Genomic DNA, 45080 nt, shown 5'->3' on the forward strand with positions numbered 1-45080 from the left:
ATATGTAGGCAGGGCGATATATTAAGACTCTCCTGCGAACAGGAGAGTAGTGTTATTCATTATTCTTGCGATTCTGTCGGCGGAGTCACAACAGGCGCCTGAACGCTACGATTTTCCAGTTCGGTTAAACGTTGTTCCAGCAAAGCCAGTTTTTCTCTGGTGCGTAACAGTACTTGAGTCTGTACATCAAACTCTTCACGGCTAACGAGATCCAGACGGGTTAATTGAGATTGCAGAACCTGGCGTACTTTTTTCTCAACATCATCCCCGAACTCACGAATCCCTTTCGGCATTGACTCGTGGACCTGGCGTGCGATCTGTTCAATTTTTTTCGGGTCAATCATAGTGGCTTCCATAATCTTACGGGATTGTCTTGCGCGATTAACACTAATTGTAATGCCTGTGAGGCCGGTTAGAAACCCGAAATGTTCTAAGGTTTGGCGTTGCCAGAGAAAATCATCGGCGTTATAGTAAGTCTGCTTATTCTCAGGGCGGGGTGTAACTCCCCACCGGCGGTAAATCAGTGAACGCTGAAAGCCCGCGAGCGCTCCAGAGCAATCTGGAGGTCAGCAGATCCGGTGTAATTCCGGAGCCGACGGTTATAGTCCGGATGGGAGAGAGTAACGACTAAGCTCAAGCTTTAGTAAGCTTGCACACGTTATTTTTTTAGCTCCTAAGACTGCCCTGATTCTGGTAACCATAATTTTAATGAGGTTTTTTTACCATGAATCAGACGCTCCTTTCTGCATTTGGCACTCCTTCCCAGCGCGTGGAACATGCTCTTGAAGCATTACGTGAAGGTCGTGGGGTAATGGTTCTTGACGATGAAGATCGCGAGAACGAAGGCGACATGATTTTCCCAGCCGAAACCATGACCGTTGAGCAAATGGCTCTGACCATTCGCCACGGTAGCGGTATTGTTTGCCTGTGCCTGACTGAAGAACGCCGTAAACAACTCGAATTGCCAATGATGGTTGAGAACAACACCAGTGCTTATGGCACAGGGTTTACTGTGACTATCGAAGCCGCAAAAGGCGTGACCACCGGTGTTTCTGCCGCAGACCGTATTACCACGGTGCGTGCCGCGATTGCTGATGGCGCAACACCAAGTGACCTGAACCGCCCGGGCCACGTGTTCCCGTTGCGCGCTCAACCGGGTGGCGTGTTAACCCGTGGTGGCCACACAGAAGCCACTATCGATTTGGTGACACTGGCAGGCTTCAAACCTGCAGGTGTGTTGTGTGAATTGACCAACGATGATGGCACCATGGCGCGCGCGCCTGAATGCATCACCTTTGCACGTGAACACAATATGGCTGTGGTGACAATTGAAGATCTGGTGGAATACCGTCAGACTCACGAACGCAAAGCCAGCTAAAATGCAAAAAGCCCGGTGATTAAACCGGGCTTCTCCTCAACCAATGCCGCTGGTTTGCAGCAGCGTCAGACTAAACCCCATCACCGCCATACCGCAAAGCACGCCATAACTTGGGTTGTTATGGGGATCAATTTCTTTGGCAAGCGGCATCAGTTCATCAACCGATAACGCCACCATAATCCCTGCGACGGCAGCCATGATAGCCGCCATGATGACTGGCGACACCATTGTGCCCAGAATCAGCCAGGCCAGCACACCACCAAGAATTTCGGCAAGACCCGAAATCCCTGCCCAGAAAATAGCTTTGCGTTTCGATCCCGTTGCCGCGTACACCGGGCCTGCAACCGCTAATCCTTCTGGGATGTTGTGCAACGCAACGGCGAGCGCAATTCCCATCCCTAACTCCAGGTTACTGCTTGCCGTCACAAATGTCGCAACACCTTCCGGGAAGTTATGCAGACTAATGCCGAGGGTCAGTAGCAACGCGGTACGCCGTAAATTGCGAGGCTGCGGTTTACTGTCCATTAAATCTTGCGGATGTGCATGGGGTAGGGCGCGGTCAAGAGCGAAATAGCCTAACAAACCCAACATAAACATGCCGTAACCTAAAACGGGTGACATTCCTTGTGTGTGAAGTGCTGCGGGTAACATCTCCATTAACGAGATAAGCAGCATAATTCCCGCTGCAAAACCGAGAGAAAATGCCAGCACACGGTTTGAAGGTTTCTGGCCGATAACGCCAAGAAAGGCACCTATAAAAGTGGCTCCCCCTGCTAACAGGGTCAGAATCAAGGGTACTGACATTCATTGCTCCTTTTGATAATGATTCTCATTTATATTAATGGGCGGTGTGATAAAAATCGAGAGCCAGATGGGAAGCTTTACACATCGCTTACATTCAAATTTCCTGAAGATCTTCATCATGCTTATCTGAGTTCTTCATTGTGCAAAAGCGCGTACTGTAGTTTTCATAAACTGAATGACCTGATTAAAGGACACACCATGACAACTCAACGAATGCCTGCGCTATTCCTCGGACACGGTAGCCCAATGAACGTGCTGGAAGATAATCACTATACCCAAGCCTGGCGTCATTTGGGAGAAACCTTGCCGCGGCCAAAAGCTATTGTGGTGGTCTCAGCGCATTGGTTCACTAAAGGCACGGGTGTCACCGCGATGGAAACACCAAAAACTATTCATGACTTCGGTGGTTTCCCACAAGCGTTATATGACACGCATTACCCGGCACCGGGTTCGCCTGAACTGGCGCAGCAGTTAGTTGATCTTCTGGCACCTGTCCCAGTAATGCAGGATAAAGAAGCCTGGGGGTTTGACCATGGCTCCTGGGGTGTATTGATCAAGATGTACCCCAATGCTGATATCCCGATGGTGCAACTGAGTATCGACAGCACGAAACCAGCAGCCTGGCATTTCGAGATGGGTCGAAAACTGGCAACACTGCGCGATCAAGGCATCATGCTGATTGCCAGTGGCAACGTGGTTCATAACCTGAGAACCGCACGCTGGCACGGCGAAAACACACCATATCCATGGGCTGAGTCGTTTAACCAATACGTTAAAGACAACCTCACATGGCTTGGGCCGGTCGACGAGCACCCGCTGGTGAACTTCTTAGATCATGAAGGCGGATCGTTATCTAACCCAACGCCGGATCACTACCTGCCGTTGTTGTATGTTCTGGGAGCGTGGGATGGTAAAGAGCCGATTACGTTACCTGTAGACGGCATAGAGATGGGATCGTTGAGTATGCTTTCGGTACAAATCGGCTGATATGTTTCTCCCTCTCCTTTAGGAAGAGGGAGAAACAATTATTCTACGAACACATGCGGATAGAAGCGTGAAAGATCCTGGGTGATTAACTCGCGATCTTCACGAATACCAATACCTGCAGGTTGATCGTTGATAAGCCAACTGCCGATCAGCACATAACTGTCGCCAAATTTTGGTAACTGATAGAACTGCTGGACGATCATACCTTCTTCACCGTAAGGGCCATCGACACGGGCAATTTCTTCGCCGTTTTCGATGATCTTCACATTTGCACCTTCGCGAGAGAAGATTGGCTTTACCACGTATTTATCCATCGGCGGATAGTTATCTTCGGCAAAATATGAAGGTAGCAGATTTGGATGATCCGGGAACATTTCCCACAGCATTGGTAGCAATGCTTTGTTGGAGATAATGCTTTTCCAGGCCGGCTCCAGCCAGCGTACACCCGCATCTTCCAGCTTGGTGGAGAACATCTCACGCAGCATGAACTCCCACGGGTACAGTTTGAACAGGTTGCTAATCACCTGATCCTGCAGATCGGTAAACTGGCCTTTTTCGCCCAGACCGATATCTTCCATGTAGACGAATTCGCTCGCCACTTCGGCTTCAGCCGCGCAGTCTTGTAGATACTGAACGGTACCGCGATCTTCTTCTGTGTCCTGGCAGCAAGCAAAATGAACCAGGTTGAAACCGTGTTGCTGTTTCAGCTCGGCAAAACGCTCAATGATCTTCTCTTGCAGGCTGTTGAACTGATCGCTTTCTGCTGGCAGGTTACCGGCCTGGATCTGATCTTCCAGCCAGATCCACTGGAAGAATGCTGCTTCATACAAAGAGGTTGGTGTGTCGGCGTTGTTTTCCAGCAACTTGGGTTCACCTACGCCATCCCACGCAATATCCAGGCGTGAGTAAAGTGACGGCTGTTGCGTGCGCCATGACTGACGCACAAATTCCCAGGTGTGTTTAGGAATGCGGAATTTGGCCAGCAGTTCATCGCTGCTCACGACTTTTTCCACTACCTTCAGGCACATTTGATGTAATTCAGCGGTGACCTCTTCTAGGCGTTCTACCTGCGGAAGCGTCAGCTTGTAATATGCGTTTTCACACCAGTACGGCTCGCCGTACATGGTGTGAAAATTGAAACCGTATTCTGTGGCTTTCTCGCGCCAGTCCGGGCGCTCAGTAATCGCGATTCTTTCCATAATTTCTTAGCCACCCATGGAACGAGAAGAACCTGTTGCGCTGCTACTGCGCTGCATAGTCGATTGTTTAGCCACTGAGTCACCGAAACCGCCGCGTGTCACAGTGCTGGTGGTGGCAGGTTTAGGTGCCATTGCCGTTTTCGGTACGGTTGTCGTACGGCCTGGTGTCGCGGCACCATAGCTCTTACCGCTGGCATCGGCATATTTACCGTAAGCAGGGCTTGCAGGGTTCTTCGAAGTAAACAGAGGTTGCTGCGCAAAGCCCGCCCCGCCGCCCATCAATCGGCCCATCATGTAACCGGCCATCAATGGCATCCAGAAACTGCCGCTTTGCTGTGGTTGTGCCTGAGCTTGCTCACCTGCCACGCTGGCTTGAGCTGGTGCTTGCTGGCATTGGCCTTCACCAAACTCAGCGATACATTCTTCACGCGAGGCGTATTTTGGCGCTGTACGTTCTGCTTCTTTTAGTGCGTTGTTAAAGGAAGTCGTACATTCTGCACTTTTGCCAGGGTTGGCTTGCGAACAGTCATCCGCATTTTGATACATGGAGACTGTTTCGTCATTTTGTTCGCAACCGGCTAGCATAAACACAGCGGTAACAGCCAATGCGACTGGCGTCAAATGGCGGGCGTTCCAGCTTTTGCGGAACGATGCGTGGTTTATGATTTTTGTCCGTTTCATTTATCTGTCCTGAGCCCAGTAGTTATGGTGCTTAGGATAGGGGATGAATGGTTGAAATTAAAGCGATGACGGATGTTGGAAGGGAGATCTTTACTTTGCCTTACGTTCGCATGCGTAAGTTGTGATGGGGGCATGTTGCCACACCCCCAAAATATCTGATCAGTTGCCGAATGGGTTAGCTGATTTGCTGCTAGTCGCAGAAGCTGGAGTCGCTTGTGCTGGTGTTGTAGCAGTCGTTGCTTCGCTATCCGCTGTATAACCATCCGCGCGAGCATTTTGGTCTGGCGTTTCTGGAGCCACGCTGTCAGCCGTGGTTGGTACTGGTTTACCCAGTGTTGCATTCAACGCTACAAGATCCTGTTCGTTAAGCGTACCCAGTGCTGATTTAATATTCAGCTGGTTGATTAGGTAGTTATAACGAGCGCTGGAGAGCTGTTGCTTGGCGTTATACAGCGTCGTGGTCGCATCCAACACATCAACGATGGTACGAGTACCGACGGAATAGCCTGCTTCCATGGCATCCAGGGAGCTTTGTGCAGACACAACCGCTTGTTTATAAGCGTTGATGGTACTGATGGACGCATTAACGTTGTTGAACGAAGAGCGAACTGTTTGCACTACGCTACGATGCGCGCTTTCAAGCTGCTCACTTGCGCCAACAAAGTTGTATTGCGCTTGTTTTACTTGAGAGTTAACAGAACCGCCAGTGTACAGTGGCAAGGAGAAGTTCAGGCCGATTTTATTCTGGCCCATATCGCTGTCGTTGTACTGAGAACTATTGGTTTTAGAACCACTGTAGCTGGTATCGGAAACACCAGTAGAAGCGGTCAAACCCACGGTTGGCATGTGGCCAGTTTCTGCGTAGCGAATTTGCTCGCGAGCCAGGTCCTGAGACAGACGTGCTTGCAACAATGCCAGGTTACGTTTTTCCGCTTCTTTCAGCAGATTATTCACGCCATCCGGTTTGTTGGTTTTGAAGCCGTCTACATTCAGTGATGCCAAAGATGGATAGTAATTACCGGTCACCTGGCGCAGCGTTTCTACCGCGTTATCCAGATTGTTTCGTGCAGTGACTTCGTTTGCTAATACGTTATCGTATTGCGCACGGGCGTTCTGTACATCGGTAATGGCGACCAGGCCAACGTTAAAGCGCTGAGTGGTTTGATCCAACTGACGATAAATAGCCTGTTTCTGTGCTTCAGTGAAGGACAGTGCATCAATCGCACTCAATACATTAAAGTAGGCTGTTGCAGTATTCAGAATCAGTGTTTGTTGGTCTGTCTGATAAGTGACATCTTGAATACCGGCTGATTTCTCTTGCAGGGTAAGCGCACGCCATTTCGACATATCAAAAATGGTTTGCGTCAATTGCAAAGAGGCACTCGCTGCCCTGGAGTCGATGCCATTCGCATCGCTAAAACCATTGGTGTATTCATAATCAGCACCAAGGCCAAGTTGTGGCAGTAACGGGCTACGTGCTTCGTTAATTTTTTCGAATGCGGCATCACGGTCAGCAGCGGATTTGCGCAAGTCCGGGTTGCTTAAACGTGCCTGCTGATAAACCTGCATCAGGTTTTCTGCCTGGCTCATGGCACTGAAACCCGTTAGGCTCAGACCGATAAGAATTGGGAGCAGTTTCTTCATTTGCATTCCTTGTTGTGAAGCAAAAAATTATTTGTAAGCGCTGACAAGAGCCGGAAATGATCGTCGATTTTAGCAGAGTCCGCCAGCTCAGGTGCTTGGCGTAATGTGCCATTGACTCTTAATTTTCATCAATCTATCACATAGGAAATGAAACGGCAGTCAAACTGGCTTGAAATTACTCATTTCATAACCATCAAAATCAGGAACCCATCATGACTAAGCAAAACAGTCAACTCGTCACATTAGCCAAAAACGATGTTGAAATTATTGCACGGGAAACGCTTTATAGCGGTTTTTTTTCTCTGGATCTTTATCGCTTCCGCCATCGCTTGTTTAATGGCGAAATGAGTGGCGAAATTTGCCGTGAAATTTTAGAACGCGGGCACGCCGCAGTACTGCTACCCTATGACCCTGTGCGAGACGAAGTTGTCTTAATTGAACAGATTCGGATTGCCGCGTACGACACCAGTGAAAGCCCGTGGCTGCTCGAACTTGTTGCGGGAATGATTGAAGAAGGTGAAAGCGTCGAGGACGTTGCGCGTCGTGAAGCAACTGAAGAAGCTGGAGTGATTGTCGGTCGCACCAAACCGGTTATCAACTACCTGGCAAGTCCTGGGGGGACCAGCGAGCGTTTATCGATCCTGGTTGGGGAAGTCGACGCTACCACCGCGAATGGCATACATGGTCTGGCAGATGAAAACGAAGACATTCGTGTTCATGTCGTGAGCCGGGAACAGGCTTATCAGTTAGTAGAAGAAGGGAAAATCGACAACGCGGCTTCAGTCATTGCACTGCTTTGGCTGCAATTGCATCATGAGAAATTAAGAGAAGAGTGGAATCGATAAATATGAAGCGCTATACACCTGACTTCCCTGAAATGATGCGCCTGTGCGAAACCAATTTCGCGCAACTCCGACGCTTGCTTCCTCGTCATGACGAAGTGGGTGAAAAAGTCACTTATCAGGTAAGTAGCGCTCAATATCGACTCTCTATCCTTGAGTCGACACGTTACACGACACTAGTACAAATCGAACAAACTGTTCCGGCGATAAGCTACTGGAGCTTACCGTCGATGTCGGTCAGGCTTTATCATGACGCCATGGTCGCGGAAGTGTGTTCAAGTCAGCAGATCTTTCGTTTCAAAGCACGGTATGATTATCCTAATAAAAAGTTGCATCAACGCGACGAAAAGCATCAAATTAATCAGTTTCTAGCCGATTGGCTGCGGTATTGTTTAGCGCATGGAGCGATGGCGGTTCCGGTTTGTTAGTGAGGGTGAAACCTAAGGACACCATTTGGAAAGCCTGTTAAATCTTCCTGTGGCCGGTGGGGGCCAGATCAGGATCTTGCAAATTACCGATACCCACCTGTTCTCTGGAAAGAACGAAACGCTGCTTGGTATCAATACCTGGATGAGCTATCAGGCTGTTATTGCCGCCATCCTCGCTGAGCAGCGTCAGTATGACCTAATTGTAGCTACTGGGGATTTAGCCCAGGATCACAGTGCGCAGGCCTACCAGCATTTTGTTGAAGGCATTGCGGAGATTCCTGCGCCCTGCGTTTGGCTGCCAGGCAATCACGATTTCCAGCCAGCCATGTTTAGCTCGTTGCTGGAAGCAGGGATTTCACCTGCGAAGCAAGTTTTCCTCGGTGATAACTGGCAAATCCTGCTGCTCGACAGCCAGGTATTTGGCGTCCCACATGGTGAACTGAGCGATTATCAGCTCGACTGGCTGGAGCGTAAACTCGCCGCTGAACCTGAACGCCATACGCTGCTATTGCTGCATCATCATCCTGTTCCTGCGGGTTGTAGCTGGCTTGACCAACATAGCCTGCGCAACGCCGCAGAGTTGGATAACGTTCTGCAAAAATTCCCGAAAGTGAAAACTCTGGTGTGCGGTCATATTCACCAGGAGCTAGATTTGGACTGGAACGGCAGACGAATGCTGGCGACGCCATCCACTTGTGTGCAATTTAAGCCGCACTGCTCAAACTTCACGCTCGACACTATTGAACCAGGTTGGCGTTGGCTGGAACTTCATCCAAACGGTGAAGTGACCACTGAGGTTTGCCGCCTGAAAGGTGCGGTGTTCAACCCTGATACCGCTTCAGAAGGGTATTGATGTCAACGCTACTTTACTTACACGGTTTCAACAGTTCGCCGCGTTCCGCTAAGGCTACCAGCTTGCAGGCCTGGCTTGCGCAGAACCATCCGCACATCAATATGATTATCCCAGAGCTCCCTCCGTATCCTGCCGATGCGGCAGAGCTGCTGGAGTCGCTGGTACTCAAGCATGGCGGTGAACCTCTGGGGGTTGTTGGCTCCTCTTTAGGTGGTTATTACGCCACCTGGTTAGCGCAATGTTTTATGCTGCCAGCGGTAGTGGTAAACCCTGCGGTACGGCCTTTTGAATTGCTTGTCGATTATCTGGGCACCAACGAGAACCCCTACACCGGGCAGCAATATGTGCTAGAGTCACGCCATATTTACGATCTTAAAGTCATGCAAGTTGACCCGTTAGAAGCGCCAGATCTCATCTGGTTGTTACAGCAAACGGGTGACGAAGTGCTTGATTACCGCCAGGCGGTGGCGTACTACACCCCCTGTCGACAGACGGTAGAGTCCGGTGGCAATCACGCCTTTGTAGGCTTCGAAGATTATTTCTCACAGATCATCGACTTCCTGGGCCTGCATTAATGCCTGATGTCGAATTCCTGTTTCGCAATCTGAACGAATAAACCATGACGCAATCCAGTTATAACGCCGATGCCATTGAGGTACTCACCGGGCTTGAGCCTGTTCGCCGCCGCCCCGGGATGTACACCGACACCACCCGTCCAAACCATTTGGGTCAGGAAGTCATTGATAACAGCGTGGATGAAGCGCTGGCAGGTCATGCGAAGCGTGTTGATGTTATTCTCCATGCCGATCAGTCATTAGAAGTCATTGATGACGGGCGAGGCATGCCGGTAGATATCCACCCGGAAGAGGGTGTTCCGGCTGTAGAACTCATTCTTTGTCGTCTGCACGCGGGCGGTAAATTCTCCAATAAAAACTACCAGTTCTCTGGTGGTTTGCACGGTGTTGGCATTTCGGTGGTTAACGCCTTGTCAAAACGTGTCGAAGTCACGGTGCGTCGTGATGCGCAGGTTTACAGTATCGCTTTTGAAAATGGCGATAAAGTCGAGGAACTGGCGGTGGTCGGGACCTGCGGCAAACGTAATACCGGCACCAGCGTTCACTTCTGGCCAGATGCCTCATTCTTCGACAGCCCACGTTTTTCCGTTTCCCGTTTAAGCCATTTGCTGAAAGCCAAAGCAGTATTGTGCCCTGGTGTTGAAATCACTTTTACTGACAAAGTGAACAATACCGAGCAGCGTTGGTGTTATCAGGATGGCCTGAAAGATTACCTGTGCGAAGCGATTAACGGCTTACCGACGCTCCCTGAATCACCATTTGTCGGCAATTATGCCGGTGATGTTGAACAGGTTGATTGGGCGCTGTTATGGCTGCCAGAAGGCGGCGAACTGCTGACAGAAAGCTACGTTAACCTGATCCCAACCATGCAGGGCGGTACTCACGTCAACGGTCTGCGTCAGGGGTTGTTGGATGCGATGCGTGAATTTTGCGAATACCGCAACATTCTGCCGCGCGGCGTGAAACTCTCAGCGGAAGATATCTGGGAACGTTGCGCCTACGTGCTGTCAGTGAAAATGCAGGATCCGCAGTTTGCCGGGCAAACCAAAGAGCGCCTCTCATCACGCCAGTGTGCCGCCTTTGTTTCCGGTGTCGTTAAAGATGCCTTCAGCTTGTGGCTGAACCAGAATATTCAAGTGGCGGAACAACTCGCAGAACTGGCGATTTCCAGTGCTCAACGCCGTATGCGTGCCGCTAAAAAAGTGGTGCGTAAAAAGCTAACCAGCGGCCCGGCATTACCTGGAAAACTGGCCGACTGCTCCGCGCAAGATTTGAGTCGTACTGAATTGTTCCTGGTGGAAGGGGATTCTGCAGGCGGTTCTGCCAAGCAGGCCCGTGACCGCGAATACCAGGCGATCATGCCGCTGAAAGGTAAGATCCTTAATACCTGGGAAGTATCTTCCGATGAAGTGCTTGCATCGCAAGAAGTGCACGATATTTCGGTAGCGATCGGCATCGATCCGGACAGTGAAGATCTGAGCCAGTTGCGTTACGGCAAAGTTTGTATCCTGGCGGATGCGGACTCCGATGGTCTGCACATTGCAACGTTGTTATGCGCGCTGTTCGTGCGCCACTTCCGCTCTCTGGTTCGCGGGGGTCACGTCTATGTGGCGATGCCACCGTTGTACCGCATCGATTTGGGCAAAGAGGTTTACTACGCGCTGGACGAAGAAGAGAAAGCCGGCGTGCTCGAGCAACTTAAACGTAAGAAAGGGAAACCGAACGTGCAGCGCTTTAAAGGGCTGGGTGAGATGAACCCACTGCAATTACGTGAAACGACGCTCGATCCCAATACTCGCCGCCTGGTACAGCTTACGATTGACGATGAAGATAACGATAAAACCATGGCAATTATGGATATGTTGCTAGCTAAAAAGCGTTCTGAAGATCGACGCAATTGGCTGCAAGATAAAGGCGACATGGCTGATATTGAAGTCTAATTATCGTATCAGGCGGGTGATGCAATACATCCCCGCCTGATAAAAACGCCAGTTCTTTCCCTTATCAGAACTTAATTTTTACACCCGCAATCCCGCCGTAATTGATGCTGTCCCCTTCAAACGACTTCTCTACGCTTAAAGAACCGGTGAGTGAAACTGACTCATTGATCTGATGATCAACGCCCGCATTTAATTGACCCCATGTTCCGGCGCTGTTGGTGACGAATGGAATGTCGCCTTGTTGAGAAGAAAATACGGTCTTTGTTTCTCCTCTGAATTCATGCAGGATCCCCGGACGTACCCAGGCCGTCGTTCTGGTGCGCTCCTCCTCCACTTTTTGTTTATCATCATGATGCCAGGTCTGATGGACGCGCAGGCTCAGACGCCCGGTCAGGGAATCTGCGTTACCGAATTTAACCGCAGATGCCTCGTCATGGGTGTTATCCAGTTTCACTTTTGAGTAAATCAACTGGGCCTGAGGCTCAATAAAGCGCTGTACGTCAGCGTCCGGCTGCCACGGATAACCCGCTTCCAGCGAGGCACTTAAACCATATCCTTTGGTTTTCATTGGGCTGAGATCGGTGGGGTTGGATTCAACATACAGTCGGTTGTATTGGGCGACGGCATCCAGATAGCTTCCCTTTGGTGTGAAGTGCGTCCAGTAACCGCCTAACCCCCATGATTTCAGGGTATTACGCCCGGCAAACTCGTTGTCAGTATCAGTGACTTTGCTGCTCATTTTGCCGATATTACCAAGCACTCCAGCAAAATTTGAACTCCCGTCATCTTTACTTTCACGATACAAATCAATGCCTAACTGAATGGCGCTCAATGAGAATCGAGACTGCGGGCCATCAAAGTCGGATTTCCCATTTTTAAAAATCACCCGTCCCCAACTCATATGTGGCGATTCGGTTGCCTCAGTGATTTTCTCCACGCTGGCAAACTGTTCGCCAGTTCGCTCATGCAGGCTATCGACCAGCATCCGGCTATACAGTAATGCCTGTTGAGGAATGACCTGATACAGCGATGTTTCTGCCCGATAATCTGGCACAGCAATCGGCTGTTGAGGAGCCGCAGGCGCTTCGGGTTTAAGATTATCAACTGGCGGTTCTTCTACTGGCGTGAAATCAGCTGGCGGTGGTGATGGCGGCAGAGGAAGAGGAAGCTCGCTATCGTCAATGATGCCAGGCAACTGCTTATGCGAGCGCAGATACCAGGCTTCTTCATTGCTGCCATCAACACTTGAACGGTAAAGCGAGTATTCATACGGTCCCGCTTTCACTTTGCTGAGCAGGCTAAAAGCTTCTGTTGCCGTTGTCGCACCGCTAATGGCATCTACAACTTTGATACCGTTACCATGAGTGAGAGCGCCACTGCCATCGGTATTGGTGATTTTTAGGCTGGTGGAGCCGTCGGCATGGCCACCATCGACAACTAATTGATCCGACGGTGAATTATCGCTGTGCAAATGGGTGTTTAACGCAATCGTTCCGTTGTCGCCGTGATAGTTATTCACCGTCAACGTCTTGTAGCGGTTATTTTCTGGTGTACTGAAGTTGATCAGGCTTTGATTATTCGTCAACTGGCTGAGCACCGAATTGCCTGTCAAAAACCACAGGCTGGTATTGTTTAATGAAACATCAGAAAACGCATTTTCCTCGGTTAGTGCAGCCCCCGTGAAGAGACTTCCTGACGCGTTGATGCTGGCATTTCCTGGCAACATCACCCCATTTTTTACCTGCAACCACTGGCTTTCTCCCGTCACACGGCTATTTTGCATTTCAATATCTGCATAACCCGTGGTTTCAATACCATGGCCGTGCTCGCTGGTCAGAATGCTGTTATTGAGGGTGGCTAACCCTGGATGAGTGGCTGTACCCTGGGCTGCCAGGGCAGCAGAACTATCACCATGGGTGGCGACAGAAATATTATCGCCCTGAACATACCCGCCATTGCTGGCGAGAATACCGGCAGCATGAGCACCTTCGGTTTGAACCACGGTATTTTTAGCGTGTAGATTGGCTCCTGCTTCCGCCCAGAGACCGCGCGAGTTATCGCCGTGGGTATTTAGCGTGACGTTATCCAGCGCCATCTCAGCGGTTTCTGCTTTATATTTGCGGCCGACAAATGCGCCGCTCGCATTATTGCCGAGTGTCTCGATCGTAACATTACTGGCTGTCAGGCTAACGTTACCGGGTTTTGCCGCACCAATTCCGGCATACAAACCGATGGAGTTATCACCCTCAGTTTTGACGGTTGTATTCTTCAGAATAATATTCCCACCGTCATCTGCCGTTGCGCCATAAGCCTGCGTACCTTTTGTCTGCAGGGTGGTGCCATCCACCGTCAGCAAAGAACCGGCGTTACGGGAAGCCACGGCATGCGGGAAGGTGAGGTTGGATTGCACAGGTGAGCCATTGCCTGTTGTCATCACACTTCCTCCCGTCACATTCACCGTTGCGCCAGCATCAGCCACAATTCCCATCGCATTATCGTTACCCGAAGTATTGATATGGGTGTGGGTGATTGACGCGGTGCTATTTGCGACCCCAATTCCGGTGCCGTAATTACCCGAGGTGGTAATTCGTGATCTGTTCACCTCAAGCTGGCTACTGTTACTGGCGCTAATACCACTACTGGGATTCTGCGTGGTGAAGACTTCGCTGTCTGTTAAAATCAGTGAGGACCCCGCACCTTGCAGCAAGATCCCTGGAGACCACGGCCCGATAGCGTTAGGAGCGGCGGTGGCGGTTATTTTGCTTTCGCTAATCTCGGCTGTAGCGCCATCAACAATATTCATTCCAGAGCTGCGTGCGCCGCGTGTTTCTATCGTTGTACCACTGACCTGCGTATGCGAACCGGAACCTTCTACTGAGATACCGTGGCTTTGCATCCCGGAAGTACTGATTTGGGAGTTTATGACAGAAACAGAGGCGCCAGCCAGGGCCCGCGCTGCTGCCGTTGAGTGCAACGCATTTCCCTGGCCGCTGACGTTGATAGTGCTATTAGCAAGGGAGATGGCACTGTTTTCCCCTTCAGCGCGGCTCCCACCCTGGTTTACGCCAGAAACGTTTATTGTCAGATTTGAACCAGAGATGTTTGCGCCAGAAAGCGCATGCAGCGCAGCGGTTGTGGTTGTGCTCGAGGCATTGCCGGTACTTTCTATCGTACTATCCTGCAAGCTAATACGGGCATTGTCTTCAGCTCTTGCGGCGCTGGCACTCGCTGCGGTGGTGGTGAGTTGTAGACCCTTTCCGCGGATAGATGTCGCGCTGTCACTTGCCAACAACACATGACTTATACTGAGGGACTTTTCATTGTCCACTGGCGTGGTTGCTGACGCTGCGGCACCGGTAGTGGTGATGGCCGTGCCATCATGCAGCGTTGCCGTTGCGCCAGTTCTTGCCCAGACACCGACTGCACCTTTGCCAGCTGTTTGAATCGAACCGCCATCAATGTCGCCGTGCGTTGTTGCCCCATCTAAAAGTACGCCGTGGCCGTAAACTCCTGCTGTATCAATGGCAGTTTCTTGGAGAGTAATTTGGCTGCTGTCTTGTGCTTTGATTCCGTAGGCTGAGGCTCCAAGTGTGCTGATGGTGGCATTTTCAGCATTTAGCCTGCTATCCGTGCCGCTGACATACACACCGTGGCTTCCTCCAGTTGTTGTACTTCTGGCTCCCGTGGTCAGGACTTCACTGCTATTAGTCAGCTTGACTGCACCGCCTTGTGTCACCGTGATGCCCACCGTTCCCCAGGAGGCAGTTTGTACTTTGGAATGATCCAGCACGGCCTGCGAACCAGCTCCTGACACCACAATGGCGCGGTTATTATTTCCCTTCGCCCCGCCGCCTACGGTGACTGCCGAGTCTTTGAGGTTGAGATGCCCCCCTGATTCCACCAGCATTGCGGTCATATCATTGGCGGTGATGGTTGCACCTGCCAGCGTTTTGGGGTCGAGCAATACCTCGGTTTCCATTAAATCGACACCGCTTGTAGCAAATACGTGCACACCGATTTGGTCTTTGGAACCTGCAGCCGAAACGGCATTATTCTTGATGCTACCTCTGGCCAATGAAACAATCCCGCCGTCGCCCATTTTGATACCTGCGGTATTGGCAACGCTCATTTTTATCGTTTCATCATTGTATAAACCCCGGGTACAAATCCCGGCAGTACCAATAGTATTCACCAACCTTTCGGTAGCACTGACGTCAACACAACCAAAACTCAGCACACCAACGATTAATCCGGCGGAGGTTTTAAGCACAATTTTGTGGCGGTTATGGGAGATGTTAGCGGGCGATATCTTAATAATTTTCATACGAGTGCCTCTACGATAGTCTGGTTTGAATATGCCGGGCCTCGCTAAGGGAATGTCATTGTTCTCCGCGGTAAATCGGCAGTAATTCATTGCATGACAGTTGCACGGTATTAAATAGAAATAAAACCGTGTCAGGGAATGGAAGTGATTGATATTTATCTGTCTGGGACGCAGGCATTATACGGCCAGTAATTAGATATGGGATTACTCGGGTTTAATTGCGGATTTAGTTTTATTATTGCGCTGTTGTGTTGTTTATTAATGGCATTGCTTTCAATAACCTAATTATTCTTCATTGCCTCCAAAAACTGCATGAAACTGGCTTTCTTCTCCAGTTCTTTTCGATAGACCAGATAGACGCTAATTTTCTGTACCGGGAATAAGGGTGTTAATTGCCTTAATTTGAAAATATCCCGATAACGAGTAAAGGCATCCTGGGTGATGAAGCCAATACAATCGGTTTCCGACAGTAGGGTGAGAAGCATCAATATCGAATTAGTTTCAAAGGCAACCTGGGCATTTTTCAAGGTTGCCAGCAAAGATTGTTTACGCTGATAAATCATTTCATCACCGGTGAGATGGGTGACCATATCCATATTTTTTAAATCGTCAATGCTAATCGATGTTTTTTGAAAAGGATTATCCTGGCGGCACACTAGCACTGGTGTTAATTCACAGAATAAGACGCAGGTTAATGTGGTACTGACGACCGGTGCACCTGAGAAAACTAAATCAGCTTTACGCAAATTAAGCAAACCCACAGCATCGGGAATGCCGAGAATAGTTTCGATGTATTTTATTTTAAAGTTAAGTTTTGCCAGCTTTATTTTAATTAATGCAGATGACAAGTTATGCACAGCGACAGAGAATGGAGAATAGATAACCCATGTTTCTCGTTTATTGGTTTGCTTACTTCTGGCTATGGAATCACTCATTATTTCTAAAGTTTGTTTTAGCTGAGTGTAAAGGTCATCGGCAAATACTGTGGGGGCGATGGTGTTTCCATGGCGAATAAATAAAGGGTCTTCGAAATGAAGACGTAACTTTCGTAAGGCATGGCTAACAGACGGTGGGGTGACCTCAAGAATTTCAGAGACTTCAGTAATGCTTCGTGTCGAGTAAATCAAACAAAAAGTGGTTAACAGATTAAGATTAAAACTGGCTAGTTTTAGAACTTTATCGGAAACCATATTCGTTTTCATTTCTTGCCTCGCTACAAACTTGGGGTAAAAGGTAGCTTAGCAGATATTAAGAAATGCGAATCTTGCAGCCAAAAAAAGGAGCAGGTGTAAACACCGCTCCCGTTATTTCGTCGTCAGCTGATTACTTAATCGCGTCTTCCAGAATATGGATATGAACATCCAGAACATCGTCTTTGACAGCGGCACTGTGAGCTTTCATATGCGGGGTTTGCAGATGGGCTTCAAGGTGAGCCACAGTTTCCCATTTTTCCAGCATAAACACGGAATCTGGTGCGGCTGTCTGGAAGGCGACTTGCGCATTATGATCCACCAGCGGCGCATAACCGAAGCAACCTTCTTCTTCGAGCACAGTAGGAATAATTTTTGCAAAAGCATCTATCACCGCCTGGCGATGATGGGCGCCTGGACGGGTACGAATTTCAGCTATTACTGTTAGCATGACTGACTCCTTCATTTAAACACGGCAACAGTTAAGCAAAAATTTGGCCGAGATGCTCGCGGTATTCTGCGATAAAACGCGGAACATCAGGGACTTTCATCACATCGTTAGCGATAAAGGTCGGCAGGCCTTCCATACCGAGGAACTGGTTAGCTTTATGGAATGGCAGATAAACGCCATCAACACCCACGCCATGGAAGAACTGCTCTTTGTCTTCAAAGGCTTGTAACGGGGCGTTCCAGGTCAGGGAAAGCATATAAGTTTTGCCCTGAATCAGACCACCGGAACCGTATTTTTTCTCAGCGTCTGAACGGGTACGGCCATCGCTGGCATACAGAGAACCATGACCCTCAGTAAATACATCATCGATGTATTTTTTCATGGTCCACGGCGCGCCCATCCACCAGCCCGGCATTTGGTAAATCACGGTATCGGCCCACAGATATTTTTCGACTTCTTCTTTGACGTCGTACTCGCTGTCGGTACGCGTCACCAAAACATCATGCCCGAGGTCGCGCAAAAAACTTTCCGCGACGTCGGTCAGGGTGTCATTAAGTTGGCCGTTTGAGTGGGCGAATTTTTTCGCGCCATTGATAATCAGAATGTTGCTCATAGTTAGTCCTCGAATTATTGCGTATGGCGCGGAGTGTACCGTGATCAATGTCACTGTAAAATGCCGCATACAGGCAAAGACTTTTGCTAAAAACGCAATAATTCGAATGTGAAACCCTTTTTACCAACGTATCCGAACCTCGAAACCGCCGCTACTGGTGTTCATAAAGAGAGCTTGCATTCCATGCAAAGAAGCAATGCGCCGCACTATAGATAACCCCAGCCCGCTGCCGGTTTTTTCCTGTCCTGGTGGGCGGAAGAACCGTTCACCCAATGAAGTTAAAAACTCCGGACTGACGCCTGGCCCGTTGTCAGTAATCGTTATTTCGTGACTTTGCAGAACGACGTCTACCACGCAACCGCGCGGGCTGTAACGTATAGCGTTATCCAGCAAGTTTCTGACCATTAAACTTAGCAACAACGGTTGCCCCTGACGTTTCACGCTCGGGTCTTGTACATCAAGACGAATATCAATACCTGCACGTAGTGCCTCGTGCCAGGCGTCCATCACGGCATTTTGCAGCAAGAGTTGAAAGGCGACTTCCTGCACATCATCCAAACTCGCTAAAGAGTCCAGGCGTGATAGCGTCAGCAACTGATCAACCAGGCGAGTGGCGCGATCGATTCCCGCACTGAGATTATTGAGGGCATGATCGCGTACTGGCTCGTCATGCTGCGCAAGCTGCGCGACTTCGGCCTGCACTTTTAATGCGGCAAGAGGGCTGCGCAGTTCGTGTGCTGCATCGGAGGTAAAACGCCGTTCGCGCTGCATCAATTCCCCGGTGCGCGAAAAGAGCTGATTGAGTGCCATAACCAGTGGCCGTACTTCTTGTGGCAAGGTTTGGGTCGGGAGCTCGCGGTCATCGTCAGGTTTGCGGGTACGTAACTGATTCGCTAGTTTGTGAAGTGGGGCAAGGGCGCGGCTAACCAACCATACGAGTAGTAGTAAAATCAGCGGTAGCGCGATAAGCCATGGGGTGATCTGCGACAATACAATATCCAGCGCCAGATCTTCCCGATACTCCCATTCCTGTCCCACCACAATCCGATATTTCCCATCTGGTGTGGTGACCCACACCATGCGCCACATATCGTCGTCGCCAGCTAGTTTTCCGTCTGTAAATCCGTCGCGCTGGTAGCGCCAGATGAGGTTGCGGCCATTGTCTCCATCGTTGAGTAACAGCTTTCCATCGGCGGTATATATGGCGAAGGCCAGCGTGTCGTCGTCTTGCTTACCACGATGGTTGGAAATCATGGTTTTAGTGCGCGGTAATTGTGCATCACCTTGCACGCCATCCAGTTCTAATGCACTCAGGCGTTTAGCAAACAGCACCTGCTGAGTGTCAAACAGTTTGTTTAGCGTTTTACTGGTTTGATGCCAGGCGGCAATGCTTGCGCCAACCCATGCTACAAGGGTCAGCAAAATGTACCCGGCAATTAATCTGGCGCGTAAACTTTGAGTCAGTGTTTTTATCATTCTTCGCCCAACGTATAACCAATTCCGTGCACTGTGCGAATAAAGCCGCTACCGAGTTTGCGGCGTAAATGATGGATGTGTACTTCCAGAGCGTTTCGGGAAACGTCGTCATCCCAGTTATAAAGTTTTTCTTCAATAAGTGTGCGTGGTAATACGCGCCCGGCGTTACGCATGAATAATTCCAGCAAGGCAAACTCTTTGGGTTTTAACTGCAACGACCCTCCATCGCGAGTGACGGTTAATTTAATCGGGTCGAGCTCAACCCCTGCATGGAATAACGTCGATTGTGCTTGCCCATGATTACGACGAATTAAAACCTGCAGCCGGGTGGCAACTTCTATTAACGCAAAGGGTTTACACAAGTAATCATCGGCACCGAGCTGCAACCCCTCAACCCGTTGTTCCAGCGTGTCTCTGGCAGTTAGAATGAGTACCGGTTCAGTTTGGCCACTACGACGCCATGTTTTTAGAATATCCAGCCCGTCGATTCCTGGCAGGCTTAAATCGAGAACTGCTGCATCGTAAGGAGCCAGACCAAGTGCCGACTGGCCTTGCTGGCCATCGGTGAACCAGTCGACAGTAAAGCCCATTTTGGTGAGTCCGGCTTTTAATCCATCACCAATGAGCTTATCGTCTTCAATGAGTAATACGCGCATGCGTTGTCCCTTACTGTCTATTTAGCGGAAGTTAATAACTTTTGCGCAGGTGTGTACAGGGGAAAAATACGATGCTTCGGCAAGCTGCGCAATTTTCTAAAAAATACGATTTCTCAGGGAGAAATTAAGATCGCGTTAAGATCTCTCCGGTTAAATAGCATTCAGAAATTCATTCATATAAGGAAAATAAACGATGAAAAAAGTAGCCGCTATTTTGACTATTCTCGCAATCACCGCAGCACCTGCACTAGCTGCAAATCAAGGCGGGTTCTCTGATCCGAATGCCGCTCCGGCCGCCACACAAACTCAAGCCGCAGGCGGCTTTGTCGGTCCAAGTGGCAGCAATACCACGGCGGCACAGGCGAAGTCATTGTCTGATGATACTTGGGTCACTTTGCGCGGTAAGATTGAGTCCCGCATCGGCGGTGACCACTACATCTTCCGCGATACATCCGGCACAATTAACGTCGATATCGACCAGAAACGCTGGAACGGCCAGACCATCACCCCACAAGATAATGTTGAAATTCAAGGGGAAGTGGACAAAGACTGGAACTCCGTTGAAATCGACGTGAAACAAATTACTAAAGTGAAATAATTCTCTGTAATGAGCCGCAATTTGCGGCTCATTTCTTATCTCTGTGCTTCACCTAAAGATACTCACTCCTCTGTGACTACGACTGCCAGATAAGGTACTATCGGCGGCAATTACGCCGTTTGTGGCCACATGCGGCTCGTCAGTTTGAGGATGAATAATTAATGAGTGATTTAACTCATGATGGTGCAGAACGCCTTGCGCTGCACGAATTCACGGAAAATGCGTATCTCAACTATTCCATGTACGTCATTATGGACCGCGCTCTGCCGTTCATTGGTGATGGCTTAAAGCCGGTACAGCGTCGCATCGTCTATGCGATGTCAGAGTTGGGGTTAAGCAACAGCGCTAAATTCAAAAAATCAGCCCGTACCGTCGGTGACGTTCTGGGTAAATACCATCCGCACGGCGATAGTGCCTGTTACGAAGCGATGGTTCTGATGGCGCAGCCGTTCTCTTACCGCTACCCGTTAGTTGACGGGCAGGGGAACTGGGGGGCTCCGGATGATCCGAAATCCTTCGCTGCGATGCGTTATACCGAGTCGCGACTGTCAAAATATGCGGAAGTCTTGCTGGGTGAGTTAGGGCAGGGGACGGTCGACTACGTGCCGAACTTTGACGGCACCATGCAGGAGCCGAAAATGCTACCTGCGCGCCTGCCTAATATCCTGCTCAATGGCACCACTGGCATTGCAGTCGGCATGGCAACAGACATCCCGCCACATAACTTGCGAGAAGTGGCGAAAGCCGCAATCACCCTGATTGACCAGCCGAAAACCACGCTCGATGAGCTGTTGGATATCGTGCAGGGGCCGGACTACCCAACCGAAGCCGAAATCATCACCCCGCGTGATGAAATTCGTAAAATCTACCAGAATGGCCGCGGTTCTGTGCGTATGCGCGCAGTCTGGAAAAAAGAAGATGGCGATGTGGTGATTACCGCGTTACCTCACCAAGTTTCCGGCGCGCGCGTGCTGGAGCAAATTGCCAATCAGATGCGTGCTAAAAAGCTGCCGATGGTTGAAGACTTGCGCGATGAGTCGAACCACGAAAACCCGACGCGCCTGGTGATTGTTCCACGTTCCAACCGTATCGACGTCGAACAGGTGATGAACCACCTGTTTGCTACTACCGATCTTGAGAAAAGCTATCGCATCAACCTCAATATGATCGGACTGGATAATCGTCCATCGGTGAAAAACCTGCTGGAAATCCTGACTGAGTGGCTGGTTTATCGTCGCGAAACGGTGCGCCGTCGCCTGAGTTATCGTCTGGAGAAAGTGCTCAAACGCCTGCACATCCTTGAAGGTTTGCTGGTGGCGTTCCTCAATATTGACGAAGTGATTCACATTATTCGTACCGAGGACGAACCCAAGCCCGTGTTGATGTCGCGTTTCGAATTAAGCGAAACGCAGGCTGAATCTATCCTCGAGCTGAAATTGCGCCACCTCGCAAAACTCGAAGAGATGAAAATTCGCGGCGAGCAGAGCGAGCTGGAAAAAGAGCGTGACCAATTGCAGGGCATTCTGGCGTCCGAACGCAAAATGAATACCTTGCTGAAGAAAGAGTTGCAGGCTGATTCCGACGCTTATGGCGACGATCGTCGTTCACCGCTGCGTGAACGTGGTGAAGCGAAAGCCATGAGCGAACATGATATGACTCCGTCCGAACCGGTCACCATTGTGCTCTCACAAATGGGCTGGGTGCGTAGCGCTAAAGGCCATGACATTGACGCGCAAGGACTTAACTATAAAGCAGGCGATAGCTTCCTTGGTTCGGCTAAAGGGAAGAGCAACCAGCCAGTGGCGTTTATTGACTCCACCGGACGCAGCTACGCACTTGATCCAATAACGTTACCCTCGGCACGTGGCCAGGGTGAGCCGCTGACCGGTAAACTCACGCCACCACCGGGTGCGGTTGTCGAGCATGTCTTAATGGCGCCAGACGACCAAAAACTGCTGATGGCATCTGATGCGGGCTACGGTTTCGTTTGTACCTTCAACGATTTAGTGTCGCGTAATCGTGCGGGTAAGACGCTGATTTCATTGCCGGAAAATGCGAAAGTGATGCCGCCGATGGAAATCTCAAGCACTGACGATATGCTGCTGGCGATTACCGCTGCAGGCCGCATGCTGATGTTCCCGGTCGCTGATTTGCCGCAACTTTCCAAAGGCAAAGGGAATAAAATTATCTCGATTCCTTCTGCGGATGCGGCAAAAGGTGATGACAAACTGGCACATTTGTTTGTCTTGCCGCCACAAAGCACGGTCACGCTGCATGTCGGCAAACGCAAAATTAAACTCCGTCCAGAAGAACTGCAGAAAATCACCGGTGAGCGCGGTCGTCGCGGTACGCTGATGCGTGGTCTACAACGCATTGATCGTGTTGAAGTTGATTCACCTCAGCGTGCTAGTGCGGGCGACAGCGAAGAGTAATCGGATTCTGGCGGTCGTCAGGCCGCCGGAACGATGTGTTTTGTGCTAAAGCAGGTCATATATCCGCGATATTTCAGGTGCAGGTGGGGCGACTGCTCCTCCTGGAATTTAGGGTATACTTGTCAGCGGTTTTGGCTTTTGAGGTTGTTATGCTATCCATCGTACGTTTTATAATCGTAATAATTTATTGCCTGCTGGTGTGCATTTTTGGCTGCATTTATTGCTTGTTCAGCCCACGTAACCCACGCCATGTTGCTACGTTTGGTCATCTTTTTGGGCGTCTTGCGCCTGTCTTTGGTTTGAAAGTTGAAACCCGTTTGCCTGAGGGCGTAGAAAATCATCCGACGGCGATTTATATCTGTAACCATCAGAATAATTTCGACATGGTGACGGCTGCTAGTATTGTGCAGCCACCGACGGTGACCGTTGGGAAAAAAAGCCTGTTGTGGATCCCGTTCTTTGGCCAAATTTATTGGCTTACCGGGAATATGCTTATCGACCGTGATAATCGTACCAAGGCGCTCAGCACCATTTCCCAGGTTGTGGCGCAAATTCAGAAACGTAATGTGTCGGTGTGGATGTTCCCGGAAGGGACTCGCAGCCGTGGTCGCGGTCTGCTGCCATTTAAAACCGGTGCATTCCATGCCGCAATTGCTGCTGGCGTCCCAATTATTCCGGTGTGTGTTTCCAACACCAGCAATAAAATTAAACTGAACCGTTTGAATAATGGTTTAGTTATTGTCGAAATGCTGCAGCCGATTGATATCAGCCATTACGGTAAAGACCAGGTGCGTAAACTTGCCACCGATTGCCGTGAAATTATGATGGCAAAAATCGATGAACTAAATAAAGAAGTCGCGGAGCGAGAAGCCTCCGGTCGAGTTGAAAGCAAACAAGCGAACTGAACCGGATTGTTGACAAAGGTCACTAAACCGGTGCTGTAGGGTGGATAAGCGGTCGCGCCATCCACCATTTTCGCCAGTTTTGTCGGATGGCGCTGTGCTTATCCGACCTACGAAGAGGTTTGTCATCCGTTTCACCGAGCGCTTTTATTTTGGCGGTACGTGTTGTGCCGCCCCACGTTAGTCAGTTTCACATGGAGTTATTATGTCACTCAGTCGGCGTCAGTTTTTACAGGCATCAGGAGTCGCACTATGTGCAGGCTCGGTGCCACTGAGGGCAAATGCGGCAGGTATGCAGCAACCTTTACCCGTTCCTCCTTTACTGGAGTCTCGCCGTGGTCAGCCTTTATTCCTGACGTTACAACGGGCACATTGGTCATTTACTGGCGGCGCTAAAGCACCCGTTTGGGGCTTGAATGGGCGTTATCTTGGGCCCACCATCCGCGTATGGAGCGGCGATGACGTGAAGATGATTTACAGCAATCGTCTGCAAGAAAATATCGCCATGACGATTGCCGGTTTGCAGGTGCCAGGCCCGTTAATGGGGGGCGCGGCACGAATGATGTCGCCAAATGTAGACTGGGCTCCTGTTCTGCCAATTCGCCAGCAGGCTGCTACATTGTGGTATCACGCTAACACCCCAAACCGCACCGCGAAACAGGTCTACAATGGCCTGGCGGGGATGTGGCTTATCGAAGATGAAGTCAGCAAATCGTTACCTATTCCCAACCATTATGGCGTCGATGACTTCCCGGTAATCATTCAGGATAAGCGTCTTGATAACTTCGGGGCGCCTGAATATGAAGAGCCGGGTAGTGGTGGTTTTGTGGGGGATACGCTGCTGGTGAATGGTGTGCAAGGGCCGTATGTCGAGGTCTCTCGCGGTTGGGTGCGTTTGCGTTTGCTTAACGCCTCGAACTCGCGCCGCTATTTGCTACAAATGAGCGATGGCCGTGCGATGCACGTGATTTCAAGCGACCAGGGTTTTCTCCCGGCACCTGTTTCTGTTAAGCAACTTTCACTGGCACCGGGTGAGCGTCGCGAGATTCTGGTTGATATGACCGACGGCAAAGAGGTGTCGATAACCTGCGGTGAAGCTGCCGGTATCATGGACAGGATCCGTGGCTTCTTTGAACCCTCAAGTATTCTTATCTCCACGCTGGTTCTCACCCTTCGTGCAACCGGTCTGCTGCCTTTGGTGACCGATACGTTACCAATGCGTCTGCTACCGGAAGAGATTATCAACGGTAACCCATCACGTAGCCGTGATATTGCGCTGGGTGATGACCCTGGTATTAACGGCCAACTGTGGGATATGAAGCGCATTGATATTCAGACTCAGCAAGGCACCTGGGAGCGCTGGACGGTGCGTGCTGATATGCCGCAATCTTTCCATATCGAAGGTGTGAGCTTCCTGATTAAAAACGTCAATGGTGCGGCACCGTTTGGTGAAGACCGAGGCTGGAAAGATACGGTTTGGGTTGATGGGCAAGTCGAGCTACTCGTGTACTTTGGCCAACCTTCCTGGGAACATTTCCCGTTCCTTTATTCCAGCCAAACGCTGGAAATGGCGGACCGTGGCTCTATTGGGCAGTTGTTAGTGCAGCCTGCGCCGTAAACTACCCTCACCCTGGCCCTCTCCCTGAGGGAGAGGGACGATTCGGTGTCCGCCCTCGATCACTGAGGGAGAGGGAAGATTCGGTGTTCCCCCTCTCCTGAGGGAGAGGGTTGGGGTGAGGGCAAGAAAACATTGATCGCCCGCAATAATCCTTCATTTATTACCCAATAAAAGCGTATAATCGCCGGCTTTGGTTATTTTTAAATCATTTTTTATTCATTTTTCGGAAGCATTATGAGCTCTATAAGCTTGATCCAGCCCGATCGCGAACTCTTTTCGTGGCCTCAATACTGGGCAGCCTGTTTTGGCCCGGCACCGTTTTTACCCATGTCACGTAAGGAAATGGACGATTTAGGCTGGGATAGCTGTGACATCATTCTGGTTACCGGAGATGCTTACGTTGACCATCCAAGTTTTGGTATGGCGATTTGTGGCCGTATGCTGGAAGCCCAGGGTTTCCGCGTGGGGATCATCGCCCAGCCAGACTGGAACAGTAAAGAAGACTTCATGCGCCTGGGTAAACCGAACCTGTTCTTCGGGGTGACTGCGGGTAACATGGATTCGATGATCAACCGCTATACCGCTGACCGCAAACTGCGTCATGACGATGCGTATACGCCTGATAACGTGGCAGGTAAACGCCCGGATCGCGCCTCACTTGCTTATACCCAACGCTGCAAAGAAGCCTGGCGTGATGTGCCGGTTATCCTTGGCGGTATTGAAGCGAGCCTGCGCCGTACAGCGCACTACGATTACTGGTCTGATACCGTTCGTCGTTCCATTCTGGTGGATGCCAAAGCCGACATGTTGATTTTCGGCAACGGTGAACGTCCGCTGGTGGAAGTGGCTCATCGCCTGGCAATGGGCGAGAAAATCGACGAAATCGGCGATGTGCGTAACACCGCGATGATGCGTAAAGAAGCGATGCCAGGTTGGTCTGGCGTGGATTCTACGCGTCTGGATATGCCTGGTCGTATCGACCCCATTCCACACCCTTACGGTGAAGATTTGCCTTGTGCAGAAACCGGTAAACCGGAAAAGCCAATCAACGAAGCGAAAGCGATTGTTGTGAAGCCTGCACCGATGAAACCGTGGGAAAAAACCTACGTGTTGCTGCCGTCGTACGAAAAAGTTAAAAACGACAAAGTTCTCTACGCGCACGCTTCACGTATTTTGCACCATGAAACCAACCCTGGTTGTGCTCGTGCGTTGATGCAAAAACACGGTGACCGTTACATCTGGATTAACCCGCCAGCCATCCCGCTTTCCACCGAAGAGATGGACAGTGTGTTTGCTCTGCCTTATAAGCGCGTTCCGCATCCTGCGTATGGCAAGGCGCGTATTCCTGCGTATGAGATGATTCGCTTCTCGGTGAATATCATGCGTGGTTGCTTTGGTGGCTGTTCGTTCTGTTCCATCACCGAACACGAAGGCCGCATTATTCAGAGCCGTTCTGAAGATTCGATCATCAGCGAAATTGAAGCGATGCGCGATACGGTGCCTGGCTTCACCGGCGTGGTTTCCGATCTGGGTGGCCCAACAGCTAACATGTATATGCTGCGCTGCAAATCGCCACGTGCGGAACAAACCTGCCGCCGTCTGTCGTGCGTCTATCCGGACATTTGTCCGCACATGGACACAAACCATGAGCCGACGATCAACTTGTATCGCCGCGCCCGTGAGATTAAAGGTGTTAAGAAGATCCTGATCGCTTCCGGTGTTCGTTACGACATCGCGGTAGAAGATCCTCGCTATATCAAAGAACTGGCGACGCACCACGTTGGTGGATATCTGAAGATTGCCCCGGAACATACCGAAGAAGGGCCGCTTTCTAAGATGATGAAACCGGGTATGGGCAGCTATCAGCGCTTCAAAGAGCTGTTTGACACCTACTCTAAACAAGCTGGAAAGGAGCAGTACCTGATTCCGTATTTCATCTCGGCGCACCCTGGTACGCGCGATGAAGATATGGTGAATCTGGCGCTATGGCTGAAGAAAAACCGTTTCCGTTTGGATCAGGTACAGAACTTCTATCCGTCACCGCTGGCGAACTCCACCACCATGTATTACACCGGCAAGAACCCGCTGGGTAAGATCAGTTACAAGAGTGAAGAAGTTGTGGTGCCGAAAGGTGACCGCCAGCGTCGTCTGCACAAAGCGCTGCTGCGTTATCACGATCCTGCTAACTGGCCGATGATTCGTGAAGCGCTGGAAGAGATGGGTAAAAAGCACCTGATCGGTGGCCGTCGTGAATGTCTGGTGCCTTCGCCAACGCTTGAGGAGATGCGTGAAGCGCGTCGCTACAATCGTGGTGCTCGTCCGGCACTGACAAAACATACGCCAATGACACATCAGCGTCGTGCTCCGCAAGCGGGCGCGAAGCCTGCTGCGGGTGCGAAACCTAACGTGGGTGCAAAACCAGCGGCTAAAGCTGCGTCGAAGCCTGCGAACAGGAAGCGTCCGGCATAGTTAATGCCCTCACCCTAACCCTCTCCCACAGGAGAGGGGACTGCTCGGTTTTCTCCCTCTGCCCCAGAAGAGGATTACCACGGTTTTCTCCCTCTCCATCAGGGAGAGGGCCGGGGTGAGGGCCGTACTAAACGTTAACTCCCAAACACATCAGGGTCTGGTCCCAGACGCTTACTGCTATCCAACTTCGCAATCTCGCTTAACTCGTCTTTATCAAGACGGAAATCAAACACGTTAAAGTTCTCAGCAATACGCGCTGGCGTCACCGATTTCGGGATAACCACCAGGCCGCTATCCAGGTGCCAGCGAATCACAATTTGTGCCGGCGTTTTGCCGTATTTATCGGCCAGGTCGCGGATGATTTTCTTATCGAACACACCGTCACCACCCTGAGCCAGCGGGCTCCAGGACTCGGTCTGAATCTTGTGTGTGGCATTCCAGGCATGAAGTTGACGCTGTTGCAGCAACGGATGGAGTTCTATCTGGTTGATTACCGGTGAGACACCCGTTTCATCAATCAAACGCTGAAGGTGGTTGAGCTGGAAGTTACACACGCCAATGCTTTTAACCAGGCCTAGTTTTTGCAGCTCAATCATCCCTTTCCAGGCTTCAACATAATGATCTTTGCTCGGCACCGGCCAGTGCATCAAATAGAGGTCGACATAATCCAGTTGCAGTTTTTCGAGGCTATCTTCCAGCGCCTGGCGTGGACGTTGTTGATCGTCGTTCCACAGTTTGGTGGTGATAAACAGCTCTTCACGCGGAATACCCGCTTGTTTTAGCGCACTGCCCACGCCGTCTTCATTCTTATACGCGGCGGCGGTATCAATCGATCGATAGCCGACTTCCAGCGCTTTATCGATGGCAATCAGAACTTGCTCGTTGCTGGCTTGCCAGACACCGAGGCCCAATTGCGGCATTACATTTCCATCCTGGAGCTTGATTACAGTTGGAGTCGCCATGTATTCCTCCTTAATGATTAAACTCACATAATTCAAGTTGCAGGGGCGTTGGCTAATCCTGCAACCTGAATTATTTAGGGTTTAAGTCTGGACCAAATACTCAAAAACGAGAACCAATTGACTAAATTACTTAGCGTGCAGCTTCGTAAATACGACGGCTCACGTCCAGAGTAATGTCCTGGCGCTCACCCAATTTAGTCATGCCTTTTTCTTCCAGTTTCACCAACAGAGCCGGGATAGTGCTGCCATCCAGACCGTAGGCAGACAGGCGAGTTGGTGCGCCCATCTGCTCGAAGAAATTGCGCGTTGCAGCAATCGCCGCATCAATACGTTCTTCTTCAGAACCTGCAGTGATATTCCACACGCGCTCAGCATATTGCAGCAGTTTGCCGCGTTTCTCGTTACGTTTTTCGTTCAGCAACGATGGCAGAACCACCGCCAGAGTTTGCGCGTGATCCAGTCCGTGCATCGCGGTCAGTTCGTGACCCAGCATATGAGTTGCCCAGTCTTGCGGTACGCCAGCACCAATCAGGCCGTTTAACGCCATGGTCGCCGCCCACATTACGTTGGCACGAACGTCATAGTTTTCAGGTTCTTTCAGCGCTTTCGGGCCATCTTCAACCAGAGTTAACAGAATGCCTTCGGCAAAACGGTCCTGCACTTTGGCGTTTACCGGATAAGTAATGTATTGCTCAACGGTATGCACAAACGCATCCACCACACCATTTGCGACCTGACGTGGTGGCAGCGTGTAGGTATAAACCGGATCAAGCACCGCAAAGACAGGCTGCACGTGTTCAGACATAAATGCCTGTTTGTCGCCTGTAGTACGGCGAGATACGACAGCACCTTTGTTAGATTCAGAACCGGTTGCTGGCAGTGTCAGAACAGAGCCCATTGGGATGGCGCTTTTCACATCATTGCCGTGAGTCAGCAGAATATTCCATGGGTCGATATCAGCCGGGTAGTTGGCTGCCGCGGCGATGAACTTAGTACCATCCAGCACAGAACCACCGCCGACGGCTAACAGGAAAGTGACTTTCTGCTGGCGAACGATTTCGACTGCTTTCATCAGCGTTTCGTAAGTCGGGTTCGGTTCAATACCGCTAAACTCGAGCACGTCCAGCCCTTCAAGTTGGGAGTAAACCTGGTCCAGTACGCCATTTTTCTTCACGCTGCCGCCGCCGTAGGTAATCAGAACGCGGGCACCTGCTGGAATTTGTGCACGCAGTTCGGAAACAGCGCCTTTACCAAACAGGATGCGAGTCGGGGTGTGTAGGTTGAAATTGTTCATTATTGGTTCCCTTTGCTTGGGTAAACAGAGATTGCTTATCGCATTTGATGGTAGCCATTGTCGGCCTCGGGTGGCTATCTCTCAATGCTTATTCCTGCCTTTATCTTGCCTATTTCTCCTGGGTGCTGGAGAAATGAAAGAATTAGTTGCACACTGACATCGGTAGAAAAGCCATGCGGAGCGCAGGAAAATGAAGCGGAAGGCGATTTGTCAGCAGTTAACTAACAAAATTAATTTATTGATACAAAAAGAAAATAGTGGCCTGAGTTCTCTGCCAAACGTTAGCTTACTGTATGGCACGAAACCCTATGCGCGCACGCCAGTTATGTATGAGCCGGGGATCATTATTCTCTTTTCCGGCCATAAAACGGGTTATCTGAATGATCGCGTGTTTCGCTATGATGCCAACGAATACCTGCTATTGACCGTCCCACTCCCTTTTGAATGTGAAACCTTTGCTACCCCTGAAGTACCGTTGGCCGGACTGCGCATTAATATTGATATTTTGCAGCTTCAGGATTTGCTGATGGATATCGGCGAAGATGATTTATCGCACCCGCAAACCTGCTCGACCGGGATTAACTCCGCCCAGCTATCTGAAGAAATCCTTTGTGCTGCCGAGCGCTTGCTGGACGTGCTGGAACACCCGCTCGATGCGCGTATCTTGGGCAAACAAATTATCCGCGAGATTCTCTATCACATTCTGGTGGGGTCATGCGGTGCGGCACTGCTGGCGCTGGTTAGCCGGCAGACGCATTTCAGCCTGATAAGCCGGGTGCTCAGGCGCATTGAAACGCAGTACACAGAAAACCTGTCGGTGGACCAACTCGCCGCAGAAGCGAACATGAGTGTTTCGGCGTTTCATCACAACTTTAAGTCGGTCACCAGCACCTCGCCGCTGCAATATCTCAAGAGTTACCGTTTGCACAAAGCGCGAATGCTGATTTTGCATGATGGGATTAAAGCCAGTACCGCGGCGATTCGTGTCGGGTACGAAAGTGCATCGCAGTTTAGCCGCGAGTTTAAGCGTTACTTTGGTGTGACGCCGGGGGAAGATGCTGCGCGGATGCGGGTGATTTAAAGGAAAGTGAACAGCGTTAGCGGGGTGGATAATGTCACGTTATCCACCCTGTAATGTCTTATGCCGGGTTAAATTTTTTCTTGATGACCACAAACAGAGTACCCACAAGTCCTGCTACCAGCAGCGCCATCGGTAGCACCATCAGGCAAGTCATCACCTGATCTTCATGGCGTTTCACAAATGGAATCATGCTCAGGGCAAAGCCCAGACTCGTCACACTGCCGACCCATAACAGTCCACTTAACCAGTTAAACACCTGGAAGCGACGATTGCTGAGCCCAGAAATCCCCGCCATGGTAGGCAATAACGTGCGGACAAACGCTAAAAAGCGGCCCGCTAACAAAGCGGCTAACCCGTGCCGGTCAAACATCACCGTCGCCCGCTGGTGGTATTGCGGTGGTAGTTGCTTCAGCCAGCTTTTCACTATTTTGGTATTACCGAGCCAGCGCCCTTGTGCGTAGCTCAACCAGCAGCCAAGGCTCGCCGCCGCGGTGAGGATCAATAAGGTGGGGACAAAACCCATCACCCCTTTCGCCACTAAGGCTCCCGCGAGTAACAGCAGACTGTCGCCCGGCAAAAATGAGGCGGGTAGTAATCCATTTTCGAGAAACAGCGTCGCAAACATGACGCAATAAACCACTCCAACAACATGAGGGTCCGCGAGTGCAGCAAAATCATGTTGCCAAAGCGCCTGAACAATATTGTGTATAACAGCCATGGCAAATCCTGTGGAACCGCTTTATTGGGCGCACCTAAATCTAAAGTCATTAGCTTAGGCGCACCTTAATTTTAGGGACATAGTGTAACGCTAAATGGCCTGCGACACCTTGATCACAGGCTCAACAAATCACCATGAAAGCAAAAAAACTGTTCTTTGCGGTGTCCACATTTGGCAATTTTAGGCGATACGCTGGAAACCTGCGTCCAGATCGGCAATCAGGTCGTCCACATTCTCCAGCCCGATATGAACACGCACCAGCGTTCCGGTGAAGTCTATTCCCCCGGCAGGGCGAATCTCCGCCAGTTCTTCTGGCTGGTTGGCCAGAATCAGCGATTCATATCCGCCCCATGAATAGGCCATACTAAAGTAGTTGAAATTGTCCAGGTAGCTTTGATACTGGTCATTATTCAAACGCTTTTTAAGCACAAATGAGAACAAGCCGCTGCTCCCTGTAAAGTCTCGTTTCCAAAACTCGTGGCCTTTGCTGCCTGGCAATGCAGGATGATTGACGCGCTCAACCTGCGGATGTTGCGCCAGCCATTCGGCAATTTTCAGGCTGCTTTCATGATGTTGACGCAGACGCACGCCTAATGTGCGCAAACCACGGCTGGTCATATAAGCAGTATCTGCATCCAGCATTTGCCCCATCAGATACGAGTTCTCACGCAACTGATCCCAGCAGCGGGCGTTTGATACCGCCGTTCCGACCATCGCATCCGAATGGCCAATCAGGTATTTGGTTCCCGCCTGAATTGAAATATCAATGCCGAAATCCAGCGCTTTAAACAAAATGCCCGCCGCCCAGGTGTTATCGATCATGATGATGGCGTCAGGGGCCACGCTGCGTATCGCCTGAACAATGGCTGGAACGTCATGTACTTCCATTGTTATCGAACCAGGCGATTCCAGAAATACAACTTTAGTATTGGGTTGCACGAGTTGGGCAATGCCTGCGCCAATCATCGGGTCAAACCAGGTGGTCGTGACGCCGAGTTTAGCGAGGATTTTGGTGCAGAAATCCTGGCTGGGTTCGTAGGCGGAGCCGGTCATCAGCACATTATCGCCATGTTCGACAAAGGCCAGAATCGCATTGGCGACGGCTGCGGCACCGCAAGGGTAAAGTGCGCAACCCGCACCGCCTTCCAGTTCGCACATGGCTTCTTGCAACGAGAAGTGGGTCAGGGTGCCACGGCGACCATAAAACAGCTCGCCTTTCGCGCGGTTTGCCGTGGCCTGTTTTTTGGCTTCGACGGTTTCAAAAACCAATGATGACGCGCGTTGAATGACGCTGTTAACCGAACCCTGGGTGAATTTTTTATCGCGCCCGGCATTAACCAGCGCCGTTTCAATGTGCTTGTCAGTCATGTTCACTTTGCCCTATTTAACCATCTGGATGTCCAAAACTAACTTATCATGCTTTTGCTGCGTAAACGCAAGGAATCCATGGACAATTTAAGGCACTCTTTAAATACTAATGAGAACTACTATCAATTCGATGTCGTTTTGATATTATTGCGCACAGTTTTAGTATTATTTCGCGGTGGAGAGTAAGAGTGACGAATAATTTGATGCAGACAGATCTCTCTGTCTGGGGCATGTATCAGCATGCTGACATCGTGGTAAAGATTGTGATGATCGGCCTGATTCTGGCCTCTGTCGTCACCTGGGCAATCTTCTTTAGCAAAAGTGTTGAGCTGATGTCGCAAAAGCGCCGTCTGAAGCGTGAACAACAACATTTAGCTCATGCCCGCTCTCTGGATGAAGCCAGCGAAATGGCCGAAACGTTTGATGCAAAAAGCCTGAGCACGATGCTTATTAATGAAGCGCAAAATGAGCTTGAGCTTTCCACAGGTAGCGAAGATAACGAAGGCATTAAAGAGCGTACCGGTTTTCGCCTTGAGCGCCGAGTTGCGGCGGTGGGTCGCCACATGGGGCGCGGTAATGGCTTTCTGGCGACTATTGGTGCCATTTCCCCGTTTGTCGGTCTGTTTGGTACCGTCTGGGGCATCATGAACAGCTTTATTGGTATCGCACAGTCACAAACTACTAACCTTGCTGTTGTTGCACCAGGTATTGCCGAAGCCTTGCTGGCAACGGCTATCGGCCTGGTGGCAGCGATTCCGGCGGTTGTTATCTACAACGTATTTGCTCGGGTGATTGGCGGTTACAAAGCTTCTCTGGGCGACGTTGCTGCTCAGGTTTTACTGCTGCAAAGCCGTGACCTCGATTTAGCAGCCAGTTCTCTTGCTCGCCCGGTTCGTACCGCTCAGAAACTGCGTGTAGGTTGATCCCATGGCTTTGCGTCTTAACGAAAATCTCGACGATAACGGTGAAATGCACGAAATCAACGTGACACCTTTTATCGATGTCATGTTGGTATTGCTGATTATCTTCATGGTGGCAGCGCCGCTGGCGACCGTCGATGTGAAGGTTAACCTTCCCGCGTCTTCAAGCCAGCCGCAGCCGCGCCCGGAAAAACCGGTCTACCTGTCTGTCAAAGCCGATCACACGATGTTTATCGGCAACGATGAAGTGACCAAAGAGAGCATGGTCAATGCTCTGATTGCTGCGACAGAAGGCAAGAAAGACACCACGATTTTCTTCCGTGCCGACAAATCAGTTGATTACGAAACGATGATGAATGTGATGGATACGCTGCATCAGGCAGGGTATTTGAAGATTGGCCTGGTTGGGCAAGAAGTCACGAAAACCCAATAAGCATCAATTTTCCTTTCTCTCCATCGCATCACATATATAGAGCGGCCTGCTGGTTAAACTAGCAGGCCGCTTTTTCATAAAGCGAATGAGCGACAGCTGGCGATTTCCGTGTTTCGCCTGGCACGAATGGTTTTGCTGGGCTAATCTCGGGCATTGCCAGGAGACACGCGCTAATGAAAACCGAACGCCACCAGCAACTGGTTCAACTTGTCGAGCAGTACAACAATCTGACCACACAACAGCTGGCGCAGTTATTAGGCGTGAGCCAGGAAACTGTGCGGCGCGATCTGCGTGTACTACAAAAGCAGGGGAAAATTGTTCGCCAACATGGGCGGGCAAAGCGCATTAATCGAGGCGCAGACGAAAGCGGTGATCCTTTCACCGCCCGCCTGAAAAGCCATCTCAATAGCAAAGCGGATATTGCTCATCGTGCTCTGGCCTGGATTGTGCCGGGCATGGTGATTGCACTGGATGCCAGCTCAACGTGTTGGTATCTGGCGCGATTACTGCCAGATATTCCTCTCACTGTTTTCACCAATAGTGAACGTATTTGCCAGGCGTTATCCAGGCGCGAGCATATTAAGCTGATTAGCACTGGCGGTCTTCTCCAGCGCAAATATGCCTGCTATATCAATGCCCCGCTGGCAGCGCATCTTAAATCGATGGATATCGACTTGTTCCTGTTTTCCTGCGAGGGAGTGGATAGCGACGGAACGTTATGGGACACGCGCAGCTGGAATGCCGAATATAAAACGATGTTGCTCAAGCGATCAGCACAGTCCTTGCTGTTGATCGACAAGAGTAAATTTGACCGGGTGAGTGAAGTTCGGATAGGTGAGCAGGCTGATGTGACCGAAATTATTAGTGAAGGCGAGCATACTTTAACGCCTTACAAATGCGGAGTTTTGTAGTTGTTTTCCAGCAACGCACGCGTGCACGACAAACTTTGCGCCTCTTCATATCTTAGTTTCTGATAAACCACTTCAAGCCGGGCAAGGATCTCGTTTTTCCACCGCGGCTGGTGGGCGATGATTTCACAGAGCACCGCTCCGTAAACTTCTTCTTTTACCCGCCAGGGAAAGATCTGGTGGCGGTTATGCCATTTCTGTTCAACCAGTGCCGAGGTGATATTGAGCTGGCTTTGGGTAAAGCGCGCAATATTTCCATTTTTAATCTGCACTAGTGCTGCAATGTTTTCGCGTAATAAGGTGTTATCGGATTCTGCACCCACAGGTGAATCGGAACTGTGCAGAACCTCAGGAAGTTCGTCAGACATTGAGATTACTCGTCCAGTGAATAAAACATCGGCCAGCTTTTTTCCTGGGTGAGTTGATTGACCCAGATTTGCTGTGAATGGTGACTTATCTGCAATTCTTTATCTTCTATTAGCATTTGCAGGTCGGCAGGACTGATCTTTTCTTGCTCAATTAATTCATTTAATACGGTGACCAGCGCTTCAATTTTAAGCGCGCAAAATAATCGGTCTTTTAAATGTCGGTCGCTTTCTTCAAGCAGAGTATTTTTCGCCTGCCCAGCGTAATGATTTGCGCTAAGAACCGTTTTCTCGAGCGATAAAATATTATCCTGGGGATTTAGTGTTAGAGCGCTATCTTCTGCTAATGGTATAAATGCAACCTGCATAGCAGGAAGCATTCCTGGTACCATGTTTTTAGGTAACATATATAAATATCCTGTCATATCAATAGAATGAGATGCGTAGTCACCAAGAATAGCGTTGACAACATTTTGCCTCAAAATTACTATAAAAAAAACAGGAGTCCCCATGCAAAGTGTCTTTTATTCAATTGTATTAATACTATTGTTGCTGTGCGGTGTATTGATGCTAATGCGTGAAAAATCCCATTCCAGCGTCAACCCCATCCCTCAGGCTTCCCCTAAATTAAATTTCTCGCAGAGTGATGAACATGAAGATTACTTTGCGAAATTAATTTCAAAAATCACCCCTGATTATTATTGGCGAGTAAGCCATGAATATGCAGATTTTAACCACGCCACTATTAAGCGTATGAGTATCGATATGCTTAGCGCCGATCCCAAACTCTTTAGTGCCCAACGGCGATGCAGCGATTTAAATTCCGCTATCTATCGCTATTACGACAATCTCAGAAAACGTTGCACTGAGGGTGAAAAAGTCTCTTTTGCTGACATCGAAGTGCTGAACTTACGGCAGTGTTTTGATGAGTTCAGCCAGGATGCTTACCCAGCGCTGGTGGCACTGGTTTGGCCGCATTACCAGCGGCCGGAAGTCAGTCTCCACAATGTGTAAGCGCCATGCCAAACAGCCTGACTCAGTATCAGGCTGTTTTTAAAATAAAAAAAATAGAAGTCTAAAAATAGACCGATTCTCTCGTGGCTAAATTTCATACAGCGGTTATTATTTGCTCACCCAAAAGGAGTTGTTCGTCCCATTGCTAAAAATCAGCAATGGCTTGTTTCGCTGTATTTGCCAGTAGATGAAAGATATTTCTTATGCCTCGTTTAAAAAAATTAATTGCCGCAACTTTGTTTATTATTCCTGTTATTTTTAGTGCAAATTCCTTTGCTTTTAATATGCCAAAGGAATTTGCATCAATCGCAAGCCAGTCGCTTGCTAAGAAAGATGTGTTCTCTGAAAAAGGGAACTATATAAAGAATGATGATCACGGTAATACCAATAGTATTAAGTCTGCCATATTGGCACAATTTTCAAACTGGAAAGGAACGCGTTATCACCTTGGCGGTACGACACATCAAGGTGTCGATTGTTCTGCACTGATGCAGCATATATTTAGCGATTCATTCCATAAATCATTACCGAGAACCACAACGCAGCAAATAAAAAATGGGCAGCCTGTCAGCAAAGAAAAACTCGAGCCGGGTGATTTAGTCTTTTTTAGAACGTCGCCGGGGATGCGCCATGTCGGTGTTTATGTTGGCGATAACCAGTTTGTCCACGCCTCAAGCAGTGTCGGTGTCACCATGTCTTCTCTGGCGAACCGTTATTGGGTTGAACATTATGAAACCGCTCGCCGTTTAAACATGGTTGGTTAAATACAATTCTGGATTGCGGGTTTAATTTTATATTGAGAATCACTATTATAGCGGCTGGTTTAAGATATTGGTTATTTTACTATGTGGTGCGCAAATATAATGATGGCGATGTATATTCATAACTTATGAATTAGCCGGTGCTTATATTTTAATTTCCTACAGGGATTAGTATCAAATGAAACGAAATTTAATGCGTCAGATGACGGGTGCCGTAATCGCTGTAATGGTTGCTGGTACCTTGCTGGTTGGTTGCGATGCGAAACAAGCTGGAGAAGTTGAAATGAAATTTATTAATGTGGAAAAGGTCGCACTGGATTCAGGTCTGGTTAAGCAAGAACAAGCGTATCTCAAAGCAGTAAATGAAAATCTGCATAAAGGCCTGCAACTGGCAGAAAAGAATTATGCCACGCTGCCTGCAGATAAAGTCGCGGCCGCGCGCCAGGCAGATAAAAAAATTATTGCTCAGCAATGGCAAGGTCAGCAACGCGCCGCACGCCAGGTTGTGTTGGCAGCGGTAAAACAGGCAGCTGATGCCTATCGCACTGAAAAGAAAATTGCTGCCATTATGCCTATGCAGACTGCAGTTTCGGTTGCGCCGGAACTCGATGTCACCGCTGACCTGACCACCAAATTGAATGCAACCAAACTGGATTTTGGCAAAGTGCCTGAAATCACGGTTAAAGCGGCTGATACTGCAAAACCGGCAGTAGCAGCAAAGTAATTAGCAAATAATTATCCGCAAATATTGGGCTTCGCCTGCGTGTTCCGCGAAGCCCATTTTCGTTAATCCTTAACACTTTCACCTGCCTGATAACAGCCATAAGACGATGCGATGATGCCCCATCAGTTTCCTGTTAGAATGGCAACATTGCCCCCGCAATGCCTGGATCAGCAGACAGGCCATAACTGAGCTGGCTTCCTTCACTTTTTAATATTCAGGAGCCAGATATGTCTGACCAACGTTTGTGGATCAAAAATCCCCGCGCAGTTTTTACCGCCAATTCGCAAGACGCCGCAGGTGGCGTAGTGATCGAAGGGGCAATCATTCGTGAATTAATTCCCCTGGGTGGCAAGCCCGCAGTTCCATGTGACTCTGTGTTTGATGCTCGCGAACTTGTCTTGTTACCCGGACTTATCAACACACACCACCATTTCTATCAGACTCTGACCCGAGCGTGGGCACCGGTGGTTAACGTGCCGCTGTTTCCCTGGTTAAAACAACTCTATCCGGTTTGGGCGCGGCTTGATGCCGAAGCTTTAGCGCTGGCCAGTAAAGTGGCGATGGCTGAGCTGCTGCTTTCCGGTTGCACAACCACAACGGACCATCACTACCTTTTCCCGCAGGGCATGGAGGAGGCCATCGATGTGCAGGTTGATGTGGTGAACGAAATTGGCATGCGTGCCGTATTAACGCGCGGCTCGATGAGCCTGGGTGAAGATGACGGTGGGTTGCCTCCTCGCCACACAGTACAACAGGCCGGGACAATTCTGCGTGATAGCGAAAGATTGATTAAACGTTACCATCAGCGCGGGGAAGGGGCGTGGCTACAAATCGCGCTCGCTCCATGTTCGCCGTTTTCTGTGACCACTGAAATTATGCGGGATAGCGCCCAACTTGCGCAGCAAGAGGACGTGCGGCTGCATACGCATCTGGCTGAAACCATAGATGAAGAAAACTTCTGTCTGCAACGTTTTGGCTTGCGTACCGTGGATTATCTGGAAAGTGTTGGCTGGCTAAATGACCGAACCTGGCTTGCCCACGGCATCCATTTTAATAAGAGTGAAATTCAGCGCCTGGGGCGAGCGGGAGTCGGTGTCTGTCATTGTCCGGTTTCAAATATGCGTCTCGCATCAGGCATGTGCCCGACGGTTGATTTGGAAAATGCCGGTGCGCCAGTTGGCCTCGGTGTTGATGGTTCCGCTTCAAACGATGCGTCAAACATCATGTACGAGGCGCGGCAAGCATTGTATTTACAGCGCCTGCGTTATGGCGCTGAAGCGATTACTCCGCACAGAGTGTTAGGCTGGGCGACGCGTGGCTCGGCAAAACTGATTGGGCGTAGCGATATTGGCGAAATTGCCGTCGGGAAGCAGGCCGATTTGGCGCTGTTTGCTCAGGACGAACTCCGCTTTAGTGGCAGCCACGATGCGATTTCAGCCCTGTTGTTATGCGGTGCAGAAAGGGCAGAACACGTGATGGTTGGCGGTAAATGGCGAGTGACCGACGGCAATATCGTCGGGTTGGATGTGCCGGATCTGATATCCCGGCACCGCAAGGCGGCGGCGAAATTAGTCGCTGATGTTTAACATTAATCCTCGGTAACTTCCTCGCCGCTTTTGCCTTTTCCCCAGGCGACGCGGCGCTGAAGCATTTTTTTCAGCGCCCGTCCGCTGGTATTCAACCAACCGGTTGGACGTGGATCGGCCAGCATACTCAGTGCGCGAGCGTAATCCAGCATCAGGCCTGGCGTCCACGCCATGGTTTCAGCCCGTTTACGCAGTTGCAGTGCGACCCAAAGTTCCGGCGTCGACATCAGTTTTCCCATCGCCATCCAGAAACCACGCTTTTGCCAAAGCCTGCCGACCGACCCCTCAAGTGCCGCTTCCAAAGCCCGCGCCACACTGCTCGAACAGTTTCGATAGGTCAAATTGTAGGATTCATTCTGGCGATAGCTTTCCCAAAACGCTTTTAGCCGTGCTTCGCTGTAATTACGGATTCGTACTTTTCTTGTGGATGGGCACCACTTTGCGGATTCCGTTGCGTAATCCGGCTGGAAAATCCCCGGCACGTTGTTTTCAGGCGTGGCCCGCAGCAGGCGGGCAAACTCATCTGGCGACTGGTCGATAAGCTCAGCAGGATAGAGGCTGATGTAAACCCCGCCGGGAGATTCCAGTGCGGCGTGACCAGTCGAGATCACGCCGTTGCGATCGACCGCTGCGATATAACGGCTGATCACCGGACGGGGGAGCGCTTCTCCTGCGGCGGATCCGACGGGTGTCCAGACGTGAACCGTCAGCGCTCTTTCGTCATCGTCCGGTGGGCCGTCCCACTCCACAACGTCAGGCGGAAGATGGTCGGCTTCTGCCATAAATACTGAACCTTTAAGACCCGGATTCTCAGCGGCATTTTTAACGCGCATGGCGAGAATAAACAGGTTCCAGCCCGCAAATGCCAGGCCTAACCCGAGGCAATAAGGAACCGTTCCTTCATAGTTTGACGGCCAGGGCTGGAAGAAAAATATCGCCAGCGCAATTTCGGCAATGCCCCCCCACAAAGCGGGCCGCCATCGGCGATAACGCACCACCACAGCTGAAGCGATTTGCAGAGTGCCATCGAAGAAAAACAACAAGCCAAAGATCACCGATAACACGAAGTTACCGTGGTGATGACCGGCCAGAATCAACAGCGCCGCAAGGGAAAATGCCGCGCCTTTAACGTAGCGCAGAATGCGTTGCCCACCCATACCGCTATGCGCGACCATCAATGTCGCAGCACCTTCAAACAGCAGCAGGCAGGCGAATGGCTCGATAGGGAAATAGAGCGAGCCATCCAGGGCATCAAGAAAAACGACTATTCCGGCAATAAGCGTAATCCAACCGAAACGACGCAGCCCACGCCAGTGGGAACGCAAAAAATCAATGCCGAGCAGGATCATCGTAAGCCGCATCATGGGGAAGTTTCCGTCAATTGCTCCACCAAATATATAGCCCACCAGACTCAAGTGCGATACGAAGCGAATCGACATAACTTTGTGCTTTATGTCAAATTTAATGATTCATATTTTTTGATTAAAGATAAAAATATGAATGATTAATTTAGTTACCACGCTCACGATTTCATCAGAAACTGTTCTGTTGAAATGGATATTGCCAGCTCTGTTGCTAGTATCCTTTTGCAAGTCTTTCACCCGTAAGAGGATACAATGAAAAATAAAAATACCATTATTGTGAGTTGCTTTCTGACAGGAGTGGCTGTGTTGTACAGCGCGAAAGTGTTGGCTGCGGAACAAAGCAAAGACGTAAAAATCATTCGCGACGAGTATGGTGTTGCGCACATTTATGCCAACGACACCCACAACCTGTTTTATGGCTACGGCTATGTTGTGGCTCAGGACCGGCTTTTTCAGATGGAAATGGCACGTCGCAGTACTCAGGGTACGGTGGCGGAAGTGCTGGGTGACAAGTTTCTCAATTTTGATAAAGACATTCGGCTGAACTATTGGCCTGCCAGCATTCATGCCCAAATTGATGCTTTACCTGCTGAAGAAAAAGCTGTTTTGCAGGGTTATGCCGATGGTATGAATGCGTGGATTGATAAGGTTAACGCCGAGCCTGGAAAGTTGTTGCCAAAAGAGTTTTCGACACTGGGTTTTAAACCGCAACACTGGCAGCCTTTCGATGTCGCGATGATTTTTGTCGGCACGATGGCTAACCGTTTTTCAGACAGCACCAGCGAAATTGATAACCTGGCGTTGTTTAACGCGCTGAAAGATAAATACGGTGACAAGCAGGGGATGGGGGTATTTAACCAAATCAAATGGTTAGTGAACCCTTCAGCTTCAACCACTATCGAACCAGAAGAACATCGTTATCCGTTCAAACTGGCAAACCAGGCCATGCAACTGGCTTATAACTTACCGCGTTTCGACCATACTCCTCCGATGTTCGAGCGCCTGGCAAAAGGCAATGATGGCGCTTTACTCACACTAACTCATCAGAAAAATCAGCAAGTAATTGGCGAACAGTTTGCTCACAGCGGCGCAAATGGGCTGGCGGGCTACCCAACCACCAGTAACATGTGGGTGATCGGCCAGAAAAAAGCGGCAGACGCTAAATCCATTATGGTTAACGGGCCGCAGTTTGGCTGGTACGCACCGGCTTACACCTATGGAATCGGCCTGCATGGCGCTGGATACGATGTGGTCGGGAACACGCCATTTGCCTATCCGGGCCTGGTGTTTGGGCATAACGGAAGCATCTCGTGGGGATCGACTGCCGGTTTTGGCGATGACGTCGATATCTTTGCGGAAAAACTTGATCCTCAACGCCCTGATTATTATCAGCGTCACGGGCAGTGGGTGAAAATGCTTAGCCGCAGTGAAACGATCAACGTTAAAGGCGGGACACCGGTTTCGTTCACGATCTATCGCACGGTACACGGCAACGTCATCAAAAACGACCCGCAAACCTCAACGGCTTACGCAAAATCTCGAGCCTGGGAGGGAAAAGAAGTCGCTTCATTGCTGGCGTGGACGCATCAAATGCAGGCGACAAACTGGACGCAATGGACGAAACAGGCGGCAAATCAGGCCTTAACCATCAACTGGTATTACGCGGATAAACAGGGGAATATCGGCTATGTTCACACTGGCGCGTATCCGCAGCGTAAACCTGGGCACGACCCACGCCTGCCTGTTCCTGGAACCGGTGAATGGGACTGGGATGGGATTTTGCCGTTCTCCAGCAATCCGCAAATCTACAACCCGAAATCGGGTTACATCGCAAACTGGAATAATGCGCCAGAAGCAGGTTATCCGGCCTCGGATCTTTTTGCTTTCCTGTGGGGGAGCGCCGATCGTGTCGATGAGATAAAAAAATTGATCGACGCACAGCCGAAACTCACGCATGAGCAGGCATGGGATATTATTGCCAAAACCAGCCGCCAGGATCTGAATCTGCGCCTCTTCCTGCCTTCTATCGAACAGGCGGTTAAAGCGTTACCAGCTGACGATCCGCGTCGCCAGCTTGCGGAGATCCTCGCAAATTGGGATGGCAACAATCAAATGAATGCCGACGGCAAAACTTATCAGCATCCGGGGTCAGCAATTTTGAACGCGTGGCTGACCAGCATGCTGAAACAAACGGTTGTTGCCGCTGTGCCTGCACCATTTAATAAGTGGTACAGCGCCAGCGGCTATGAAACCACACAGGATGGCCCAACCGGCTCACTGAATATCAGTGTCGGAGCCAAAATTCTGTATGAGGCATTGCAAGGAACGCGTTCACCAATCCCGCAAACGGTTGATCTTTTGGGTGGAAAACCATCGGATGAACTGATCAGAAATGCGTTGCAGGATAGCTGGCAGCAGCTATCACAACGTTATGGCACTCAAGTTGATAGTTGGAAAACTCCGGCGATGCCGCTGACCTTTAGAGCGAATAACTTCTTTGGCGTGCCGCAGGCCAACGCCGATGAAGCGGTGCATCAGGCGGAATACCAAAACCGTGGTACTGAAAACGACATGATTGTTTTTGGTGCGAAGGGAGATGAAGTGCAAGCGTGGGATGTGGTTGCACCTGGCCAAAGTGGCTTTATCGCTCCAGACGGAACGCCTGCGAAGCACTATCGCGATCAACTGGAAATGTATCAGACGTTTGGCCGAAAACCATTATGGCTAAACAGCGCAGACGTGAACGCCCATAAAGAGTCTGAAGAGGTAATTCAAGTCGTGCAGTAGTTAATTATTAGTACAGCCAAAATAGCGTGTGATGGCTATTTTGGCTGTGGTTTATCCTGTCATGTTTTGTCATTTGTCCTCACATCCTTGCAAAATAGCCATTTCACTCATCACTCAGCGGCGTCGCCAAGCGATGGATCCTTTCGCCATGCATTGCGAGCCTTACATTATTGCAATCGCCACGGATAAAAGAGAGGGTTAAGCTCGTGTCAATTATCAGCGCTTTGATTCTGGAAACGTGAAAGTTTATGAACTGGCCGTTGTTCCCGATAACGCAATATTGTTATACGGGCCGGAAAACCCCGGTGATTTTGTCACCCTTAATCTGGCGCTAATGGAATCCGATGCTGATATCAGAATGGCTGGTGAAAATCTCGATGCTTTTATCAGCGATGCGGCAAATAAAACTCAAGCGTCCACATTACTGGCAGCCAACCCAACCGTTTCGGTTGCGATAAAAGTTGCTGAAGAAATGCTGGCATTAAGTGCCAGGTAAATGATGAAAAATGATGATGACAAGGTGATGTTGATTCATGATAGCTGGTTGCGCGATTCACCCATTCCTTACGATATTAACCATCACAAAATTCACGCTAATGACTTTGCTGAAATGACGCTGCGGGTTATGCCGATGATCAGTTCGAAATAATAAAAGAGGCGATATTTTCGCCTCTCTATTTCCGCCCCTAATTATTTCATTTAAAATTAAATTTATTATTAAACAAAAAAAAGAAA

The 45080-nt window shown here is 50.0% G+C and carries 40 protein-coding genes, 1 pseudogene and 1 riboswitch; of the genes and pseudogenes, 23 read left to right on the forward strand and 18 right to left on the reverse strand.

The annotated features are described in order from the left end of the window. Nucleotides 1-59: 59 nt before the first annotated feature. The gene (ubiK, locus tag MES37_RS09130; protein ID WP_064540114.1) at nt 60-344 is read right to left on the reverse strand and encodes a ubiquinone biosynthesis accessory factor UbiK; all 285 of its coding nucleotides are present in this window, start codon (nt 342-344) and stop codon (nt 60-62) included. 134 nt (nt 345-478) lie between these two features. Then, a riboswitch (FMN riboswitch) is annotated at nt 479-626 on the forward strand. A 98-nt stretch (nt 627-724) separates the two neighbouring features. Between ubiK and ribB the strand changes: the two genes are divergently transcribed. Then, nucleotides 725-1378, forward strand: coding sequence for a 3,4-dihydroxy-2-butanone-4-phosphate synthase (gene ribB, locus MES37_RS09135; RefSeq protein WP_121814337.1), 654 nt, complete (start codon nt 725-727; stop codon nt 1376-1378). Nucleotides 1379-1414: 36 nt separating this feature from the next. Here the strand turns inward: ribB and zupT are convergent, their stop codons facing one another. Continuing rightward, nucleotides 1415-2182: a zinc transporter ZupT gene (gene zupT / locus MES37_RS09140; protein ID WP_064540110.1), complete on the reverse strand. Its 768-nt coding sequence runs from the start codon at nt 2180-2182 to the stop codon at nt 1415-1417. Between the two features lie 198 nt (nt 2183-2380). Here zupT and ygiD point away from each other — a divergent pair, with 198 nt between their 5' ends. After that, nucleotides 2381-3169, forward strand: a complete 789-nt coding sequence (gene ygiD / locus MES37_RS09145; protein WP_237931154.1) for a 4,5-DOPA dioxygenase extradiol — start codon at nt 2381-2383, stop codon at nt 3167-3169. Nucleotides 3170-3207: 38 nt separating this feature from the next. On the opposite strand, the gene MES37_RS09150 is transcribed toward ygiD, so the two are convergent. The 3 genes from MES37_RS09150 to tolC form a co-directional block, all read right to left on the reverse strand. Next, on the reverse strand, nt 3208-4368 hold the full coding sequence (locus MES37_RS09150) for a glutathionylspermidine synthase family protein (RefSeq protein ID WP_237931157.1): 1161 nt from the start codon (nt 4366-4368) through the stop codon (nt 3208-3210). 6 nt (nt 4369-4374) lie between these two features. Beyond that, nucleotides 4375-5049: a DUF1190 family protein gene (locus MES37_RS09155; RefSeq protein ID WP_064540103.1), complete on the reverse strand. Its 675-nt coding sequence runs from the start codon at nt 5047-5049 to the stop codon at nt 4375-4377. A 159-nt stretch (nt 5050-5208) separates the two neighbouring features. Next, on the reverse strand, nt 5209-6693 hold the full coding sequence (gene tolC / locus MES37_RS09160; RefSeq protein ID WP_064540101.1) for an outer membrane channel protein TolC: 1485 nt from the start codon (nt 6691-6693) through the stop codon (nt 5209-5211). 212 nt (nt 6694-6905) lie between these two features. On the opposite strand from tolC, the gene nudF reads away from it, so the two are divergent. Genes nudF through parE form a run of 5 tightly spaced genes read left to right on the forward strand, consistent with a single transcriptional unit; the run spans nt 6906 to nt 11331 of the window. Next, nucleotides 6906-7538 (forward strand): ADP-ribose diphosphatase, encoded by a 633-nt coding sequence (gene nudF / locus MES37_RS09165; RefSeq protein ID WP_064540100.1) that lies wholly within the window; start codon nt 6906-6908, stop codon nt 7536-7538. Between the two features lie 2 nt (nt 7539-7540). After that, nucleotides 7541-7963 (forward strand): DUF1249 family protein, encoded by a 423-nt coding sequence (locus MES37_RS09170; protein WP_064540098.1) that lies wholly within the window; start codon nt 7541-7543, stop codon nt 7961-7963. Nucleotides 7964-7988: 25 nt separating this feature from the next. Further along, complete coding sequence (cpdA, locus tag MES37_RS09175; protein WP_064540096.1) at nt 7989-8816, forward strand: 3',5'-cyclic-AMP phosphodiesterase; 828 nt, start codon at nt 7989-7991, stop codon at nt 8814-8816. Beyond that, a complete protein-coding gene (gene yqiA / locus MES37_RS09180; RefSeq protein WP_064540094.1) occupies nt 8816-9391 on the forward strand; it encodes an esterase YqiA in 576 nt (191 codons plus the stop codon). Before cpdA ends, yqiA begins: the two co-directional genes overlap by 1 nt. 44 nt (nt 9392-9435) lie before the next feature. Then, nucleotides 9436-11331: a DNA topoisomerase IV subunit B gene (gene parE, locus MES37_RS09185; protein WP_064540092.1), complete on the forward strand. Its 1896-nt coding sequence runs from the start codon at nt 9436-9438 to the stop codon at nt 11329-11331. A gap of 64 nt (nt 11332-11395) precedes the next feature. Here parE and MES37_RS09190 read toward each other — a convergent pair whose 3' ends face one another. The 6 genes from MES37_RS09190 to qseB form a co-directional block, all read right to left on the reverse strand. Then, nucleotides 11396-15655: an autotransporter outer membrane beta-barrel domain-containing protein gene (locus tag MES37_RS09190; protein ID WP_237931159.1), complete on the reverse strand. Its 4260-nt coding sequence runs from the start codon at nt 15653-15655 to the stop codon at nt 11396-11398. Nucleotides 15656-15936: 281 nt separating this feature from the next. Continuing rightward, nucleotides 15937-16857 carry a LysR family transcriptional regulator gene (locus tag MES37_RS09195; protein ID WP_064540088.1) on the reverse strand — a complete coding sequence of 307 codons (921 nt, stop codon included), beginning with the start codon at nt 16855-16857 and terminating at the stop codon, nt 15937-15939. A 121-nt stretch (nt 16858-16978) separates the two neighbouring features. After that, nucleotides 16979-17296 (reverse strand): putative quinol monooxygenase, encoded by a 318-nt coding sequence (locus MES37_RS09200; RefSeq protein ID WP_064540086.1) that lies wholly within the window; start codon nt 17294-17296, stop codon nt 16979-16981. A 31-nt stretch (nt 17297-17327) separates the two neighbouring features. Then, on the reverse strand, nt 17328-17909 hold the full coding sequence (locus tag MES37_RS09205) for an NAD(P)H-dependent oxidoreductase (protein WP_064540084.1): 582 nt from the start codon (nt 17907-17909) through the stop codon (nt 17328-17330). Nucleotides 17910-18029: 120 nt separating this feature from the next. After that, a complete protein-coding gene (qseC, locus tag MES37_RS09210) occupies nt 18030-19385 on the reverse strand; it encodes a quorum sensing histidine kinase QseC (RefSeq protein ID WP_202914386.1) in 1356 nt (451 codons plus the stop codon). Continuing rightward, complete coding sequence (gene qseB, locus MES37_RS09215) at nt 19382-20041, reverse strand: quorum sensing response regulator transcription factor QseB (protein WP_064540080.1); 660 nt, start codon at nt 20039-20041, stop codon at nt 19382-19384. The genes qseC and qseB overlap by 4 nt, the downstream gene beginning before the upstream one ends. 193 nt (nt 20042-20234) lie before the next feature. Here qseB and MES37_RS09220 point away from each other — a divergent pair, with 193 nt between their 5' ends. The 5 genes and pseudogenes from MES37_RS09220 (at nt 20235) to MES37_RS09240 (ending at nt 28060) form a co-directional block, all read left to right on the forward strand. Further along, complete coding sequence (locus MES37_RS09220; protein ID WP_121814332.1) at nt 20235-20639, forward strand: YgiW/YdeI family stress tolerance OB fold protein; 405 nt, start codon at nt 20235-20237, stop codon at nt 20637-20639. Between the two features lie 161 nt (nt 20640-20800). Further along, nucleotides 20801-23071: a DNA topoisomerase IV subunit A gene (parC, locus tag MES37_RS09225; protein ID WP_237931160.1), complete on the forward strand. Its 2271-nt coding sequence runs from the start codon at nt 20801-20803 to the stop codon at nt 23069-23071. A 149-nt stretch (nt 23072-23220) separates the two neighbouring features. Further along, nucleotides 23221-23976, forward strand: coding sequence for a 1-acylglycerol-3-phosphate O-acyltransferase (locus MES37_RS09230; RefSeq protein WP_064540258.1), 756 nt, complete (start codon nt 23221-23223; stop codon nt 23974-23976). A gap of 202 nt (nt 23977-24178) precedes the next feature. Continuing rightward, on the forward strand, nt 24179-25591 hold the full coding sequence (gene ftsP, locus MES37_RS09235) for a cell division protein FtsP (RefSeq protein WP_064540074.1): 1413 nt from the start codon (nt 24179-24181) through the stop codon (nt 25589-25591). 155 nt (nt 25592-25746) lie between these two features. Next, nucleotides 25747-28060 (forward strand): annotated as a pseudogene (locus MES37_RS09240) (YgiQ family radical SAM protein). Between the two features lie 134 nt (nt 28061-28194). On the opposite strand, the gene dkgA reads toward MES37_RS09240, so the two are convergent. Together dkgA and yqhD are read right to left on the reverse strand one after the other, a co-directional pair. After that, nucleotides 28195-29022 (reverse strand): 2,5-didehydrogluconate reductase DkgA, encoded by an 828-nt coding sequence (dkgA, locus tag MES37_RS09245; protein ID WP_064540070.1) that lies wholly within the window; start codon nt 29020-29022, stop codon nt 28195-28197. Nucleotides 29023-29152: 130 nt separating this feature from the next. Further along, nucleotides 29153-30316: an alcohol dehydrogenase gene (yqhD, locus tag MES37_RS09250; RefSeq protein ID WP_064540068.1), complete on the reverse strand. Its 1164-nt coding sequence runs from the start codon at nt 30314-30316 to the stop codon at nt 29153-29155. 190 nt (nt 30317-30506) lie between these two features. Between yqhD and MES37_RS09255 the strand changes: the two genes are divergently transcribed. Then, entirely contained in the window at nt 30507-31397 is an 891-nt protein-coding gene (locus tag MES37_RS09255; RefSeq protein ID WP_064540065.1) for an AraC family transcriptional regulator, read from the forward strand. Nucleotides 31398-31455: 58 nt separating this feature from the next. Here MES37_RS09255 and MES37_RS09260 read toward each other — a convergent pair whose 3' ends face one another. Next, nucleotides 31456-32115, reverse strand: a complete 660-nt coding sequence (locus MES37_RS09260; RefSeq protein WP_064540063.1) for a DedA family protein — start codon at nt 32113-32115, stop codon at nt 31456-31458. Nucleotides 32116-32295: 180 nt separating this feature from the next. Next, entirely contained in the window at nt 32296-33483 is a 1188-nt protein-coding gene (metC, locus tag MES37_RS09265) for a cystathionine beta-lyase (RefSeq protein ID WP_064540061.1), read from the reverse strand. A 188-nt stretch (nt 33484-33671) separates the two neighbouring features. On the opposite strand from metC, the gene exbB reads away from it, so the two are divergent. The 3 genes from exbB to fucR all read left to right on the forward strand — a co-directional run bounded on the left by exbB (nt 33672) and on the right by fucR (nt 35747). Then, a complete protein-coding gene (exbB, locus tag MES37_RS09270) occupies nt 33672-34406 on the forward strand; it encodes a tol-pal system-associated acyl-CoA thioesterase (protein ID WP_064540058.1) in 735 nt (244 codons plus the stop codon). Nucleotides 34407-34410: 4 nt separating this feature from the next. Next, nucleotides 34411-34836, forward strand: coding sequence for a TonB system transport protein ExbD (gene exbD / locus MES37_RS09275; protein WP_064540055.1), 426 nt, complete (start codon nt 34411-34413; stop codon nt 34834-34836). A gap of 173 nt (nt 34837-35009) precedes the next feature. Further along, nucleotides 35010-35747, forward strand: coding sequence for an L-fucose operon activator (gene fucR / locus MES37_RS09280; protein WP_064540053.1), 738 nt, complete (start codon nt 35010-35012; stop codon nt 35745-35747). On the opposite strand, the gene MES37_RS09285 is transcribed toward fucR, so the two are convergent. Beyond that, complete coding sequence (locus MES37_RS09285) at nt 35726-36112, reverse strand: cytoplasmic protein (protein ID WP_232886583.1); 387 nt, start codon at nt 36110-36112, stop codon at nt 35726-35728. The two genes, fucR and MES37_RS09285, sit on opposite strands and share 22 nt — an antisense overlap. 5 nt (nt 36113-36117) lie before the next feature. Beyond that, complete coding sequence (locus tag MES37_RS09290; RefSeq protein WP_237931162.1) at nt 36118-36621, reverse strand: hypothetical protein; 504 nt, start codon at nt 36619-36621, stop codon at nt 36118-36120. Between MES37_RS09290 and MES37_RS09295 the strand changes: the two genes are divergently transcribed. From MES37_RS09295 to MES37_RS09310, 4 genes are all read left to right on the forward strand, one after another. After that, a complete protein-coding gene (locus tag MES37_RS09295) occupies nt 36620-37123 on the forward strand; it encodes an ESA_00282 family adhesion-associated protein (RefSeq protein WP_064540047.1) in 504 nt (167 codons plus the stop codon). The genes MES37_RS09290 and MES37_RS09295 overlap by 2 nt on opposite strands. A 203-nt stretch (nt 37124-37326) precedes the next feature. Next, nucleotides 37327-37887, forward strand: coding sequence for an NlpC/P60 family protein (locus tag MES37_RS09300; RefSeq protein ID WP_121814327.1), 561 nt, complete (start codon nt 37327-37329; stop codon nt 37885-37887). 175 nt (nt 37888-38062) lie between these two features. Continuing rightward, a complete protein-coding gene (locus MES37_RS09305) occupies nt 38063-38608 on the forward strand; it encodes a hypothetical protein (protein WP_232886584.1) in 546 nt (181 codons plus the stop codon). A gap of 227 nt (nt 38609-38835) precedes the next feature. Further along, a complete protein-coding gene (locus MES37_RS09310) occupies nt 38836-40194 on the forward strand; it encodes an 8-oxoguanine deaminase (RefSeq protein ID WP_237931163.1) in 1359 nt (452 codons plus the stop codon). Between the two features lie 2 nt (nt 40195-40196). On the opposite strand, the gene MES37_RS09315 is transcribed toward MES37_RS09310, so the two are convergent. Next, on the reverse strand, nt 40197-41558 hold the full coding sequence (locus MES37_RS09315) for an HdeD family acid-resistance protein (protein ID WP_237931164.1): 1362 nt from the start codon (nt 41556-41558) through the stop codon (nt 40197-40199). Between the two features lie 252 nt (nt 41559-41810). Between MES37_RS09315 and MES37_RS09320 the strand changes: the two genes are divergently transcribed. From MES37_RS09320 to MES37_RS09330, 3 genes are all read left to right on the forward strand, one after another. Then, nucleotides 41811-44345 (forward strand): penicillin G acylase, encoded by a 2535-nt coding sequence (locus tag MES37_RS09320; protein ID WP_237931167.1) that lies wholly within the window; start codon nt 41811-41813, stop codon nt 44343-44345. Nucleotides 44346-44583: 238 nt separating this feature from the next. Then, complete coding sequence (locus MES37_RS09325) at nt 44584-44841, forward strand: hypothetical protein (protein WP_064540036.1); 258 nt, start codon at nt 44584-44586, stop codon at nt 44839-44841. A gap of 3 nt (nt 44842-44844) precedes the next feature. Next, nucleotides 44845-44994 carry a hypothetical protein gene (locus MES37_RS09330; protein WP_166642075.1) on the forward strand — a complete coding sequence of 50 codons (150 nt, stop codon included), beginning with the start codon at nt 44845-44847 and terminating at the stop codon, nt 44992-44994. The last annotated feature ends 86 nt before the right edge of the window (nt 44995-45080 follow it).

This window comes from Buttiauxella sp. S19-1 (genome assembly GCF_022134725.1).
GTDB lineage: Bacteria > Pseudomonadota > Gammaproteobacteria > Enterobacterales > Enterobacteriaceae > Buttiauxella > Buttiauxella ferragutiae.

Excerpts from the sequence above, each read along its gene's own strand:
- ubiK (WP_064540114.1), bottom strand. The coding sequence starts at position 344 with ATGATTGACCCGAAAAAAATTGAACAGATCGCACGCCAGGTCCACGAG.
- ribB (WP_121814337.1), top strand. The coding sequence starts at position 725 with ATGAATCAGACGCTCCTTTCTGCATTTGGCACTCCTTCCCAGCGCGTG.
- zupT (WP_064540110.1), bottom strand. The coding sequence starts at position 2,182 with ATGTCAGTACCCTTGATTCTGACCCTGTTAGCAGGGGGAGCCACTTTT.
- ygiD (WP_237931154.1), top strand. The coding sequence starts at position 2,381 with ATGACAACTCAACGAATGCCTGCGCTATTCCTCGGACACGGTAGCCCA.
- MES37_RS09150 (WP_237931157.1), bottom strand. The coding sequence starts at position 4,368 with ATGGAAAGAATCGCGATTACTGAGCGCCCGGACTGGCGCGAGAAAGCC.
- MES37_RS09155 (WP_064540103.1), bottom strand. The coding sequence starts at position 5,049 with ATGAAACGGACAAAAATCATAAACCACGCATCGTTCCGCAAAAGCTGG.
- tolC (WP_064540101.1), bottom strand. The coding sequence starts at position 6,693 with ATGAAGAAACTGCTCCCAATTCTTATCGGTCTGAGCCTAACGGGTTTC.
- nudF (WP_064540100.1), top strand. The coding sequence starts at position 6,906 with ATGACTAAGCAAAACAGTCAACTCGTCACATTAGCCAAAAACGATGTT.
- MES37_RS09170 (WP_064540098.1), top strand. The coding sequence starts at position 7,541 with ATGAAGCGCTATACACCTGACTTCCCTGAAATGATGCGCCTGTGCGAA.
- yqiA (WP_064540094.1), top strand. The coding sequence starts at position 8,816 with ATGTCAACGCTACTTTACTTACACGGTTTCAACAGTTCGCCGCGTTCC.
- parE (WP_064540092.1), top strand. The coding sequence starts at position 9,436 with ATGACGCAATCCAGTTATAACGCCGATGCCATTGAGGTACTCACCGGG.
- MES37_RS09190 (WP_237931159.1), bottom strand. The coding sequence starts at position 15,655 with ATGAAAATTATTAAGATATCGCCCGCTAACATCTCCCATAACCGCCAC.
- MES37_RS09195 (WP_064540088.1), bottom strand. The coding sequence starts at position 16,857 with ATGAAAACGAATATGGTTTCCGATAAAGTTCTAAAACTAGCCAGTTTT.
- MES37_RS09200 (WP_064540086.1), bottom strand. The coding sequence starts at position 17,296 with ATGCTAACAGTAATAGCTGAAATTCGTACCCGTCCAGGCGCCCATCAT.
- MES37_RS09205 (WP_064540084.1), bottom strand. The coding sequence starts at position 17,909 with ATGAGCAACATTCTGATTATCAATGGCGCGAAAAAATTCGCCCACTCA.
- qseC (WP_202914386.1), bottom strand. The coding sequence starts at position 19,385 with ATGATAAAAACACTGACTCAAAGTTTACGCGCCAGATTAATTGCCGGG.
- qseB (WP_064540080.1), bottom strand. The coding sequence starts at position 20,041 with ATGCGCGTATTACTCATTGAAGACGATAAGCTCATTGGTGATGGATTA.
- MES37_RS09220 (WP_121814332.1), top strand. The coding sequence starts at position 20,235 with ATGAAAAAAGTAGCCGCTATTTTGACTATTCTCGCAATCACCGCAGCA.
- parC (WP_237931160.1), top strand. The coding sequence starts at position 20,801 with ATGAGTGATTTAACTCATGATGGTGCAGAACGCCTTGCGCTGCACGAA.
- MES37_RS09230 (WP_064540258.1), top strand. The coding sequence starts at position 23,221 with ATGCTATCCATCGTACGTTTTATAATCGTAATAATTTATTGCCTGCTG.
- ftsP (WP_064540074.1), top strand. The coding sequence starts at position 24,179 with ATGTCACTCAGTCGGCGTCAGTTTTTACAGGCATCAGGAGTCGCACTA.
- dkgA (WP_064540070.1), bottom strand. The coding sequence starts at position 29,022 with ATGGCGACTCCAACTGTAATCAAGCTCCAGGATGGAAATGTAATGCCG.
- yqhD (WP_064540068.1), bottom strand. The coding sequence starts at position 30,316 with ATGAACAATTTCAACCTACACACCCCGACTCGCATCCTGTTTGGTAAA.
- MES37_RS09255 (WP_064540065.1), top strand. The coding sequence starts at position 30,507 with ATGAAGCGGAAGGCGATTTGTCAGCAGTTAACTAACAAAATTAATTTA.
- MES37_RS09260 (WP_064540063.1), bottom strand. The coding sequence starts at position 32,115 with ATGGCTGTTATACACAATATTGTTCAGGCGCTTTGGCAACATGATTTT.
- metC (WP_064540061.1), bottom strand. The coding sequence starts at position 33,483 with ATGACTGACAAGCACATTGAAACGGCGCTGGTTAATGCCGGGCGCGAT.
- exbD (WP_064540055.1), top strand. The coding sequence starts at position 34,411 with ATGGCTTTGCGTCTTAACGAAAATCTCGACGATAACGGTGAAATGCAC.
- fucR (WP_064540053.1), top strand. The coding sequence starts at position 35,010 with ATGAAAACCGAACGCCACCAGCAACTGGTTCAACTTGTCGAGCAGTAC.
- MES37_RS09285 (WP_232886583.1), bottom strand. The coding sequence starts at position 36,112 with ATGTCTGACGAACTTCCTGAGGTTCTGCACAGTTCCGATTCACCTGTG.
- MES37_RS09295 (WP_064540047.1), top strand. The coding sequence starts at position 36,620 with ATGCAAAGTGTCTTTTATTCAATTGTATTAATACTATTGTTGCTGTGC.
- MES37_RS09290 (WP_237931162.1), bottom strand. The coding sequence starts at position 36,621 with ATGGGGACTCCTGTTTTTTTTATAGTAATTTTGAGGCAAAATGTTGTC.
- MES37_RS09300 (WP_121814327.1), top strand. The coding sequence starts at position 37,327 with ATGCCTCGTTTAAAAAAATTAATTGCCGCAACTTTGTTTATTATTCCT.
- MES37_RS09305 (WP_232886584.1), top strand. The coding sequence starts at position 38,063 with ATGAAACGAAATTTAATGCGTCAGATGACGGGTGCCGTAATCGCTGTA.
- MES37_RS09310 (WP_237931163.1), top strand. The coding sequence starts at position 38,836 with ATGTCTGACCAACGTTTGTGGATCAAAAATCCCCGCGCAGTTTTTACC.
- MES37_RS09315 (WP_237931164.1), bottom strand. The coding sequence starts at position 41,558 with ATGATGCGGCTTACGATGATCCTGCTCGGCATTGATTTTTTGCGTTCC.
- MES37_RS09320 (WP_237931167.1), top strand. The coding sequence starts at position 41,811 with ATGAAAAATAAAAATACCATTATTGTGAGTTGCTTTCTGACAGGAGTG.
- MES37_RS09330 (WP_166642075.1), top strand. The coding sequence starts at position 44,845 with ATGAAAAATGATGATGACAAGGTGATGTTGATTCATGATAGCTGGTTG.